Consider the following 55,702-nt stretch of genomic DNA (forward strand, 5'->3'; position numbering starts at 1 on the left):
GTCGGCGGCGCCGTTCTCGGAGAGCAGCCCGGTCTTGAAGACCATGGCGGCGAGCCCCAGGGAGGACTGGGCGGCGGTGGCGTTGAGGGTGGCGATGCCGACGAGGTCCCACAGCGCTTCGATGGTGCGCGGGGACTGGCCGTAACGGCCGAGCCAGGTGGCGAAGTCCACGCCGTCGAGCGCCGGGTCGGCCGGGTCGAGGCGGCGCAGCGCGAGGGCGGCGCGCCCGACGCTCGCGCGTTCGGCGAGGGAGAGGTGCGGGTAGCGCGCCAGCGAGCCGGCGAGGTGCAGGGGGACGGGCAGGGCGCTGCGGCGCAGTCGGCCGAGGCGGGGCCCGCCGGGGTGCGCGACGTCCAGGACGGGTACGTCGAGCCGGTCCTGGAGCGGGGCGAGGTCCGCGCCGTCGATGCGGTCCAGGAACCACCGGTAGGCGGTGCAGCAGCGCAGGTAGACGTGCTGGCCGTTGTCCACGTCGAGTTCGCCGCGCTTGAAGGAGAAGGCGAGCCCGCCGAGCCGGGGGCGGCCCTCCAGCAGGGTCACGCGCATCCCGGCGTCGGCGAGCTGCAGCGCGGTGCTCACCCCGGCGAGGCCGCCGCCGATCACCACGGCACGGTCCGCGTTCATCCGTCCTCCTCCGTCGTCCCGGCAGACGTCGGATCGCCGCCCGGGGTTGCCCGCCTTCCCCACCTTCCTCGTCCTCCCCAGCTGACGCGCGTTCCCATCAGGGCCGCCTCCGGGTGCTCTGGCGCGAGATGGTCCGGGCGTCGAGGCCGGAGAGGCCGCGCACGGCGACGTACGCCTTCTCGTGCGGCGGCAGCGAGACGCGGCCGCGCAGGACGGCTTCGGGCTCGCGCTCGATCCGGTCGAGGAGGCGGCGGTAGATGCCCGCCATGGCGGCGACGCAGGCGCCGCTGCGCCGGTCGAGCATGGGCAGCAGCCGGTAGCCCTCGACGAACAGGGCGCGGGCGCGCCGTACTTCGTGGTGGACCAGTCCGGGGAAGTCGGATCCGGCGGGGGCCCGGTCACTGCGGAAGCCGTCCGAGCAGCCGAACTTGGCGAGGTCCTCGGCGGGCAGGTAGGTGCGGCCGTTGTCGGCGTCCTCACGAACGTCCCTGAGGATGTTGGTGAGTTGGAGGGCGAGTCCGAGCGTGTCGGCGTACTCTCCGGCGCGGCCGGAGTCGGGCGCGCCAGGGGCGGTGCCGAACACGCCGAGCGAGAGCCGCCCGATGGCACCGGCGACGCACCGGCAGTAGGTCTTGAGGTCGTCCCAGGTCTCGTAGCTCTCGCCGCGGACGTCCATCAGGACGCCGTCGATGAGTTCGTCGAGTCCGCCGAGCGGGATGGGGAAGCGGCGCGCGGCGTGGGCGAGGGCGACGGCGACCGGGTCGGTGTCGTCCTCGTCGACGGCGCCTTCGATGACCCGGCCGAGCAGGGCGCGGGTCTCCTCCAGCCGGGCGAGCTTGGCCTCGGGCGGGAGCGTTCCGTCCCCGATGTCGTCGACCCGCCGGGAGAAGGCGTACAGGGCGGACATCGCGTGCCGCTTGTCGGTGGGCAGCAGCCGGATGCCGTAGGCGAAGTTGCGTGCCTGGCTGCCGGTGACGGCTTCGCAGTAGCTGTAGGCGGCGAGCACCGGTGCCGACGGGGCGGACGGTGCGGACGTGTGCGTGGGGCCCTCCACGTTCGGGCTCACCTCTTTCTCGGCGCTGTGCGCAGGACGGCGGCCACCTCGCGGAGCAGGCCGCTCTTGGTGGGCTTGGGCGGGCCGGGCGCCACGTCGAATCCGGCGGCGGCCACGGCGTTCAGGGCGGCGCGCCCGCCTCCCACGAACCCCGCGAGCAGCATCCGGAGTCTGCCGTGCACGCTACCCACCAGGGGGGTGCCTTCATTCAGGAGGTGGCGGGCCCGTTCGGATTCGTAGGCGACCAGGGAGCGTACGGACGCGCTCGCGACCGGCGCGCGCAGGGCGTCCTCGGTGACGTGGAAGCGGCGCATGTCCTGGGCCGGGAGGTAGATCCGGTCCCGGCCGAGGTCCTCGGTGACGTCCTGGAGGTGTTCGGCGATCTGCAGGGCGGTGCAGATCGCGTCGGAGTGGCGCACGCGTTCGGGTGTGCTGGTTCCGGTGAGGGAGAGGACGAGGCGGCCGACCGGGTTGGCGGAGAGCTCGCAGTAGGCCAGCAGGTCGCCGTACGTCTCGTAGCGGGACACCCGCTGGTCCTGCCGGTTGGCCTCGATGAGCCCCAGGAAGGGCTCGGGGGTGAGCGCGTGTTCGCGTACGACGGGCCGCAGGGCCCGGAGCAGCGGGTGGCGCGGCTCGCCCGCCGCGGAGCCGAACACGCGTCGCAGGTCGGCTTCGAGGGCGTCCAGCATGGCGGGCCGGTCCTCGGCCTGCCCGGGATCGAGGCCGAGGAGCGCGGCGTCGCGGCCGCCGGGGGCGAGGTCGCCGTCGCCGATGTCGTCCACCAGGCGGGCGAACCCGTAGACCGCCATCAGGCCGTCTCGCCAGGCGCGGGGCAGGAAGGCGGGGGCGACGGGGAAGTTCTCCGCGGCGGCCTTGCGGAGGGTGGCGCGCGCGGGGTCCGCGTCGGCCGGGTGACGGATGCCGCGCCCCGGGGTCACCGCCCGCCGCCCGGGGCGGGGACGGCGGAAACGCCTGGGGGCCGGAGAATTCCCGTAGCCATTGCCGTCACATCTCCCGTTCTACACTGCCGACCCAATACATCCTATTTCGGACACGCCGCCGGGTTTTACCCGGGGTGCTCGAATGCGTTCACCTGCGGGGAATCCAGCCCGCGCGCCACGATTCAGGACCGGTCCAGCTTACGTTGTACAACGGCGCCGGGGCCTATTGGGTATTCGCCCCATTACGAGATGTCACAACCGGGGAAATATCACCGTCCCGAGTGCCGTGCGCGGCGCCCGTGAAGAGGAGATCCCGAACGGGTCCCGAGGCCGGCCCGACACGCCGAAGGCCCCCGCCGCACGGGACGGCGGGGGCCTTCGGCGTGTCGCCGTGCGGACGGCACGACCCCGTGCCGCGTCAGGCAACGTTCGCCCCGTCGCTAGCGGCCGGTTTCCTTCTCGTAGGCGGACACGACCTCTTCGGTGGGTCCGTCCATGAGCAGCTCGCCGCGCTCCAGCCACAGGACGCGGTCGCAGGTGTCGCGGATCGACTTGTTGCTGTGGCTGACCAGGAAGACCGTACCGGCCTCCTTGCGCAGTTCGCGGATGCGCTCCTCGGAGCGGATCTGGAACTTCCGGTCACCGGTGGCGAGCGCCTCGTCGATCATCAGGACGTCGTGGTCCTTGGCCGCGGCGATGGAGAAACGCAGCCGGGCCGCCATACCGGAGGAGTACGTACGCATCGGGAGGGAGATGAAGTCGCCCTTTTCGTTGATGCCGGAGAAGTCGACGATCCCCGCGTAGCGCTCCTTGATCTCCTCGCGGGACATGCCCATCGCGAGGCCGCCGAGCATCACGTTGCGCTCGCCGGTCAGATCGTTCATCAGCGCCGCGTTCACGCCGAGCAGCGAGGGCTGCCCGTCGGTGTAGACCTTGCCGGACTCGCAGGGCAGCAGTCCCGCGATGGCCCGCAGCAGGGTGGACTTGCCGGAGCCGTTGGAGCCGATCAGGCCGATGGCCTCGCCGCGGTAGGCGGTGAAGGACACCCCGCGGACGGCGTGCACCTTGCGGACCCCGGACGAGGCGTCCTTGTTCTTGCCCCGGCGCAGTATTTTGCTGAGCGCGGCGGTCGCGCTGCCCTTGCCGCCGCCGGTGTTGACGCGGTAGACGATGTGGACCTCGTCCGCGATGACGGTGGGGACCTGCCCCATGGTGGTGTCAGCCACGGCCGTAACGCTCCTCGGACTTCCAGAAGTACACGAAGCCCACCAGGCCCACGACGACCGCCCAGCCGAGCGCGAAGCCCCACACGTGCGGCGGCAGCTTGGCGGCGCTGTAGTTGTCGATCAGGGCGTAGCGGATGAGGTCCATGTAGATGGCCGCCGGGTTCCACTGGAGCACGTCCGAGATCCAGTGGGGCTTGCTCTTGAGGAACGTCTCGATGGAGAACATCACGCCGGAGGTGTACATCCAGGTGCGCAGGATGAACGGCATGAGCTGCGCCAGGTCGGGGGTCTTGGAGCCCATCCGCGCGAAGATCAGCGCCAGTCCGGTGTTGAAGACGAACTGGAGCACCAGCGCCGGCACCACCAGCAGCCACGACAGCCGCGGGTAGTTCCCGAACCCGATGGTGATCACGACGACGACGATCATCGAGTACAGCAGCTGCTGGAGCTGCTGGAGCGAGAACGAGATCGGCAGCGAGGCCCGGGGGAAGTGCAGGGCCCGGACCAGGCCGAGGTTGCCGGAGATCGCCCGGACACCGGCCATCACCGAACTCTGGGTGAAGGTGAAGACGAAGATCCCGATGACCAGGAAGGGGATGTACTCCTTCAGGGTCATGCCCTTGGAGGCGCCGAGGATCACGCCGAAGATCAGCAGGTAGACGGCCGCGTTCAGCAGTGGGGTCGCCACCTGCCAGATCTGGCCGAGCTTCGCCTGGCTGTACTGGGCCATCAGCTTGGCCTGGGAGAAGGCCATGATGAAGTGGCGACGTCCCCAGAGCTGCCGGACGTACTCGCCGAGGCCGGGCCGGGCACCGCTCACGGACAGGCCGTACTTCTTGGCCAGTTCGGCGGCCGTCAGGCCTTCGTCGGCTGACGGCGGCCTGCTCGTGGCAAGGGCGCCGTCGTGGGTTGAGTCACTCACAAGTTGAAACTTTCGTCTTCAAGATGCGGCAGGGGGGCGGCGGGCCGGGGGGCACGAAACGCCAGAGATGGACCTTCATGCTCCCAGACCCGGGCTTGTCATCAGATGACGGGTGGTCGGCCGAGCCGGGTCAGGCGCCATACGGTCCGCCACCTCATGGGGTGGCGGGGACCGCACGGAGTGACCCAACCCTCCTTGAACCCGCCGAACCAGGCCTTCAGCGCGCTCGCCGAGGGGCGGCGCGCCAGGGTCAGCAGCAGCCAGACGCCGACGTAGACGGGAACGAGCGGGGCGGGCAGATTGCGCCGGGCCAGCCACACCCGGTTGCGGGCCACCATCCGGTGGTAGACCGCGTGCCGGGACGGGGCGGTCTTCGGGTGCAGCAGCACCATGTCGGCGCGGTAGTCGATCATCCAGCCCGCGTCGAGCGCGCGCCAGGCCAGGTCGGTCTCCTCGTGCGCGTAGAAGAACTCCCCGGGCAGCGGTCCGACCTGCTCGAACACCGTCGTCCGCACGGCGTTGGCGCCGCCCAGGAAGGTGGTCACGCGGGAGGAGCGCAGCGGGTCCGAGGCGCGCAGCCGGGGCACGTGCCTGCGCTGGGTCTCGCCGCTCTCCGGGTCGGTGATCCGGAAGCTGACGATCCCGAGCTGCGGGTCCTCGGCGAAGGCCTGGCGGCACAGCTGCGCGGTGTCGGTGCGCTCCAGCAGCCCGTCGTCGTCGAGGAAGAGCAGCGCGTCCACGTCGCTCCCGCCGGGGCCGAAGGCCTCGATGCCGACGTTGCGGCCGCCGGGGATGCCGAGGTTCTCGGGCAGGTCGACGGTGCGGACGCCCTCGGGCAGCCCGGTGACCTTCACGCCCTGGCCCACGACGACCACCTCTACGGGGTCGCCCTCCTGGCGGGCCACCGAGTCGATGAGCGCCTTCAGCTCGTCGGGCCGGTTGCCCATGGTGATGATCACGGCGCCGAGCCGCATCGACGCGGTCACTTGAGCCTGCTGGAGGCCAGGATCGACACCAGGTGCAGCACGGTCTGGAGGATCGCGACGCCCGCCAGTACGGCGACGCCGAGCCGGGAGAAGTACAGGTCGCCGCGGATCTGGTCCACGACGGCCAGCAGCAGGATGAGCAGCGAGGCCTCGATGCCGAGCACGAGGCGGTGGAACTTCAGCGCGGCGGCGGCCCGGCGGGCCAGGGCCATGCCGGACGAGCGCGGCTCGGCCGCGGCGTCCTTGACCACCGGCAGTCCGCCCTGGTGGCGGGCGACGCCGACCAGGTCGGTCTCGGCCTTGATCAGGATCGCGCCGAGCGCCGCGAGGGTGCCCAGGAAGGCCCACAGCCAGTCGATCCGGCCGCCGCCCCACAGGTCGGCGGCGCGCAGGCCGAAGCCGACGAGGACCGCCGCGTCGCACAGGTAGGCGCCGACGCGGTCCAGGTACACCCCGGAGAGCGAGAACTGCTTCTTCCAGCGGGCGACCTCCCCGTCGACGCAGTCCAGCAGGAGGTAGCCCTGGACCATGACCACGCCGAGGACGGCGCCCCAGACTCCCGGCACCAGCAGCGCGGGGAGGGCGAGGACACCGGCGAGGGTCATCACGTAGGTCAGCTGGTTCGGCGTGACCTTGGTGGTGACCAGGAGGCGGGTGATGCGCAGGGAGATCTCGCGCATGTAGAGGCGCCCGCCCCAGTGCTCGCCGCTGACCCGGTCCTTGACGCCCGCCGGGTGAACGACGGGCCGGAGTTCAGCTACGGATGGTCTCTGCATAGTCGGAGTAAGCGTCCCTGATCTCGGCGGCGGACAGGTTGAGGTGCTCCAGGATGGTGAAGCGTCCCGGGCGGGTCTGGGGTGCGTACTCGACGGCGGCGACGAACTCGTCCACGCTGAACCCGATCTCCTCGGGCAGCACGGGCAGGCCGTGGCGGCGCAGCACCTGGACGAAGAGCCCGGACTGCTCGGCCGCCCCGCGCAGGTGCATCGCGAAGGCCGCGCCGATGCCGACCTGCTCGCCGTGGAGCGCGGAGCGCCCCGGGTAGAGCAGGTCGAAGGCGTGGCTGATCTCGTGGCAGGCGCCGGAGGACGGGCGGGTGTCCCCGCTGATCGCCATGGCGATGCCGGACAGGACGAGGGACTCGGAGAAGACGGTGAGGAACTCGTCGTCGCCGCAGTCACCGGGGTGGCGCAGGACGGCCTCGCCGGCGGTGCGGGCCATCGCGGCGGCCAGACCGTCGACCGGCTCACCGTTGAGGCGGTGCGACAGTTCCCAGTCGGCGATCGCCGAGATGTTGGAGATCACGTCGCCGATGCCGGCGCGGACGAAACGCACCGGGGCTTCCTTGATCACGTCGAGGTCGATGACCATCGCGATCGGCATGGGGACGCCGTAGGAACCCCGGCCGTTGTCGTTGTCCAGGATGGACACCGGCGAGCAGATGCCGTCGTGCGAGAGGTTGGTGGCGACGGACACCATGGGCAGCCCGACCCGCGCCGCGGCGTACTTCGCCACGTCGATGATCTTGCCGCCGCCCAGGCCGACCACGGCGTCGTAACGACGGCCCTTTATGTCGTCGGCCAGCTTGACCGCGGAGTCGATGGTGCCGTCGACGACCGGGTACCAGTCGGCGTGCGGCAGTACGGGCTCCAGCTTGGCGCGCAGCACCTGGCCGGAGCCACCGCTGATCGCGATCGCGAGCTTGCCGGACGCGGAGACGCGCTGGTCGGCCAGGAGGCCGGCCAGGTCGTCCATCGCCCCGCAGCTGATGTCGACGACGACCGGCGAGGGGATGAGCCGTGTCAGTACAGGCATGCGATCGTCCGGCCCTTGGCGAGGTCGTCGTGGTTGTCGATCTCGACCCACTTGACGTCACCGATGGGGGCCACGTCGATCGTGAAACCGTCGTTGACGAGCTGCTGGTAGCCGTCCTCGTAGTAGAGGTCGGGGTCGCGCTCGAAGGTGGTCTTCAGGGCCTCGGCCAGCGCCTCGGCGGCCTCGGGCTCGATCAGGGTGACGCCGATGTACTCGCCGGTCGCGGTGGCCGGGTCCATCAGCTTGGTGATCCGCCGCACGCCTGCCCGGGAAGCACCGTCCTCGGCGGTGATGACCTTCATCTCCTCGTCGGCCAGGTGCTTGACCGTGTCGAGGGCGAGGATGATCTTCTGGCCCTGGCCGCGCGCGGCCAGCAGGGTCTTCTCGACGGAGACCGGGTGCACGGTGTCGCCGTTGGCGAGGATCACGCCCTGCTTGAGGACGTCGCGGGCGCACCACAGGGAGTAGGCGTTGTTCCACTCCTCGGCCTTGTCGTTGTCGATCAGCGTGATCTTGACGCCGTACTTGGCCTCCAGGGCCTCCCGACGCGCGTAGACGGCTTCCTTGCGGTAACCGACGACGATCGCGACCTCGGTGAGGCCGACCTCGGCGAAGTTGCCGAGGGTCAGGTCGAGGACGGTGATGCTCTCCTCGTCACCTTCGGGGCCGACGGGCACGAGGGCCTTGGGGAGGGTGTCGGTGTAGGGACGCAGGCGGCGTCCGGCACCGGCCGCGAGGACAAGGCCGATCATGCTGGTTCTCCTTCGTCATGTACGGCGGGTGCTCCCGAGGAGACCCAGAACCGGATGCTCTCCACGAGCACCACGAGTGCCACGAACACGGCCAGGGCCGTGAGCGCGACGGGGAAGTCCGTGGCGCGCTCCGCCAGGACGGCGGCCAGGACCGTGGTCAGCAGGACCCGGCCCTCGTGACCGCCCGTCGTCCGCACCAGCCAGTGCGGGGGCGCGCCGGTGCCGCCGCGGATGCGGTACACCGTGTCGTAGTGATGGTAGGCGACCGCCCCGACCAGTCCGAATGCCGCCGGGAGGGCCCCGGGGACGTCGGCCTTGGCCGCCAGGATCAGCACCGTGGTGTATTCGGCGGCCCGGAAGACGGGCGGGACGAGCCAGTCGAGGGCGCCCTTGAGGGGGCGGGCGACGGCCGCGCCGGCGAGGACGGCGTAGAAGACGGCCGCGACGACGGTCTGACGGGCGCCGAACCCGTACGCCCAGGCCGTCCACACCAGGGCGACCGAGCCGATCACGGCGGCGGCGATTCCGGCGCCGGGCGCCATCCGGCCCACGACCCGGCCCGCCAGCTCGGCGACCGGGCCCGAGTCGGCCAGGTCGGCGAGGGCCTGGGCGGCCCGGTCGGTCCGCTTCGCCCGGCGGGTCAGCGAGCGCAGGACCCGGCCCGCGGTGGTGTAGAGCGCGCCGAAGGCGCAGCCGATGAGCAGGGCGTAGAAGACGACGCGGGGGGTGGTGACGGCGGTCAGGACCGCGATCATGGCCCAGCGCTCGCCGATCGGCAGGATGATCATCCGGCGCACCCAGACCGTCCAGCCGACGCTGTCCAGCTTGTCCGACAGGGCGGCGGTGGGGCTCGTATTGGCGGTCGCGTCGTGGTTGGCCTCGTTGAAGGCGAAGTCCACGACGTGCCGGCAGGTCATCAGGATCATCGAGCCGAGGGCCAGGGCCCACACGTCGTCGCCGTCACGGGCCGCGCCGAGGGCGAGACCGGCGTAGAAGGAGTACTCCTTCGCCCGGTCGAAGGTGGCGTCGAGCCAGGCGCCGAGCGTCGAGTACTGGAGCGAGTAGCGGGCGAGCTGCCCGTCGGTGCAGTCCAGGACGAAGGAGACGAGGAGCAGCACGCCGGCGGCGACGTAGCCCCAGCGGTCCCCGGTCGCCGCGCAGCCCGCCGCGATCAGCGCGGTGACCAGCGAGGCGGTGGTGACCTGGTTCGGGGTCAGGCCGCGGCGGGCGCACCAGCGGGCGATGTAGCGCGAGTACGGGCTGATGAAGAAGGTGGTGAAGAAGCCGTCGCGGGACTTCACGGCGGTCCGCAGCCGTACGGCCTCGTCGTCCACGGCGGCCACGGCGGCGGCGGCCTCCTGACGCGCGCGGCCCTGGGCGGGCACGGCGGCGACGAGGGTGCCCAGCTCGGGGCGGTGCACCGGGGTGCCGTCGGTCTCGACGGCCGCGGCGAGCCGGTCGGCGTACGGAGCGGAGTCCGCTCCCGCGTCGGCGGCGACGGCCCGCGCGAGCGCGGAGCGGGCACCCGGCTGGACGGCGAGCGCCCCCGGGACCGCGCAGGCGTCGAAGCGCGGGTCGGTCAGGGCCAGGCGCAGGGCGTGCAGGTGACCGACGAATCCGCTGTCGACGATCGCGACCCGGCGGTCGGTGGGTACGGCGGCCAGCGCGGCGGCGGTGTGTGCCGGATCGGCCGCGGACCGCACGTCGAAGCCGAGCGACCGCAGCTCGTCCGCGAGCGCTGAGCCGGGGACCGGCTGGCCGGTGAGGATGGCGGTCGGCAGACGAACTCACTCCTTGCGACGTACACACGGGACGGCCGCCAGGTGGGGCGGCGGCACGTCGGCAGAGGCTATCGGATGAATGGAAGCGAGGATTCACCAGCCGTTGACGGCCCGACCATCCGATGGCCACCGGGCGCGCGGGCCCGTTCGGATCATCATTGACGATCGTGCCACGCACGCCAAACCGCTCCGGTGCCAGGGCCCGCGGGCGGGCTGGGGACGGGGCTGCGGACCGGGCTGGGGACCCGGCTGGGGACGGAACCGCGGACCGGGCCGCGGACCGCTGCCCGGCGCGCGTCAACACCGCGGGCACCGGGACCCCGCCTGTCGGGACGGCTCCCCCGGCCCCGGCGGCCTCCGGGGCGCCCGCGCCGCCGTGACGGCTCCAGTACCGGACGATCCGGCCCCTGTACCCATGGGGACCATCCGGTGCCCCGCTCGCCGCGGCGGCCGAACCGGGCCGGCCGGGCCGCCTCCCACCGCATACCACGCGACGGAGAGCGGCCCGGCGCAGATCACCGAAGTGGGGACAAGCCGCATTTGTGCGGCAGACTGAACGCCGAAGTCCGAAGCGAAGGATGGGTATGCCGACCACACCAGCCACCGCCGCGAACAGCGCGTCCACCGGCGCCGGCACTCAAGAACCGATCATGCTCGAACTGGTCGACGAGTCCGGTCATACCATCGGCACCGCCGAGAAGCTGGCCGCGCACCAGGCGCCCGGGCAGTTGCACCGCGCGTTTTCCGTGTTCCTCTTCGACGAGCAGGGTCGGCTGCTGCTCCAGCAGCGGGCACTGGGCAAGTACCACTCCCCCGGAGTCTGGTCGAACACCTGCTGCGGGCACCCCTACCCCGGGGAGTCCCCGTTCGCCGCTGCCGCCCGGCGCACTCACGAGGAGCTGGGCATCTCGCCCTCGCTGCTCGCGGAGGCCGGGACCGTGCGCTACAACCACCCGGACCCCGCGTCGGGGCTGGTCGAGCAGGAGTACAACCACCTGTTCGTGGGACTCGCTCAGGCCCGGCTGCGGCCGGACCCGGAGGAGGTCGGCGACACCGCCTTCGTCGCGGCGGACGAGCTGGTGAAGCGTCATGCCGAGGCGCCGTTCTCGGCGTGGTTCATGACCGTGCTGGACGCGGCGCGCCCGGCGATCCGCGAGCTGACCGGCGTGGCCGCGGGCTGGTAGCCGACCGGCGGGGCCGCGAGCGGGGGGCCGACCGGCGGGGTGTGGCCGGTGGCTCATGGCTCGTGGGCGGTGGGCCGCGGCTCCCCGCGCGGCACTCGTGCGCGTCGTTCACGACGCCCGTCCTCGTGCACGGCCGCCGCGAGCGGTCCGGCCGTACGCCGGTCAGCCCGTGGCGGCGGTGAGCGGCAGGGCGGCCCAGATGACCTTGCCGCCGGTCGAGGTGTGCTCGACGTCGCAGACCCCGCCCGCCTCGGCGGTGATCTCGCGGACCAGCAGCAGGCCGCGGCCGCCGGTCTGGCCGAAGTCGGCCTCCAGGGCCTTGGGCCGGTAGGGGTGGTTGTCCTCGACCGCCACCCGGACCCACTCGCGGCCGATCGCGACCTCCACCGCCACCTCCGGCGAGAGCAGGGCCGCGTGCCGTACCGAGTTGGTGACCAGCTCGGAGACGATCAGCAGCAGCGAGTAGACCAGGTCCTGATCGGCCGGTACGCCCTGGCGGCCGAGCAGGTCGCGGACCGCCCGGCGCGCCTGCGGAACGGATTCTTCTCTGGAGGGCGCGGTGAACCGCCACACCCCTTCGTATGCGAGGGGACCGGCCGGGTCGTCCGGCACGCTCCCCTCGGCTGGCGGGACACTCCCGCTGACGTCCATCTTCCGGCCCCCGTCTTCACGCTCGATCGTCTCCACGCGTCAAGAGTGGGGAGCGTGCTGGTCCGGACCGCGCCACTGACCAGAAGTCAGCGTCATTCAGACACTTTCTGACCGTTGGCTTATGACAGCGTCAGTTGTTCGACTGTTCCTGATCTTCCGTGGCGCGCTTCGCGGCCGTCTCCCCCGCACCGCCCGCCACGCCCGGCTCCGGCACCGGCCCCGTCCCGCCCGTGTCGTCCCTGACCAGCCCCAGGATCCGGCGCGCGCCCAGGCCCAGTGCCACCAGGCTCAGGCCGTCGAACAGCAGGGCGAGCGAGAAGAACGTTCCGATCACGTACTGACTGCTGCCCGGCCAGCGCCACAGCACCAGCACGCCCAGCAGCACCCCGAAGGCACCCTGGACCAGGGTCAGCAGGAAGTTCGCGCCCCGCACCACCAGTGCGCCCGCCAGCCGGAACACCCCACCGGTCAGGAAGAGCAGCGCGGCGAACATGGTGAGCGCCTCCGCGCTCGCCTCCGGGCGGCGCAGGATCACGAAACCGGCCGCGATGTTGATCGCCGCGACGATCACCGCGAGCCAGAAGTAGTTGCTCTTGCGGGACTGCACCGCCTGGAGCAGTCCGACGAGGCCGCCGACCAGCAGTAGCCAGCCGAAGAGGAACATCGAGGTCAGCGTCGCGAACCCGGTGTAGATCAGGCCGACCAGCCCGGCCAGGACGAGGATCACCCCGAAGAAGGCCAGCACTCCGAAACTGCGGGTGAGCTTCTCCTTGCCCTGCTGCTCCCGTCCGTGCTCGTCGATCCGGCTTGTTCGGTCTGCGGCCATGGATGCGCCTCCTCGTCGGCACCCCCCGGCTTCCCCCGGACTCCCTTGATCATAGGTTTGCCCAGCCGGGATAGCATCCGGCGCATGGACGCGCAGCTACTGCACACCGTCACGGACGGGGTCGCCACGGTCGTCATCTCGCACCCCGCCAAGCGCAACGCCATGACCGCCGCGATGTGGCGGGCGCTGCCCGGGCTGCTGGACGCTCTCGCGGCCGATCCGGGGGTGCGGACGCTGGTGCTGACCGGGGCCGGGGCGACCTTCTGCGCGGGCGCCGACATCTCCTCGCTCCGGGCGCCCATGGGCGGCGGCGCCGGTACGGACGCCACCGGAGACACCGGTACCGACGCGGGCGGGGACGCGGGCGGCGAGCGCCTCCTCGGCCCGGACGACCCGCAGAGCCTGGCCGTCCGGGCCGAGGAGGCGCTCGCCGCCTTCCCCAAGCCGACCCTGGCCGCGATCCGCGGGTTCTGCGTGGGCGGGGGCAGCCAGCTGGCCGCCGCCTGCGATCTGCGGTTCGCCGAGGAGGGGGCCTCCTTCGGGGTGACCCCGGCCAAGCTGGGCATCGTCTACCCGGCCTCCTCGACCCGGCGACTGACCGCCCTGGTCGGCCCGTCGGCCGCCAAGTACCTCTTGTTCTCCGGCGAGTTGATCGATGCCGAGCGGGCCCTGCGTACCGGCCTGCTGGACGAGCTGCTGCCCGCCGGCCAACTGGACAAGCGGGTGGCCGAGTTCACCAGGATCCTGGCCGCACGCTCGCAGCTCACGCAGGCCGCGGCGAAGGAATTCGCGGACGGGCGCACCGACCGCGACGCCCACTGGGCCGCGCAGGCGCGCGCCAGCGGCGACACCGCCGAGGGGGTCGCCGCCTTCCTGGAGCGCCGTACGCCGTCCTTCACCTGGACGGCGGGCGGGGCTACTTGAGGAAGAACCGGCTCTTCTCCCGCAACTCCCGCACGAGGTCGGCGGGCGCCTTCTCGGGAGAGCCCGCGTCGTAGGGCGGCTGGGGGTCGTACTCGGTCAGCAGCTGGACGGACTGGGCCAGCCGGTCGCCGCCGATCCGGCCCAGCAGGGTCAGGCCCATGTCGATGCCGGAGGACACCCCGGCGGCGGTCACGTACTTGCCGTCGGTGACGACCCGCTCGCCGGTGGGCTCCGCGCCGTAGGCCCGGAGCTGGTCGAGGGCCAGCCAGTGGCTGGTGGCCCGGCGGCCCCGGAGCAGTCCGGCGGCGGCCAGCAGCAGCGAGCCGGTGCACACGGAGGTGGTCCACTGCGTGGTGGCGTCGGCGGTGCGCAGCCATTCCAGCAGGACCTCGTTCTCCATCTGGGCGCTCTGCCCGGGACCGCCGGGCACCAGCAGGATGTCCGGGTGCGGCACATCGGCCGGCGAGCGGTCCGCCACGAGCGTGAGCTGCCCCGAGTCGTTGCGTACGGGCCCCGGGCGTTCGGCGACGAAGACGGTCTCGGCGCCGGGGAGACGGCCGAGGGTGTCGAAGGGGCCGACTGCGTCGAGGGCGGTGAAACGGTCGAAGAGCAGGATCGCGATCTGCACGGGGTTCCCTCCGGGAACGGGTGAGGAGCCGAACGGGTGGCGCGGGCTCCGGGGCGGGTCAGGAAGCGCCGAAGCGGCGCCGGTACTCGGCGGGCGGCTGGCCCAGGGTCTTGACGAAGGCGCGGCGCAGCGCCTCCGGGGTGCCGTAGCCGCAGGCCCGGGCGATCTGGGCGACGCCCTCGGAGGTGTCCTCCAGCAGCCGCCGGGCGTGCTCGACCCGCACCCGTTCGACGTACCGGCCGGGGGTCACCCCGGTCTCGGCCTGGAACGCGCGGGCGAAGTGCCGCGGGGAGAGCCGGGCGCGGGCGGCGAGCGCCTCGACGGTCAGTTCGGCGCCGGGGTGCTCGCTGATCCAGTGCTGTACCTCCCGCAGCGGTTCGCGCCGCGCCGTCTGGGCGGCGAGCTGGGCGCTGAACTGGGCCTGGTTGCCCGGTCGGCGCAGGTAGACCACCAGGTGGCGGGCGATGTCGAGGGCGAGGTCCCGACCGTGGTCCTCCTCCACCAGGGCGAGCGCGAGGTCGATCCCGGCGGTGACCCCGGCCGAGGTCGACACGTATCCGTCGCGGACGTAGATGGGGTCGGGTTCGACCCGCACCGCCGGGTAGTCCCGGGCCATGCCCGCGCAGGCGTACCAGTGGCTGGTGGCGCGGCGGCCGTCCAGCAGCCCCGCCTCGGCGAGCAGCAGCGCGCCCGTGCAGACGGCCACGAGCCGCCCGCAGGCCGGTCCGCGCTCGCGCAGCCAGTCGGTGAGCCGGGGCTCGAAGTCCCCACGGTATCGGCCTCCGGGTACGAGCACCGTGGTGCCCGGGCCGGGTACCGCGCCCTCCAGCGGGCCGTCCGGGACCAGGGTCAGCCCGCTGCTGGTGCGGACGGCCGCGCCCCCCGGGGAGACCGTGCGGATCCGGTAGCCGTCGCGGCCCGGGTAGCGGCCGACCCCGGCGAAGACCTCGACGGGCCCGGTGACGTCCAGGCTCTGGACTCCGTCGTAGAGCAGGACCAGCAGGTCACGCGGGGGCTCGGTCGGCATGGATCCATGGTGGTGGCCCCCGCGGGGTGTCCGCAATGCCGGGCCTCCCACCTTTCCTGCCACGAGCCGTTCGGGCGGGCCGGGAGCGGCCGATAGGATCGACGGATCATGACTGCAACCCTCGTCGCCAAGGAACTCGCCGCCGGGCACGGCGCGCGCTCGCTCTTCACCGGTCTCGACCTGGTCGTCGCCCCCGGTGACGTCATCGGCCTCGTCGGCGTCAACGGCGCGGGCAAGTCGACGCTGCTGCGCCTGCTCGCCGGGATCGACACGCCGGAGACCGGTGAGCTGCGGCTCTCCCCGCCCACCGCCAGCGTCGGCCACCTGCCGCAGGAGCCGGACCGCCGCCCCGGGGAGTCGGTCCGGGAGTTCCTTTCCCGCCGGACCGGGGTCTCCGCCGCGCAGACCGAGCTGGACGAGGCCACCCAGGGCCTGGTGGACGGGGTCGCGGGCGCGGACGACGCGTACGCGACGGCGCTGGACCGCTGGCTGGACCTGGGCGGGGCCGACCTGGACGAGCGGGCGCAGGAGATCGCGGACGACCTCGGGCTCGCCGTCGGCCTCGACCTGCCGATGACCGCGCTCTCGGGCGGCCAGGCCGCCCGCGCGGGCCTGGCCTCGCTGCTGCTGTCGCGCTACGACATCTTCCTGCTCGACGAGCCGACCAACGACCTCGACCTGGAGGGACTGGAGCGGCTGGAGGCCTTCGTGAAGGGGCTGCGCGCGGGCACGGTGGTGATCAGCCACGACCGCGAGTTCCTGGCCCGTACGGTCACCAAGGTTCTCGAACTCGACCTGGCCCAGCAGGAGATCAACCTCTACGGCGGCGGTTACGACGCCTATCTGGAGGAGCGCGAGCGAGCCCGTACGCACGCCCGCGAGGAGTTCGACGAGTACGCCGACAAGCGCTCGGCCCTGGAGGGGCGCGCGCAGATGCAGCGCGGCTGGATGGACAAGGGCGTCAAGAACGCCCGGCGCAAGGCGACCGACAACGACAAGATCGGCAAGAAGTTCCGCAGCGAGGCCAGCGAGAAGCAGGCCTCGAAGGCGCGCCAGACGCAGCGGGCCATCGAGCGCCTGGACGTGGTCGACGAACCGCGCAAGGAGTGGGAGCTCCGCATGGAGATCGCGGCGGCGCCGCGCTCCGGCTCGGTGGTCGCGACCCTGCGCGAAGCGACCGTGCGGCGCGGGGATTTCAGCTTCGGACCGGCCAGCCTCCAGCTGGACTGGGCGGACCGGGTGGCGATCACCGGGGCCAACGGCGCCGGGAAGTCCACCCTGTTGGCGGTGCTGCTCGGGCGGCTGGCCCCCGACTCCGGTGCGGCCACTCTGGGTTCGGGCGTGCTGGTGGGCGAGGTGGACCAGGCGCGCGGGCTGTTCCTCGGCGAGGAGCCGCTGCTGGAGGCCTTCTGCGCGGCGGTCCCCGACACCGAGCCCGCGGAAGTCCGTACCCTGCTCGCCAAGTTCGGCCTGAAGGCGGCGCACGTGCTGCGCCCCGCGGGCACCCTGTCCCCCGGCGAGCGGACCCGGGCGGCGCTGGCGCTGCTCCAGGGCCGCGGGGTGAACCTGCTGGTCCTGGACGAGCCGACGAACCACCTCGACCTGCCGGCGATCGAGCAGTTGGAGTCGGCGCTGGAGGCGTACGAGGGCACCCTGCTGCTGGTGACCCACGACCGGCGGATGCTGGACGCGGTCCAGGTCACCCGCCGCCTGCGGGTCGCCGACGGCAAGGTGACCGAGGAGTAGACCCGCCCGCCCCGGGCCAGCGCGCGTCCGCCAGCGCGCGTCCGCCAGCGCGCGTCCGCCAGCGCGCGTCCGCCAGCGCGCGTCCGCTAGCGCGCGTCCGCCGGGGGCATCCGCTTGCGGGCCATCTTCGCGGCCACCAGGGTGCGCGGGAGGTGGCGGACGGCCAGGGCGTAGGTCCGGTAGTGGCGGCCGGTGATGCTCAGCGGGCGGCGCCGGGCCAGGTCGCGCAGGGCCTGGGCCACCACCGCCTCCGGCTCCAGCCAGACCGCGTCGGACAGCGCGCTGACGTCCATGCCCGCGCGCTCCTGGAACTCGGTACGGGTGAAGCCCGGGACCACCGCCAGCACCCGGACCCCGTACGGGGCCAGGTCCACCCGCAGCGATTCGCTGAAGGCGGTGATCCAGGCCTTGGCCGCGCCGTAGGTGCCGGTGGGCAGCAGACCGGCGACGGAGGACACGTTCAGCACGGCCCCGCGGCGCCGTTCGCGCAGCCCCGGGACCACCGCGTGGGTCAGCCGCAGCGGCACCTTGACCAGTAGGTCGAGCATCCGCTCCTCGTCCTCGACCGGGCTGTAGGGGAAGGGGGCGGGCAGCCCGAAGCCCGCGTTGTTGACCAGCACGTCCACCGGCCGGGCCGGGTCGGCGAGCCGCTCCTCGACGGCCGCGCACCGCTCCGGGTCGAGCAGGTCGGCGGGCAGTACCTCGGCTGCGACGCCGAACTCGCGGGCGAGGTCCTCCGCGAGGACGCCGAGGCGGTCCTTGTCGCGGGCGACGAGGACAAGGTCGCAGCCCTTGGCGGCGAAGCCCCGGGCGAAGGCGGCGCCGAGCCCGGCGCTGGCTCCGGTGATCAGGACGGTGGTGCGGGTACGGCTGGTGCTCACGTGCGGGGTCACTTTCCGGCTGGTTCGGGGGTGAAGGTCCGGGTCGCGGCGGACCCGTAGGCCTGGGCGACCTCGACGAGGAAGGTCTTCTCGTCCTCCAGGTCGCAGCCCTCGACGGTGTCCGCCCGGCCGTGGACCGACGAGGGGACGTACAGGGGTTCGACCCCGTCCTGCGGACGCCCGGCCAGCCCGTCCAGCTTGGCCTGCCGGGCCTCCTTGAGTACGCACGCCAGCGCGGCCGCGCCGTGCCGGGGAGCCGGGACACCCGCGCCGCAGACGTGGCTGCGGGCCAGCTCCGGGACGCCCGGGGCGACGTACTCGTTCAGGACCAGGATCGCGTCCCGGGTCTCGATGACCTTGCGGTAGACCAGCAGGTCGCGCGGGACCGGCGGCCACAGCAGCTCCACCACCCGCCCGGCGCGCGGCTTCGTCAGCACCACGTGCGGCACCGCCTCCACCAGGTCGCGCCACAGCGGCCACAGCCGCCAGGCGGTGCCGATGTCCGAGGCGGTGCGGCGCAGTCCGAACACCACCGGTACCAGCAGGGCGACGGCGCGCAGCAGCCCGTGCAGGTTCATCAGCAGCGCCAGCCAGGGCATCGCGGCGGTGCTGCCGAACAGCAGCTTGAGGAGGTAGATGAACCAGAAGATCCCGGCGAGGGCGGTGCCGAGGCCGAACAGGCGCAGCCCGGCGGCCAGTCCGCGGCTGTCGGTGCGCAGGCTGTAGCGCCAGCAGACGTACACGCAGGCCGTGTTGGCCAGCAGGTGCGCCGAGATGAGCACGAGCCAGTAGCCGAGGGAGGGCACCGGGTCGCCGTGGGGCGGGATGGTGTGGGTGCCGTGGCCGGGGGCCGCGAGGTCGAGGAGGACCAGGGCGCTCAGCAGCCCCACGGTGGCGATGGAGGCGGTACGCCGCAGCCCGCGGCCGTGGGTGGTCGCGGCGGCCACGAAGTAGAGGACGGCGCCCGCGGAGAAGACCCCGATGAGGTTGCGCACCAGTCCGACGGTGTGGGAGTAGGCGGGGTCGCGCATGGCGTACGTGACCACGTCGGGCAGGTTAAGGGTCATCGCGGCGGCGGCGCTGGCCACGGCGAACAGCAGCCCGCGCTGCTGCGGTGAGCGGACGGCGGCCGGGGCGCGGAGCAGGACGGCGGCCCACAGGCAGACCACGCTCGGGACGGCCAGGGAGTTCCCGAAGGCGGCCACGTCAGCCGCCATGCTGCACCGGCCGGTACCCCATGGCGGACTCCAGGCGCGCCAGTGTCCCGGCGGCTTCCGCGACCGGGGGCAGGCCCGCGCTCGTCCGGATCAGGCTGGCCAGCATCTCGGCCTCCTGCTCCTGGCGGGTGGTGTAGTTGGTGCGCCCGAGGATGACGGGCACTCCGGCGGATCCCGAGGGTCCGGTTTCGGCACCTTCGAGGGAGTTGTGGCCGAAGAGGATGTGGCCGAGTTCGTGCAGGACGATGTGCTCGCGGTGCAGCGGGGAGGTCTGGGCCTCGTAGAAGACGTAATCCACGCTGACGGTGCCCACCCACAGTCCGCACACGCCGGATTCGGCGGCTTCCTTGGGCAGCGGGTGCAGCCGGATCGGGCGGCCGCGCTGGTCGGCGATCCGCCCGCAGAGGGCGTCGAGGGAAAACGGGTGCGGCAAGTCCAAGCGGCCGAGAATCGTCTCGCAGCGCTTGCGCAGGCTGAGTTGCCGGTATGGCATGTGCTCCCTCTTCGGACCCTTTCCCGGGCAGCGTCGATAGGCAGGGGCTGATATGGGCATGACGTCCTGAGGGGGGTCAGGGAAGCCCGTCCGCCGAGTGACGAACGGGCGTTCCCACATGCCTACAGATCGCGTGCCGTGGTTGGCAAGGTGTGCCCCCGGGCAAGGGGGTTATTCGGCCACTTCTTCCTGACCTGCCTCGGGGCGCGCTACCTGGCCTTTCCTCGCACGGAACGCCGTCCCGCGGATCGGCCCCGGCGCGGGCCGCGGCCGCCGCCGGGATCCGCCGGGATCCGCCGGGGACGCGCCGCGCGTCAGCGGCCCCGGCGTGCTCCGACCGCCGGGGATCCGCCGCGCGTCAGCGGCCCCGGCGCCCCTCGGGGGCGGTCAGGCCGGCGCGGCGCAGGGCGTCGGCCATGGCGCTGTTGGCGGGCGCCGGGGCGCCGCGGCCCGCGCTCTGGCCGCCGCCGGAGCCGCTGGGTCCGCCCGAGCCGCCCTTGGCGCCGGATCCGCCGCGGGCGCCGCGCGCTCCGCGGTCGCCGCCGTTGCCGCCGTTGCCGGTGCCGCCGCTGTTGCCACCGCCGCCACCGCCGCCGTTGCCGGCCGCCGCCTTGGCACCGCCCTGGCCGCCGCCGGGCGCGCCGGTGCCGGAGCCGGAGCCGCGCTGCTGCGGGGGCCGGCCGCCGGAGCGCCGTTCACCGCGCTCGGCCCGTTCGCCGCGGTCCTGGCGGGGCCGGGGGGCGCCCGCCGGACGGTCCGCGTCGGCCTCGTCGTCCAGCCGCAGGGTCAGCGAGATCCGCTTGCGCGGGATGTCCACGTCCATGACCTTGACCCGGACGATGTCCCCGGGCTTGACCACGTCACGCGGGTCCTTGACGTAGTTCTTCGACAGCGCGGAGACGTGCGCGAGCCCGTCCTGGTGGACGCCGATGTCGATGAACGCCCCGAACGCGGCCACGTTGGTGACCACGCCCTCCAGGATCATCCCGGGGGCCAGGTCGCCGATCTTCTCCACGCCCTCCTTGAAGGTGGCCGTCTTGAAGGCGGGGCGCGGGTCGCGGCCCGGCTTCTCCAACTCGCGCAGGATGTCCGAGACGGTCGGCAGGCCGAAGGCCTCGGTGACGAAGTTCTCGGGGCGCAGGGAGCGCAGTACGGTCGTGTTGCCGATCAGCGCGGCGACCTCACCGCCCGCCGTCTTGCCCATGGCCCGGACCACCGGGTAGGCCTCGGGGTGGACGCTGGAGGAGTCCAGCGGGTCCTCCCCGTCGCGGATCCGCAGGAAGCCCGCGCACTGCTCGTACGCCTTGGGGCCGAGCCTGGCCACGGCCTTGAGCGCCTTGCGGCTGCGGAAGGGGCCGTTGGCGTCGCGGTGGGCGACGATGTTCTCGGCGAGGCCGCCGCTGATGCCGGAGACCCGGGAGAGCAGCGGCGCGGAGGCGGTGTTGACGTCCACGCCGACGCCGTTCACGCAGTCCTCGACGACCGCGTCGAGGGAGCGCGAGAGCTTCACCTCGGACAGGTCGTGCTGGTACTGGCCGACGCCGATCGACTTGGGGTCGATCTTGACGAGTTCGGCGAGCGGGTCCTGGAGGCGGCGGGCGATGGAGACGGCGCCGCGCAACGTCACGTCCATGTCCGGGAGTTCCTGCGAGGCGAAGGCCGAGGCCGAGTACACGGAGGCGCCCGCCTCGGAGACCATCACCTTGGTGAGGTTCAGTTCGGGGTGGCGGGTGATGAGGTCGGCCGCCAGCTTGTCGGTCTCGCGCGAGGCGGTGCCGTTGCCGATGGCGATCAGGTCGACCGCGTGGTCCTTGGCGAGCCGGGCGAGCTTGGCGAGGGACTCGTCCCACTTGTTCGCGGGGACGTGCGGGTAGATCACCTCGGTCGCCACGACCTTGCCGGTGGCGTCCACGACGGCGACCTTCACGCCGGTGCGGAAGCCCGGGTCCAGGCCCAGCGTGGCGCGGGTCCCGGCGGGCGCGGCGAGCAGCAGGTCGCGCAGGTTCGAGGCGAAGACGCGGACCGCCTCGTCCTCGGCGGCCTGGCGCAGCCGGGTGCGCAGGTCGAGACCCAGGTGCACCTGGATCTTCGTGCGCCAGGCCCAGCGGACGGTGTCGGTGAGCCACTTGTCGCCGGGACGGCCGCGATCGCCCACTCCGAAACGGCGGGCGATCATGCCCTCGTACGTGGAGGGGCCGGGGGTCTCGCCCGCTTCCTCCGGCTCCAGGGTGAGGTCGAGGACGTCCTCCTTCTCGCCGCGCAGCATGGCCAGCACGCGGTGCGAGGGCAGTGCGGTGAGGGGCTCGGTGAAGTCGAAGTAGTCGGCGAACTTGGCGCCCTCCTCCTCCTTGCCGTCGCGGACCTTGGCGGCCATCCGGCCGCGGGTCCACACCCGCTCGCGCAGTTCGCCGATCAGGTCGGCGTCCTCGGCGAACCGCTCGGTGAGGATGGCGCGGGCGCCCTCCAGGGCGGCGGCCGGGTCGGCGACCCCCTTGTCCGGGTCGACGAACGCGGCGGCCGCGGCGGCCGGTTCCGCCGAGGGGTCGGTGAGCAGCCCCTCGGCGAGCGGCGCCAGACCGGCCTCGCGGGCGATCTGCGCCTTGGTGCGACGCTTGGGCTTGAAGGGCAGGTAGATGTCCTCCAGCCTGGCCTTGGTGTCGGCCGCGTTGATCATGGCCGTCAGCGCGTCGTCGAGCTTGCCCTGTTCGCGTACGGACTCCAGGATCGCGGCGCGGCGGTCCTCCAGTTCGCGCAAGTACCGCAGCCGCTCCTCCAGGGTGCGCAGCTGGGCGTCGTCGAGCAGCTCGGTCGCTTCCTTGCGGTAGCGCGCGATGAACGGCACGGTGGAGCCGCCGTCGAGCAGCTCGACGGCGGCCTTGACCTGCCGCTCCCGTACGCCGAGTTCCTCGGCGATCCTGCCTTCGATGGACATCGTCACGTTCCGGTCCCGCCTTCGTCTGCACTGCACTGGAAGCTGCCAAGTGTGTCAGGTGGCGGTATCGGAGGCCGGGAACCCTGCCGATCGGTCCCGCGGCCGTCCCGCTGCCGTCCGGCGGCGGTCCGGCGGGAGCGGGCGGCGGGAGCGGGCGGGCGGGCCGTGCCGGGAGGGGTCAGCCCTTGCCCGTGAGGTCGGCGGGGAAGGCCCCGGCGGCGATCACCCGGGCGACGAAGCCGCCGCCCAGTTCGTGCAGGCGGGCCAGCCCGGCGGCGCCGAGGTGCTCGTACGGGGCCGCGTCGAGCCGGTCGGTATCGGCCTCCAGCCGCGCGCGCAGGGCCGTCCCGGCCTCGGTCAGTTCGGCGCCGGCGTCCAGCAGGCCGCGCTCGCGCAGCCGGTCGGCGGCCGCCGTCAGGTCGTCCTGGCTCCAGCCGCGGGTGGCCAGGAGCCACTTCGAGGTCATGCCGCGACCGGTGGCGTTGTGGCTGACCAGGGCTTCGACCGGGTCGAGCCCGGCGATGAGCAGGGCGGTGAGGTGGCCGTCGCCGCGGTGTTCGCGCAGCAGGGTGGTGGCGTGCCACAGGCGCAGGTGGGGGGCTTCGGGCACGGGGAGGTCGGCGTGCGCGGAGTAGAGGGTCCGGCCGGGCCGGGCGCAGGCCTCGGTGGCGCGCATCGCGAGGTCCGCGGCCTCGGCCAGCTCCGGGGAGGCCAGCGCCTCGGCGCCCAGCAGCCGGGTGAGGGTGGCGTCGACGGCGCGCAGCCGGGCGTCGAGCACCTGCTCGGGGGCGGCCTTCTGCCAGACGGCGGGGAAGAACCGGGCGAGGTGCGCGTGGCTGTAGCTGTAGAAGGCGGCGACTACGGTGCCGGGGCCGACGGCTCCCATGGCGGCGCTGCGGCTGCTCAGGGCGGCGGCCGGGCCCTCGATGCCGAGGAGGCCCAGCTCGGTCCGCAGATCCGGCGAGAAGTAGATGGTGGAGTGCATCGGGTTGATCGCCGCGTGCCAACAGCGGCGGGCGGCGAGGGGAGGAAGGGTCGAGAACGTCATGCCCGGCACCCTACCGACCGATTGGTATGCACAACAGCCCCGCCCCGACCCTGCGGGATCCGGCCGTTCTTGCCCGGCCCATCGGCCCGGACAACGCTGGCCAGGGCCGGTCCGGCCGCGATGGTGTGACGTCCGAATGGCGATCGTGTGACAGCGGGGACCATGGACATGACGTGGGGCGCAGGGGTGAATACGGTCGTAAGACCAAGATCTGATCCGACGTGAACACGACTGCCTCCCCTATCCCTTGGAGTCCTCAGTGCACCGCAAAGTCATCGCCCCGAGCGTGCTCGCCGCCTCCCTGCTGCTGGTGATCCCGGCATCGGCCGCGAGTTCCGTTCCGGGTGCCCCGGGTATCGGCGATCCCTACTACCCGGCCAGCGGCAACGGCGGATACGACGTCTCGCACTACGACTTGAGGCTCCAGTACCAGCCGAAGACCGACCTCCTGGAAGGTACGGCCACCCTGCTGGCCACCGCCAAGCAGGACCTCTCCCGTTTCAACCTGGACTTCGGCCTCCAGGTGAGCGAGATCCGGGTCAACGGCGTCAAGGCGAAGTTCGCCACGTCCGGCACGCAGGAGCTGGAGGTGACCCCCGCCACCGCGCTCCAGAAGAACAAGCAGGCCACGGTGGTCGTCAAGTACGCGGGCAAGCCGTCGGAGTTCAAGGTCGACGGCTGGTCCGCCTGGCAGCGCACCCCCGACGGCGGGGTGGCGGCCCAGGAGCCCGACTCGGCCATCTGGTGGTTCCCCAGCAACGACCACCCGCTCGACAAGGCGACCTTCGACGTCTCCGTCAACGTCCCGGACGGCACCCAGGCCATCAGCAACGGCGTTCTCCAGTCGCAGAGTTCGAAGCTCGGCTGGACCCGCTACAACTGGCGCTCCAACAAGCCGCAGGCCACCTACCTGGCCACGCTCGCCATCGGCAAGTTCGACATCACCACCGACAAGACCGCGAGCGGCCTGCCGGTCCTCAACGCCTACAGCGCGGACCTCGGCGACAACGCGGGCGCCGCGCGCGCCAGCATCGAGCGGACCACCGAGGTCGCCGAGTGGCTGGAAGGGGTCTTCGGACCGTACCCGTTCAACGCGCTGGGCGGTTACGTACCCAACGTACCCAGCGGCTTCGCGCTGGAGACCCAGACCCGCCCGTTCTACAGCCCGCGCCAGTTCGCCTCCGGGGCCAACGTCTCGGTCGTCGTGCACGAGCTGGCCCACCAGTGGTACGGCGACAGCGTGTCCGTCGACGGCTGGAAGGACATCTGGATCAACGAGGGCTTCGCCCGCTACAGCCAGTGGCTGTGGTCGGAGAAGGAGGGCGAGGGCACCGCCCAGGAGCTGGCCGACTGGACCTACGCCACGCGTCCCGCCGAGGACCCGTTCTGGCAGGTCAAGCCCGGTGACCCGGGGGCGGACAAGCAGTTCGACGCCGCCGTCTACGACCGGGGCGCGATCGCCATCCAGGCGCTGCGCAACGAGGTCGGCGACGAGAAGTTCTTCAAGATCCTCAAGGGCTGGCCGACCGAGCACGCCTACGGCAACGCCAAGGTGAACGACTTCGTCCGCTACGCCGAGCGCGTGTCGGGCAAGCCGCTGGCCGATCTCTTCGAGACCTGGCTCTACACCCCGGGCAAGCCCGCCTTCAGCGCTCCGAAGGCCGGGGCGTCCGCCAAGGGCCGTTCAGTCGCCGCCGCTCCGGCCGCGCCGCTGACGGAGCCCAAGTCCTGGAAGAAGATCGCCGCGACGAACACGGTCCACGACCACGAGCACGGCCACTGACCCGGCACCTCTCGCGCGCCGTCGCCCCGAACGGGCAGCGGCGCGCCGCCGTGCCGGAGCGCCTCGCCGCCGGGCCCGTCGTGCGACCGGGCCCAGCGGCGCTCCGGCGGCGCGAGAAGTCCCCGCCCCCGTCGGAAAGTCTTGTCCTGGGTGTTACCCAGAGGTAACTGCAGATGATGTGATGGCGCAGCCGATCTTCCCCCGCAGGAATGATGGAGTCCTCATGCTGCTCAGCACGAACCGTCGCACCAAGGCCGCCGCCACGGCCGTCGGTGCGCTCGCGGCCGCCGCGCTCGCCGTCACGTCCGCCCCGGCCGCGTCGGCCACCGAGTCCGGCGCCGCCACCGCGCCCCGGCTCAACGTCCTGACGTACAACACGTTCATGATGAGCACCAGCCTGTACCCCAACTGGGGCCAGGACATCCGATCCCGCGAGATCCCGAAGGCCTCCTTCTTCCAGGGCCACGACGTGGTCGTGCTCCAGGAGGCCTTCGACAACAGCACCTCGGACGCGCTGAAGGCCAACGCGGCCGCGCAGTACCCGTACCAGACGCCGGTGGTGGGTCGCGGCAAGGACGGCTGGGACGCCACGGGCGGCGCCTACTCCTCCACCACCCCGGAGGACGGCGGGGTCATGATCCTCAGCAAGTGGCCGGTCGTGCGCAAGGAGCAGTACGTCTACAAGGACGCGTGCGGCTCCGACTGGTGGTCCAACAAGGGCTTCGCGTACGTGGTCCTGAACGTGAACGGCGCCAAGGTGCACGTGGTGGGCACGCACGCGCAGTCCACCGACTCGGGCTGCAAGGCGGGCGAGGCGGCCCAGATGCGCAGCCGCCAGTTCAAGAACATCGACGCCTTCCTGGACGCCAAGAACATCCCGGCGGGCGAACAGGTCATCGTGGCGGGCGACATGAACGTCGACTCCCGCAGTGCGGAGTACGCCTCCATGCTCGCGGACGCGGACCTCGCGGGCGCCGACGCGCGCACGGGGCACCCGTACTCCTTCGACACCGCCGCCAACTCGATAGCGAACTACCGCTATCCGACGGATCCGCGCGAGGACCTCGACTACGTCCTGTACCGCAAGGGCAACGCCCGACCGGCGAACTGGAACAACAACGTGGTCAAGGAGCAGGCGGCGCCTTGGACGGTCTCCAGCTGGGGCACCTCCTACACCTACACGAACCTCTCCGACCACTACCCCGTTGTGGGGTATGCAGCCCCGTAGCCGAGCGCGTTGACGGACTGGTGTGGGCCCTCGGCTCGGGCTCGGTACGACCTGCTGCTCAGGGGCTCACACCGGCACCACCCGCACTCGCTTCTGCGCGCGGATCCCGACCCGCCGGATCAGCGAGCAAGGCATCAGCCGCTTCGACTGCACGCTGATGAGCTCCCGCTCTCCCAGTAGGCCGCGGGCAGCAAAGCGCCCCCGTAGGCGAGAGGGGGGCGCTTCCGTGCGCTCTGGAATCAGTTCAACGGGATCGCCTGGTGCGCGGCCACGATGACGTCGATGCGGTGCGCAAGGTCGAAGTCGGCGCGGGTGAGGACGTGGCCGGCGTCGTGCGTGGTGATAGCGGCGCGCAAGGTGTCGATGCGGAGGTCGAGGTCGGCATGGTGCTGGATGCGCCGGGACCGGTCCGCGATCGTCACGATGGCGGCCACCGCCGCGTGATAACGGATGTCGTAGGTACGGATGATCTCGTCGCCGTCCCGGATCCAGCCCGGCAGCTCCGCCAAAGCGGCTGCGATCTCCTCATCGGTCAGTGGCTCTGGCACTCCCACGTCATACCCCCTCGGTGACGGGCGCCAGGATCTCGGCAAGATCCCGGCCTACCGGGGCATCCTGCCACGGCCTCATCGCCCGCTCCAGGGTCCCCAGTTCCCGAAGCATCCTGGCAGAACCGGTCTCCGCGGCGATTTCGGCCGCCACACGGGCGATCTCTACGGCCTGCTCCGGCTCGCGGGCCCCGGCCGCCGCCGTGGCGTGCCGCGCGAGGTACACACCGCGATCCCGACGGGCGGTCGCGGGCACCGCGTCGAGGACCTGCGACCACAATGACGCTGCCTCCCGGCCGAGCCCGAGACGGCCGTAGCAGGTGGCACGCTGCACCTCCAGGTAGCCGGGCGTACGCCGACAGGCGTTACCCCAGGGGAGGTCGTCGTCGACGCGGGTGATGAGCCCGCCCGCGGCGTCAATGAGCCGGTCAACGGCGGTTCGGTCGCCGGTCAGGCTGGCGCCGTGGGCCTGCTGTTGCATCGCCATGATCTGCACCTTGGGGAGGACTCGCTCGTCGTCGAGGGCTGCCTCGCACAGCTCGATGACGCCGTGCCCGTCGCCAAGGTCAGTGCGGACCTGCGCAAGGTTGACGAGGGAGTAGCCGACGAGGTGCGGGTCCCGGGAGCGGGACGCGATCTCCTGCGTTATGCCCCTCCAGAACGCGGCGGCGCCGAGGTCGCCGGCATCCTGGTAGAGCCAGCCGACGAGCGCGGCGTAGGCAGCGCCGACGCGGAGGAGCCCGCGCCGGGTCTCGCCCTTCGCGGAGCGGATGAGCTTGTCGATGAGCTGGTACTGGGCGGACACGGTTCCGATGAGGTCATGCGGACCGAGCATCATGTCCGCGCGGTAGTGGCCTTCGAGCTGCTGCTGGAAGTAGTCGATGAGCGCGGGGTCGACGTGCTGTTTGGCGACGGGGCCGGGCAGCAACGCGGCTGCGGTGACGTTGACGAAGGTGCGGCGCTTCATGTCGTCCTCTTGAGGGGCTTCGGGTCTCAGCCAGCCGGCGGGCGCCCGGAAGCCGAGGTCTTCGGGCCACCGGCCGAGTGCGTCGTGCAGCACGGTCGCAGTCTCTTCCGACGGCCAACCGGGGCTGGTGCCTTCCCAGCGACGCCAAGTACGCGCGGAGACCCCGTACGAACGGTCGTCAAGAAATCGTTGTCCGTGAGCGCTGAGTGTCGCTGCCGCGGCGTCCATGCTGCGCCAGCCCGCGCGGAGCCGTGCGGCTCGGAGCGCGTCATTGCGGGGGCTCATGAGCCCAGTCTGAGGTGTCATCGCCTGTTTCCCCGGCCATGGCCGCGACGTGGCCACGCATGGCCACGCGATGGCCTATCCGCCCATAAGCGTGCTCGCCCATCATCCATCTACGAGCAGCTCACTCGCTGCCAAACAAGGAGGGAGCACCGCCATGGAAGTTTGCGAGAGCGTGCCCGACGGTGGCTTCGGCCACGTCGACCACCCGCTCCTCCACCAGCGGGTCCGCGACCCGCACACGGAGGGCGAGGGAAAGCTGATGGCCGTGCTCCGAGAGGCCGTTGGCCTCGTACGGGACCGTCAGACGTACACCCGCACCGCATACATCCGGGGCGCCGACGGCCGCGAGTTCACCGCGGCCCCGGACACCCTGGAGCGGGCGTGAACCGCGAGGACCAGATCGCCCGCGCCGTGGCCTACGTCCTCGCGCACACCGAGCAGCCCCCCGAGGGCCCGGTCGCGGCCGACTGGGCGTCGTACCTCGCCGGAGCGGGCAGCCTGGTCGCGCACGGCGTACGGCTCTTCCACTCCCGGGCCGAGGGCCACCGCGCCCCGAGCACGGACCAGGCGCTCGCCGCCTGGGACGCCGCGGTCCGCCTCGGCCCGGCCACCGATCCGTGGACCAAGGCCGTCGCCCTCGCGTACGCGCTCCAAGACCTGCTCCGCGAAGAGGACGAACGCCACGCCCGGCGCCGCGCACGACAGGAGCAGCCCCGGTGAACGAGTGGCCGCGTCAACTCGCCTACGTCCTCATCGTGCTCGGCATCCTCGCCGCCATCGTCCTCGGCGCCCACTGACCCCCGCTCCGGCCGCCATCTTCCAGGACCACGGCCGGAGCGGGTTCCAGCACCTCCCGTCACAGAAGGAGGCACCACCGCATGACTACCACCATCGAGACCTCGACCACCAGGGACGCTCGGTCGCTCCTGACCACAGCCGAGTTCGAGGGGGTCGTGGCCACCGTCTCCAGCAACAACCCGGACCTCAGTTCCTCGGACGCCATCCGGGTCACGCTGGAGGCCCTCAAGTTCGTGGCCGCCGCCGCCGAGTTCCCCGGCGGCATGCGGCCCTCCCGGACCGTGGATGAGGGCTGGCACTGCCTCATCCTTCACACCCTCGTGTATGCACGCCTGTGCCAGCAGATCGGTCGCTTCGTGCACCACGTCCCGGAGCTGCCCGACCCGAACCGCTACGCCCCGGGCGCCCTGGACCACACCGTTGCCCAGATCCGGGCCGCCGGGTTCGAGCCGGACATGGCCCTGTGGACCAGCCCCCTGGAGGGTCTTCCGGTAGCTGCGGAGTGCCAGCACGACAACCAGTGCGCGGACAGCAACTGTGAGTCGAACTGCCGACCGGACCACCCCAACTAGGCGACGCCGCTAAGCTGACTCGCTGTGACTGATGCGTGGCAAAACCGCGACTACGGCGACCTGATCAACCACCTCACGGCACTCCGCAGACGCGGGCGCTTCGACCCGGACCGGGCGGGCTCCAGGGGATGCGCAGCGTGCCGGGGAGTCCGGCGCGTGGTCCTCGTCGACGGCCAGCGGTGCGTCGTCTACAGCGAACCCTGCCTCGCCTGCCGCGGCGACGGCACCACCGAGAAGGCCTCTACCCGGGCCTGATCTCAGCCCCGGCCGGTCTCCTTCCGGCCGGGGCTACTCCTGACCCGATCGGCGAGCGGTACGCCGATGGCGTCGGCGACGAGGAGCAGGAGCAGGAGCAGGCTGTCAAGCCGGGCCGCTGCGTGGCCGCCCTCGATGCGGTTCTCCGGCATCCCGCCCAGGTCGTCGGCCGTCCAGACCCGGGCCAGTCGGGCTACGGGGCCTCGCGCGGAGCCCCGTACGCCGCCTCGTACGGCTCGTCGTAGAGCCCGTCGATCAGCTCGGCGTACTTCTCGCGGACCACCCGGCGGCGCAGTTTCAGGGAGGGGGTCAGCTCGCCGGACTCGGGGCCCCACTCCTCGGTGAGCAGTCGGTACCGCTTGATCCGCTCCGTACGGTTGAGGCGGGCGTTGGCGGCCTCGACGGCGCGGGCGACCTCCGCCACGACGGCCGGGTGGGCGGCCAGTTCGGCCGGGGTGGCCGCCTCGATGCCGTGGGCGGCGGCCCAGGCGGGAGCGAGTTCCGGGTCCAGGACCAGCAGGGCGACCAGGTAGGAATGGCCGTCGCCGTGCACCAGGGCCTGGCCGATGAGCGGGTGTTCCTTGACGGTGTTCTCCACCAGTGCGGGCGAGACGTTCTTGCCGTTCGAGGTGATGATGAGTTCCTTCTTGCGGTCGGTCAGCCAGAGGTACCCGTCCTCGTCGAGCCGCCCGATGTCCCCGGTCGCGAACCAGCCCTCGGCGTCGCTCGCGCTCTCCACCGTCCCGTCGGGCCGCAGGTAGCCGTCGAAGACGGTCGCGCCCCGGGTGAGGATCTCCCCGTCCTCGGCGAGCTTCAGCTCCAGCCCCTCGATGGGGCGGCCGACCGAGCCGAGCCGGAAGCCGTCCGCGCTGTTGACGGTGCACACCCCGGAGGTCTCGGTGAGCCCCCAGGCGTCCATGACGGTGATGCCCCAGCCCGCCCAGAACCGGACCACGTCCAGCGGCATCGGCGCGGTGGCGCTGGCCGTCCAGAGGAGCCGGTCGAGCCCGGCCAGCACCAGCAGCGGATCCAGTACCCGCTCCTTGGCCAGGGCGTACGCCTCTTCGACGGCGGCCGGGACCTCCTCACCCCGCTCGCGGTGCCCGGCCCGGGCGCGCGCGGTGCCGTTGGCCGCCTCGATGGCGGCGCGCTGCTCCTGCGGCAGCCGGGCGAGTACGGCCCGTACGGAGGCGGCGAGCTTCTCCCAGACCCGGGGTACGCCGAAGAACTGCACGGGGTGCAGTTCACGGACCGCGCCCGCGACGGCGGTGGGGTCGGCGCACAGCCGGACGTGGGCGGCGCGCAGCAGCGGCAGGTAGATCCCGAGGACCCGCTCGGCGATGTGCGCGAAGGGCAGGTAGCAGATGTGCTCGGCGTGCTCGGGGAGGTCCACGTGCCGGTCGAGGCGGACCGTCTGGAGCATGAGGTTGCGGTGGCTGAGCCGGACGCCCTTGGGGTCGCCGGTGGTGCCCGAGGTGTAGACGACGGTCAGCGGATCCTCGGGGCGGGCCTCGCGCCAGGCCTTCTCGAAGGAGTCGGCGCTGAAGGTCCGGGCGCCGCCGGCGCGCAGGGAGCCGTACGTGCGGTGCGGGCCCGCGTCGGCGGCCTCGGCGACGACCAGGCGTTCCAGGGGCACGCCGTCGTCCGCGAGGAGCGGCTCCCAGCGGGCGAGTTCACGGGCCCCCTCGATGACGGCGAGGCGGGCCCGGCTGTGCCGGGCGATGTGCGCTATCTGCTCGGGCGCGGCGGTTCCGTAGACGGTGACGGGGACTGCGCCGAGGTGGACCAGTGCCAGATCACTGATCCAGTGCTCGGGCCGGTTGCCCATCATGATCAGGACGTGGTCGCCGCGCTCGACGCCGAGTGACGCGTACCCGGCGGCCAGGACGCCCACCGTCCGGCGGACCTCGGACCAGCTCAGGGTGGTCCAGCCGGGGCCCTCGCGCCAGGAGAGGGCGGGGAGGTCTCCGTGGTCGGCGGCGTTACGGGCGAGCAGGGCGGGCAGGGTGATCTCGTCGGGACGTCCGGGCAGTCGCAGGTTCGTGGTCATGGGCAGCTCCTGGCCGTTTCACATCGTTGGTGCGACAGCAATACTGTTGAACACGAACTGTGTCGACGAAAAGCGTGCTGATCAGAGAGCGAGGCGGGGACCATGACCACCCAGGCACCGGAGCCGCCGCTCACCGTCGACGAGCTGGCGTCCCGGGCGGGCGTGACCGTCCGCACCGTACGGTTCTACAGCACGCGCGGGCTTTTGCCCCCTCCCGTGATCGGACCCCGCAGGGTCGGCCATTACGGGCCGGAACACCTCTCCCGGCTGGCCCTGATCGAGGAGTTGCAGCACCAGGGGATGACCCTGTCGGCGATCGAGCGCTACCTCGACGCGCTGCCCGACGACCTGAGCGCGCACGATCTGGCGATCCACCGGGCGCTGGTGGCGACCTGGGCCCCGGACGCGGCGGCGCAGACCTCGCGGGCCGAGCTGGAGAAGCGCGCGGGGCGGTCCCTGTCGGACACCGATGTGCTGCGGCTGACCGCGATGAACGTGGTCGGCCCGCAGGAGGACGGGTTCCGGGTGGACCTGGGGCTGCTGCGGCTGGGGGTCGCGCTGCTCGACGTACCGATCGCGCACGAGACGATCCTGGCGGCGCGCACCGTACTGCTGGAACACGCGCGGACGGCGGCACACGAGCTGACCGCGCTGTTCCGGGACGAGGTGTGGGGGCCGTTCACGGAGGGTGAGAGCGATCCGGAGCGGGTGGAGGCGATGAAGTCGCTGTCCGCGCACATGCAACCGATGGTGGTGCAGGCGCTGGTGACGGCGTTTCAGCGGTCACTGAAGGAGGAACTGCGGGCCGCGTTCGTCGCGGAGGAACCGCGGGAATAGGGGGCGGCGCGGCTCTCGGGGCGCGGACGCGGGGAGCGGACCGGGCGCGGTGCGGGGTAGGTTCGCGGCCATGGCGATCATTTACGACACCACGATGAACCCCGGGAAGCTGGAGCTTCTCGCCGAATGGCTGCCGCGGCGGCCCTGGTACGTCGCGACGGGGCAGGCCCCCGCGCCGGTCAAGGCGGGCGGCTTCCGGCTCGACGATCCGGAGGGCGAGGTGGGCATCGAGTTCATGGTGGTCACCGACACCTCGGGCGAGCGGCCGGTGGCCTACCACGTACCGGTCACCTATCGCGGGGCGCCGCTCGAAGGGGCCGGGGCGGGGCTGATCGGCACCTCGGAGCACGGGGTCCTCGGGCGCCGCTGGGTCTACGACGCCGCGCACGACCCGGTCTTCGTCGACCAGCTGCTCGCGCTGTTCCAGGGCGACGCGAAGCCGCAGCACCAGAGCGTGAGCAACACCCCCGAGCCCACCGTAGCCGTGCGGTACGCGGGCCCGCAGATCGCGGGGGTCCCGCTGTCCGAGCGGGTGGAGGTCACCGAGGACGCGCGGGGCACGCGGATCCCGCTGCCGGGCGGGGCCCGGCTCGGACTGGCGCGCGCGCTGGCCGCGGCCCCCGACGCCCCGTCGGGGCTGCTCGCCCAGTGGACCACCCCGGACGGCGCCGCGCACCGGGGCGTCTTCGCGACGCTGGACGTCCTGGGCTGAGACCGCCCGGGACCGGCTCCGGCCCGTGGTGTTCCGGGGCCTCGGCCGACGGCGTCCCGGGCCCGCACGCTCGCGGCGTCGAGCCGCGGCGCGTGGACCGTGACGCACGCGGCGCGCGGGAAGGCCGCCACGAAGGTGTTCTCATCGCCCGGGCGGCCTCGGCGCACCTGGTTCCGCCGTGCGGGCCGGGCGCCCTGAGGGGCCGTAGTGGTCCATCAGGGCGCCCCGGCACCGGGGTTGGGGCCGGTCAGTCGGTGAAGGTCTCCCCGCGCCCGGCCTTCTCCACGAGGAGGGCGGGCGGGGTGAACCGCTCGCCGTACGTGTCGGCCAGCTCGCGCGCGCGGGCCACGAAGCCGGGCAGGGCGCCCTCGTAGCCGTTGATGTACTGGATCACGCCGCCGGTCCAGGCGGGGAAGCCGATTCCCATGATGGAGCCGATGTTGGCGTCGGCCACTGAGGTCAGCACGCCCTCCTCGAAGAGGCGGACGGTGTCGATCGCCTCGGAGAAGAGCATCCGCTCCTTCATGTCCTCGAAGGGGATCTCGGTACCGGGCTTGGTGAAGTGCTCGCGCAGGCCCGGCCAGATCGCGGCCCGCTTGCCCGCCTCGTCGTAGTCGTAGAAGCCCGCGCCCCCGCTGCGGCCGGGGCGGCCGAACTCGTCCACCATCCGGTCGATGACCGCGTCGGCGGGGTGCTCGGGCCAGGCCCGGCCCTCGGCCTCGAAGGCCTTGCGGGTCTCGTTGCGGATCTTGCGGGGCAGGGTCAGGGTCAGCTCGTCCATCAGGGAGAGCACCTTCGCCGGGTAACCGGCCTGGGCGGCCGCCTGTTCGACGGAGGCGGGCTCGATGCCCTCGCCGACCATCGCGACGCCCTCGTTGATGAACTGGCCGATGACCCGCGAGGTGAAGAAGCCGCGCGAGTCGTTAACCACGATCGGGGTCTTGTTGATCTGGCGGACCAGGTCGAAGGCGCGGGCCAGGGCCTCGTCCCCGGTGCGCTCGCCCTTGATGATCTCGACCAGCGGCATCTTGTCGACGGGCGAGAAGAAGTGCAGCCCGATGAAGTCGACGGGCCGCGAAACCCCCTCGGCCAGACCGGTGATGGGCAGCGTCGAGGTGTTGGAGCAGAGCAGCGCGTCGGGCTCGATGACGTCCTGGATCTCCTGGAACACCTTGTGCTTGAGGGCGGTGTCCTCGAAGACGGCCTCGATGACGGCGTCGCAGCCCGCGAGGTCGGCGGCCAGCGCGGTGGGGGTGATCCGGGCGAGCAGCCCGGCCCGCTTGGCCTCGGTCGTGCGGCCCCGGGAGAGCGCCTTGTCGAGCAGCTTCTCGGCGTACTCCTTGCCCTTCGCGGCGGCCTCGGGGGTGACGTCCTTGAGGATCACCTCGATGCCCGCGCGGGCGCAGGAGTAGGCGATGCCCGCGCCCATCATGCCCGCGCCGAGGACGGCGACCTTGCGGACCGGGCGGGGCGCGATACCGCGGGGGCGGCTGGCGCCGGAGTTGACGGCCTGGAGGTCGAAGAAGAACGCCTGGATCATGTTCTTGGCGGTCTGCCCGGTGACCAGCTCGGTGAAGTAGCGCGCCTCGATGGTCAGCGCGGTCTCGAAGTCCACCTGGGAGCCCTCGACGGCGCAGGCCAGGATGTTGCGCGGGGCCGGGTACGGGGCCCCGTTCAGCTGCTTCTTCAAGTTGGCCGGGAACGCCGGGAGGTTGGCGGCGAACCGGGGGCTGGCGGGCGTACCGCCGGGGATCCGGTAGCCGGGGACGTCCCAGGGCTGCTGCGAGGCGGGGTTCGCGTCGATGAAGGCGCGGGCCTTGGCGAGCATCTCCTCGCGGGTGGCGGCCAGTTCGTGGACCAGGCCGTTGTCCAGGGCGCGCTGCGGGCTGTACTGGGTGCCCTGGAGCAGCACCTTGAGGAGGGCGTCGGCGATGCCCATCAGGCGGACGGTGCGGGTGACGCCGCCGCCGGCCGGGAGCAGGCCGAGGGTGACCTCGGGCAGGCCGATCTTGGAGCCGGGGGCGTCGAGGGCGACGCGGTGGTGGCAGGCGAGGGCGATCTCGTAACCGCCGCCCAGCGCGGCCCCGTTGATGGCGGCGACGACCGGCTTTCCGAGGGTTTCGATCCGGCGCAGCGAGCTCTTGATCGCGGTGCCGGTCTCGAAGGCGAGGCGGGCGTCCTCGGGGCGGAGCCGGATCATTTCCTTGAGGTCGCCGCCCGCGAAGAAGGTCTTCTTGGCGGAGGTGAAGACGATGCCCCGGATGGAGTCCTTCTCGGTCTCGGCGCGGTCGGCGATGGCCGCGATGGAGTCCTTGAAGGCCTGGTTCATCGTGTTGGCGGACTGGTTGGGGTCGTCGAGGATCAGGGTGACGACGCCGGTCTCGTCCTGTTCCCAGCGGATCGTGGTGGACTCGCTCATTATCGCTACTTCCGTGTGAGAAAGGGTTTCCGGGGACAGGGACGGTCAGAGGCGCTCGACGATGGTGGCGACGCCCATGCCGCCGCCGACGCAGAGGGTGACGAGGCCGTAGCGCTTGTCCTGGCGCTCCAGTTCGTCGATGACGGTGCCGAGGATCATCGCGCCGGTGGCGCCGAGGGGGTGGCCGAGCGCGATCGCGCCGCCGTTGACGTTGACCTTGTCGAGGGAGACGCCCATGTCCTTGACGAAGCGCAGCACGACGCCCGCGAAGGCCTCGTTGATCTCGATGAGGTCGATGTCGTCGATGGTCAGCCCGGCCTTGGCGAGGGCCTTGCGGGTGGCCGGGGCGGGGCCGGTGAGCATGATGGTGGGCTCGGAGCCGGAGACGGCGGCCGAGACGATCCGGGCGCGGGGCGCCAGGCCGTTGCGCTCCCCCGCCTCACGGGAGCCGATCGCGACGAGCGAGGCGCCGTCGACGATGCCGGAGGAGTTGCCCGCGTGGTGGACGTGGTCGATCTTCTCGACCCAGTGGTACTTCTGGAGGGCGACCGCGTCGAAGCCGCCGAGGTCGCCGATGTCCGCGAAGGACGGCTTCAGCCGGGCCAGGGTGTCGGCGGTGGTCCCGGGGCGGACGAACTCGTCGTGGTCCAGGACGACCAGGCCGTTGCGGTCGGTGACGGGGACCACGGACGTGGCGAAGCGGCCGTCCTTGATGGCCGCGGCGGCGCGCTCCTGGGACAGGGCCGCGTACTCGTCCACGTCGCGCCGGGAGAATCCCTCGATGGTGGCGATCAGGTCGGCGCCGATGCCCTGCGGGACGAAGCCGGTGTCCCAGTTGGTCATCGGGTCGGCGAACCAGGCGCCGCCGTCGGAGGCCATCGGGACGCGGGACATGGACTCGACGCCGCCCGCGAGGACCAGGTCCTCCCAGCCGGAACGGACCTTGGCCGCCGCCATGTTGACGGCTTCCAGGCCGGAGGCACAGAAGCGGTTCTCCTGTACGCCCGCCACGGTGTCCGGCAGTCCGGCGGCGATCGCCGCGATCCGGGCGATGTCCGACCCCTGGTCGCCGACGGGGCCGACGACGCCGAGCACGATGTCGTCGATGGTCGCCGGGTCCAGGCCGGGGTTGCGCTCGCGCAGGGCGTGGATGAGGCCGACGACGAGGTCGATCGGCTTGGTGCCGTGCAGGGCTCCGTTGGCCTTGCCGCGGCCGCGCGGGGTGCGGATCGCGTCGTACACGTACGCTTCGGTGCTCACTGGTCAAGCCTTTCGAGGAGAATCCGAGGGGAAGGGCCGCAGGGGCGCGGGGGTGGCCGGGGGGCGGGGGGTGGCCGGGGGCTAGCCGAGCAGGGAACGGCCGATGATCTCCTTCATGATCTCGGTCGTACCGCCGTAGATGGTCTGGATACGGCCGTCGACGAACGCCCGCGCGACCCGGTATTCGCTCATGTAGCCGTATCCGCCGTGCAGTTGCAGGCAGCGGTCGGCGACCCGCTTCTGCAGTTCGGTCGCCCACCACTTGGCCATCGAGGCGTGGACGGCGTCCAGCTCCCCGTTCGCGTGGTCCACGATGCACCGGTCGAGGAAGGTACGGGTGACGGCGCACTCGGTGGCCATCTCCGCGATCTCGAAGCGGATGTGCTGGAGCTTGGCGAGCGGGCGCCCGAAGGCCTCGCGCTCCTTGACGTAGCCGGTGGTGATCTCCAGCAGGTGTTCGGCGGCGGCGATGCCCGCCATCGCGATGCCCATCCGCTCCTGGGCGAGGTTGGTCATCAAGTGGACGAAGGCGCCGTTCAGCTCGCCGAGCAGGTTCTCCTTGGGGACGCGTACGTCGTGGAAGAACAGCTCGGCGGTGTCCTGGGCCTTCTGCCCGATCTTGTCGAGGTTGCGGCCGCGCTCGAAGCCCTCCGCGCCGCGCTCCACCACGAACAGGGACAGGCCGTGCGCCCCGCCCTCGGGGGTGGTCTTGGCGACGACGACGACCAGGTCGGCCAGGATCCCGTTGGAGATGAAGGTCTTGGAGCCGTTCAGCAGCCAGTGGTCGCCGCGGTCCTCGGCGCTGGTCCGGATGCCCTGGAGGTCGGAGCCCGCGCCCGGTTCGGTCATCGCGATGGCCGTGATGGTCTCGCCCGAGCAGAACCCGGGCAGCCAGCGCCGCTTCTGCTCACCGGTGGCCAGCGAGGTCAGGTACGGCCCGATGATGTCGTTGTGCAGGCCGATGGCCAGCCCGGCGGCGCCCGCCCGGGTGAACTCCTCGGCGATGACCGCGGCGTAGCGGAAGTCGGGGTTACCGCCGCCGCCGTACTCCTCCGGTACGGCGAGGCCCAGCAGCCCCTGGCGCCCGGCGGCCCGCCACGCCTCGCGGCTGACGATGCCGTCCTTCTCCCACTGTTCGTAGTGCGGCAGCACTTCCTTGGCCAGGAAGGTGCGCACGCTCTCGCGGAAGGTGTCGTGCTCGGGTTCGAAGATCCGGCGCTTCACGGGGGGTCAGTCCTCCAGCTCGTACAGGGCCGGGACGTCCCAGTCGCGGGCCACGGATGCGGTGTGCGCGCCCGGCAGGGCGGGGCCGCCCGGCACGGCGGCCGGGGTGGCGGAGAACCGGGGCGCGGGGGCGGGCTGGACGATCCCGCCGATGTCGGTGAAGGTGCCGCGGGCGGCGAGGTGCGGGTGCGCCGGGGCTTCGCGCAGCGACAGCACGGGGGCCACGCAGGCGTCCGTACCCTCGAAGACCTCCGTCCACTGTGTGCGCGTACGGGTTCTGAAACGGGCGGCGACGGCCTCGCGCAGCTCGCCCCAGCGGGCCAGGTCCTTGCGGGCGGGGGCCTGGTCCTTGATGCCGAGCAGCTCGGTGAAGGTGTCGTAGAACTGCTGCTCCAGCGCGCCGACCACCATGTACCCGCCGTCGGAGGTCTCGTAGGTGCCGTAGAACGGGCAGCCGCCGTCGAGGAGGTTGGCCCCGCGCCGGTCCTGCCAGCCGCCGGCCGCCATCATCCCGTGGATCATCGAGGTGAGGTGCGCGGTCCCGTCGACGATCGCGGCGTCGACGACCTGGCCGACGCCGCTCGTGCGGGCGTGCTGGAGGGCGGCGAGGACTCCGATGACGAGGTACAGCGAGCCGCCCGCGTAGTCGCCGACGAGGTTGGCGGGGACGGCGGGCGGCTGGTCCGGGGCTCCGATCATGCCGAGGGCACCCGTCACCGCGATGTAGGCGATGTCGTGTCCGGCGCTGTGCGCCAGCGGGCCCTCCTGGCCCCAGCCGGTCATCCGGCCGTACACGAGCCGCGGGTTGCGGGCGTGGCACTCGGCGGGGCCGACCCCGAGCCGCTCGGCGACCCCGGGCCGGAAGCCCTCGACGAGCACGTCGGCCCGCTCGACCAGGTCCAGGACCCGGGCGGGCCCTTCGGCGGACTTGAGGTCCAGCAGGACGGAGCGCTTGCCGCGGTTGGTGATGTCGTAGGCGGGGTCGACGGCCAGGCCGCCCCCGCCGGGCCGGTCCACCCGTACGACGTCCGCGCCGAGGTCGGCGAGGAGCATGGCGGCGAACGGCCCCGGGCCGATGCCCGCCAGTTCGACGACGCGCACTCCGGCCAGCGGGCCGTTCCCTGTCACTGCCATCGAGCCCCCAGCATCCGTGGTACCCCTGTGTGACACAACTGATGTAACACCTGTGATGCTAGGAACGGGCACGGCTCAGCACAACCCCTTGGGGCGGTCGACCGAGCAAGCGCTTAGTGAGTTTCCGGACGTTTCCGTTCCTCCGCTTCCTACCCGTGCGCGCCGGAGCGTTCGTCGAGCGTCTTCACGTGCCGCCTGAGGGCCACCGTCCGGTAGCTCTCCTCCACCCATTCGCACACCACCTCGGCGCTCGGCGAGCCCTTCTCCCCCAGCGGTACGGTGACCCAGCCCGAGCGGCCCAGTCCGTATCCGGTGGGCGCCGCGCCCGGAGCGGTCATCGCGTGGCCGTGCAGGGCCTCGTCCTTGAGCTTGACCGAAAGGCCGGGCGGCTCGGGGCCGTCGGCATTGCCCAGGAACACGAAGATCTTCTTGTTGATCTTCACCACGGAGTCCGTCGGACCCCACGGTTGCTCCTCGACCGCCTCGGGCAGGCCGAGGGCGAACTCCCGCACCGCCTCCCACGTGCGCACCGCAGCCTTCATCGACGCCTCCACTTACCGCAGGTCACACCTGCTCGCACGGACAGTCGATCCTCACGCTAGCCTCAGCGACCGACAGCAGTCGGGAGGAGCACAGATGAACAGCCCGCACACCAGCCAGAACCTGCCAGAGCCCGGACCCGTGCCCGGCCCCGTGCCCGGACCGGCACCCGGGTCCGCACCCCGGTCCGCGCCGGAACGCGCCTACGACCTGGTGCTCTTCGGGGCGACCGGGTTCGTCGGCGCCCTCACCGCCGAGTACCTCGCCGCGCACGCGCCCGCCGGATGCCGGTGGGCCCTCGCGGGCCGCGACCGGGCCAAACTCGAACGTCTGCGGGAGCGCCTCGCCGCCATCGACCCCCGGTGCGCGGAACTGCCGCTGCTGCGCGCGGACGCCACCGATCCGCGCGAGGTGCGCGAACTGGCCGCCTCCACCCGCGTGCTGGCCACCACCGTGGGTCCGTACATCTGGTACGGCGCGCAGCTGGTCGCCGCCTGCGCCGAGAACGGCACCGACTACCTGGACCTCACCGGGGAACCGGAGTTCGTGGACCGGATGTACGTCGCCCACGACGCCCGGGCCCGGGAGAGCGGCGCGCGCATCGTGCACGCCTGCGGCTTCGACTCGATCCCGGCCGACCTCGGCGCGTACTTCACCGTCCGGCGGCTGCCCGAGGGGGTCCCACTGACCGTGGACGGGTTCCTGCGCACCAACGCCACCTTCTCGGGCGGCACCCTGGCCTCGGCGCTCGCCGCCGCCGGTCGCGGAGCGCAGACCCTGGCCGCCGCACGGGAGCGCCGGCTGCACGAGCCCCGGCTGCTGGGGCGCCGGGCCAGGGGACCCGCCGCCGCGCCCCGCTACAGCCGGGAGACCGGGAGCTGGGCGCTGCCGCTGCCCACGCTGGACCCCCGGGTGGTGGCCCGGTCGGCGGCCGCGCTGGAACGGTACGGTCCGGACTTCCGCTACCGGCACTACGCCTCCGTGCGCCGCCTGCCGGTCGCGGTGGGCGCGGCGGGAGCGGTCGGCGCGACGGTCGCCCTGGCCCAGATCCCGGCCGTGCGGAGCTGGCTCGGCAGCCGGTGGGAGCCGGGGCGGGGGCCGGACGCGCAGCGCAGGGCGCGCAGCTGGTTCACGGTCCGCTTCGTGGGCGAGGGCGGCGGCCGCCGGGTGCTGACGGAGGTCTCGGGCGGCGATCCCGGGTACGGCGAGACGGCGAAGATGCTGGCGGAGTCGGCGCTGTGCCTGGCGTACGACCGGCTCCCGGCGGCTTCGGGGCAGCTGACCACGGCCGTGGCGATGGGCGACGCGCTGCTGGAGCGGCTCCAGGGGGCGGGGATCCGCTTCCGGGTCGTGGACGAACGGGCGGTGTGAGGCGGGGGCGGCTCGGCGGGAGGTGAGCGCGGGGCCCGGGGGCCGGGGGGCCGGGGCCCGGGGGGCTCAGCCCGCCTCGCGCAGCGCCCGGCGGCAGAGGGAGTCCGCGTGCCGGGTGCTCTCGGGGATCCGGAAGCGCGGGCTCAGGGCCAGGGTGTGCGCGGTCGCGTTGTCCAGCGAGACGCGGTGCCCGACGGAGACGTACACCGGCTTGATCCCGTCCTGGGTGCGCAGCGCCCGGCCGACCTCGGCGCCGTCAGAGGCGAGGAGGGGGGAGGCGTCCCCGCGCCGCGCACCCGGTTCGGCGTACGTGAAGGTGAACGGGTTCTTCGCGACCCCGATGGTCGCCAGGCCGGTGACCACGCCGAGGTGGCAGGCGAGCCCGAAGCCGCGCGGGTGCGCGAGCCCGTACCCGTCGCAGACGACCAGCCCGGGGGCGCGGGTCAGCGCGTCCAGGGCGGCCAGCACGGTGGGCAGTTCGCGGAAGGCGAGCAGCCCCGGAACGTACGGGAAGCTGACGCGCCCCACCGCGGTCGCCTCCTCGACGACCTCCAGGGTGCCCGCGTCGAGCACCACGGCCGCGGCGGCGACGAGGTCGCGCTCGTCGTCGTACGCGACGTCCACTCCGGTCACCAGGCCCTGCCCGACCGGCGGGCCGGTCTCGGTGAGCACGACCTGGTGCCGCAGTTCGTCCTGTATCGCCCGGGCCTCGGCCTCATCGGCGGGGGTCTTCGCACTCGTCATGATGGTGCGAGAGTAGCCTGGAGATCATGTTCGTAATGGAGTTGACCTACACCGCGCCCCTCGAAGCCGTCGAGGAACAGATGGACGCCCACATCACCTGGCTGGACGGCTACTACGCCTCCGGCGTCTTCCTCGCCTCGGGCCGCAAGGTGCCGCGCGAGGGCGGCGTGATCCTCGCGGGCGGGGTCTCCCGCGCCGAGATCGAGAAGATCGCCGACGAGGACCCCTTCACGGTGGCGGGCGTCTGCGCCTACCGCATCACGGAGTTCATCGCGACGAAGACCTCGACGGACCTGGCCGCGGTCCGCGAGACCCCGCTCGTCTGAGCCTTCCCCGTACCGGCTCCCCCGGTGGCGGACCGCCACCGGGGAGGCGGGCCCGCGCTACTCTCCCCGGCCCGGCTCCAGCCGCGCCACCCGGCCCTTCTCGCCCGCCGCCCAGCAGGCCAGGTCGGCGGTGCAGGCGACGGTGTCGAAGGACCCCGTGGCCAGCGGCCGCCAGCTGCGGCCCGCGTCGAGCGTGAGGTCACTGCCGGTCGGGCCGACCGCGAGGGCCACCGTCGAGGTGTACGGAACCCAGGCGACCCCCGACCGGTAGGCGGGCGGCGGCGCGGTGGCCGCGCGCCAGCTGCGGCCCGCGTCGGCGGAGACCGCGCCCGCCTTCGGGGACGCCTCGCCGGTCCGGTAGTCGCCGCCCACCGCCAGGCCGTGGGCGCGGTCGCGGAAGGCGATCCCGAAGACCCCCTTCGCGGGATCGCCCGCGGGCAGGGTGGAATCGGCCGCGCTCCAGGTCAGACCCCGGTCCGCCGAGTGCAGCACGCGCCCGCTCGCGCCCCCGCCCGTGGCCAGCCAGACGTCCCGCGCCCCCGCGCTGACCAGGCACTGCCCGCTCGCGGCGAAGCCCGCCTCACCGGGCAGCGCGTCCGGCATCCCGGCGTTCGGCAGCACCCGCCAGCTGCGCCCGCCGTCCGCGGTGGACAGGATCCGGAACTTCCCGTCGACCGGGTCGCTCACGGCCAGCCCGTGCGCGGGGTCGGAGAAGGTCAGGCAGTCGTAGAAGGCCCGGGGATCGGGGTTGCGGAAGCTCTCGCTCCAGGTGGCCCCGCCGTCCTCGGTCCGCCAGATCCGGGAGTCCTCGCCCTCGCCGATGGACAGGGCCACCGCGCGCCGCACGTCGAAGGCCTCGATGTCGCGCAGCTCCAGTCCGGCGGCTCCGGGCGGGGACACGTCGCCCCAGCTCCGGCCGCCGTCCACGGTGCGCAGGACCGTCCCCTTCGAGCCGGACACCCAGGCGGTGGAGCGGCTCACGGCCGCCAGGCCCCGGAAGCGGGCGTCCGTACCGGTGCCCTTGAGGGCCCAGCCGAGGCCGGGGCTCCAGCCCGGCGCCGCGGCGGTGTCCGCCCCGGCGGAAGCGGCGGTGTCCGTCCCACCGGAAGCGGCCGTGTCCCGGGCGGGAGCGGCGGTGTCCGCCCGGGCGGGCGCGGCGGGAACCCCGGCCAGCACCCCCGTCAGAGCTGCCGCGCACATGCCAACTGCCAGAAGTCTCATGGCGCCGGAAGCTAACGCACCCTTGATCGGCCGTCCAGGGTGCCTCGCCGCGCCCGCCGGGGCGCGGACGGGCGGCCGGACGGGGCCCGAGTGATGCCTCACGCCCGTGGAGGGAGCGGAAACCAGCCTTACTGCGACCACTCCGGAGCCCCCGGCTCCGCACGAGACTCCTTGCGCCCCAACCGTCCCGGGCCGCCCTTGGGCGATCACACGGATCTGTTCCAGCCGTTCGGTGACACAGCTCACGCACTCTCCCCATGCACGGATTCGCGATTTCCCGCGTCTATCCGGTTGCCGGGCCCCAGCCACCGCCCGGCAACCGACCCGCCGCAAGGGAGCGAGCCTTGATCACCACCATCGAGCAGGCCGTACAGGCCCGTCTGGTCGCCTCGGCGCCCAAGGTCGAGACCGTCCCCGTCACCCTCCATTACGACCGCTCGGACCCCTTCGCCGTCCGCATGGCCTTCCCGGCCCCCGCGACGCTGGAGGGCGTGGAGGTGTCGTGGACCTTCGCGCGCGAGCTTCTGGCCGCGGGGCTGGACCGGCCCTGCGGCAGCGGCGACGTACGGGTGCGGCCGTACGGATCGGGCCGGACCGTCGTGGAGTTCCACGCTCCGGAGGGCGTGGCGATCGTCCTGATGGCCACACCGGAGCTGCGCGGGTTCCTGGAGCGGTCCGCCGCCGTGGCGCCGCCGGGGCTGGAGCACCTGTACCTGGACATGGACCACAGCCTGGCCGAGCTGATGCGCGACTCCTGTTGACCGACCGCCCGGATGGACGCCGTACTCACTGACGGACGGCCGCACTAAATCGTTTGCGGGCGGCCGGCCGCCGCCCGTAGCTTCGCAGACGCCCCATCGCCGTCGAAACGGAGCAGGACATTGCTCGTCTGAGGTCCGAGACACCGACCGCCCCAGCCCTTCGTCAGGAGCGCTCCCCGTCGGCTGTCTCCCCGCGTTGCATCGCACCACTCACGCAACCTGGAGGCCTCCATGAGCCATGCCCCTACGTACGTCACCTGCTCCACCCTGGTCTTCGACTGGCCCGACGGAACCCCCGTCTTCGACGGCCTCCAGCTCGCCGTCGGCCCCGGCCGCACCGGCCTGATCGGGCTCAACGGCTCGGGCAAGTCCACCCTGTTGAAACTCATCGCGGGTGAACTGGCCCCCACCGACGGCCGGATCTCCGTGGCCGGCACGGTCGGCCACCTCCCCCAGGGCATCACCCTCGACACCTCGCTCCGCGTGGACGAGGCCCTCGGGACCACCGCCACCCGCGCCGCCCTGCACGCCATCGAGGCGGGCGACGCGAGCGAGGCCAACTTCACGGCGGTCGGCGACGACTGGGACGTGGAGGAACGCTCCCTCGCCACCCTCGACCAGCTCGGGCTGGGCCGGATCGGCCTCGACCGCACGGTCGGTGAACTGTCCGGCGGGGAGAGCGTGTTGCTGCGCCTGGCCGCGCTGCTGATCGCCCGGCCCGACGTACTGCTCCTCGACGAGCCCACCAACAACCTCGACCTCCCGGCCCGGCAGCGGCTGTACGCCGCGGTCGAAGCCTGGACCGGGGTACTGGTCCTGGTCAGCCACGACCGGGACCTGCTGGACCGGGTGGACCAGATCGCCGAGCTGCGCGAGGGTGAAGTCCGCTGGTACGGCGGGAACTTCAGCGCGTACGAGGAGGTCCTGGCCGCCGAGCAGGAGACGGCCGAGCGGCTGGTCCGGGTCGCGGAGGCCGACGTACAGCGCCAGAAGCGTGAACTGTCCGACGCCCACGTCAAGTTGGCTCGCCGCAAGCGGTACGGACAGAAGATGAACGACACCAAGCGCGAGCCCAAGATCGTGATGGGTGAACGCAAACGGCAGGCCCAGGTCTCGGCGGGCAAGCACCGCATCATGCACACCGAGAAGCTGGCGCAGGCGCGGGAGCGGCTCGACCAGGCGGTGGACGCGGTGCGCGACGACGACGAGATCCGGATCGAGCTGCCCGCCACCCTGGTGCCGCCGGGGCGGCGGGTGCTGACCCTGAGCGGGCTGCGCCTCGCGCACGCGCGGACGGCGGTGGTGCGGGGCGAGTGGGAACTGCGCGGGCCGGAACGGATCGCCCTGGTCGGGCGCAACGGTTCGGGCAAGACCACCCTGCTGCGCACGGTGGCCGGGCTGCTGCCTCCGGTGTCCGGCGAGGCGGTGACGCACGTACCGGCGCGGTACCTGCCGCAGCGGCTCGACGTGCTCGACGACGGCCGTTCGGTGGTGGAGAACGTGGCGCGGTTCGCCCCTCGGGCCACGAACAACCGGATCCGGGCCCGCCTCGCGCACTTCCTCTTCCGGGGCGACCGGGCGGACCAGCCCGCGGGCACCCTGTCGGGCGGCGAGCGCTTCCGGGCGGCACTGGCGGCGCTGCTGCTGGCGGACCCGGCTCCGCAGCTGCTGATGCTGGACGAGCCGACGAACAACCTGGACCTGGCGAGCGTACGACAGCTGACGGACGCGCTGGACTCCTACGAGGGCGCCCTGATCGTGGCCGGGCACGACGTGCCGTTCCTGGAGTCGATCGGCATCACCCGCTGGCTGCTGATCCAGGACGGCGAGCTGCGGCCGACCACGGCGGAGGGGGTGCGGGCATCCATGTGGCAGGACTGACGGGGGCCGGCGAGGGCCCGGGGCGCTTCCGCTTCGGTCCGGACGCCGACATCGGGCCTCCCTCGGCGCGACAGGGTCCGTGGCGTACGTCACGGACCCGGCCGTAGCCCTCCACGCATGGGTTCAGACGGTCAATCCGGGTGCCGCGGGTCACCTTCTGGTGTGAGTTTGGACCTCCTGGCGCCTCTTTCAACTGCATACATAACGGGACGTAACCAGGCACCCCCAGGGGTGGGGCTTGGTTCCTCTTCACGCCGCGCTTAACCTACGGGTTCGTAGGCTACGGAACCGTAGGTATTCGCTTTGTCCCCAGGAGCACCCGTGACGATCACCTCTCCCCACCTCGGCAGCTCGGAGGCGTGGACCGACGCCAAGCTGCTGTTCGCGCTGGAAGAGGTGGTGGAAAAAGAACTCAACCGTCACCTCCAGGTGACGAAGGACTGGATGCCCCACGAGTACGTTCCGTGGAGCGACGCGCGCAACTTCCCCGGGTTCTTCGAGGACGGCGAGGCCTGGGAGGTCGGCCAGTCCAAGGTCACCGACATCGGCCGCATCGCCCTGGTGGTCAACCTCCTCACCGAGGACAACCTCCCCAGCTACCACCACGAGATCGCGTCCCTCTTCGGCCGCGAAGGCGCCTGGGGCACGTGGGTGCACCGCTGGACCGCGGAGGAGGGGCGCCACGGCATCGTGATGCGCGACTACCTCCTCGCGTCGCGCGCCGTGGACCCGGACCAGCTCGAGAAGTTCCGGATGATGCACATGGCGGAGGGCTTCGAGTCCGACAACCGGCACTCGATGCTGCACTCGGTGGCGTACGTCGCCTTCCAGGAGCTGGCCACCCGGATCTCGCACCGCAACACCGGCCACCAGTCCGGTGACCCGGTCTGCGACCGGATGCTGGCCCGTATCGCGGCCGACGAGAACTTGCACATGATCTTCTACCGCAACCTGCTCGGCTCCGCCTTCGAGCTGGCCCCGGACCTGACGATGCAGGCCGTGCGCGACGTCGTCGTCAACTTCCGGATGCCCGGTCACGGCATGCCCGGCTTCGAGCGGGCCGCCGCGCAGATGGCGATCGGCGGGATCTACAACATGCGGATCCACCACGACGACGTGCTGAGCCCGGTGCTCCGCTTCCTCAAGGTGATGGAGATCGACGGCCTCGGCCCCGAGGGCCAGCAGGCGCAGGACGAGCTCGGCATGTACATGGGCGGCCTGGACTCCGAGGCGCGCAAGTTCGACGAGCGCCTCGCCGCCCGCGCGGCCCGCATCGCGGCCCGCAAGGCCTGATCCTTCCTGGCCGGATATCCATCCCTCCCAGGGGTGACGACGATTGCCCTGGCGGAGCCCCGCTCTGCCAGGCTCTCGGCCCATGACCTCGCTTCGGGTGGACATCGACCAGCTGAGCCGCCTGGCCCAGTCATTGGACGCCTCCTTGGTCTCCCTCCGGGAGGCCCGGGAGGCGCTGGACCACGTACGGTCCGACCAACTGGGCACGACCGACCTCGACACCGCCTGCGACGACTTCCGGACGAGATGGGCCTACGGGGCCGCTGAACTGGCGAAGCAGGTCAAGACGGTCCACGAGGGGGTCGGCCGCGGCGCCGCCGACTACGCGGAGCTGGAAGCGGCCGTCCGAGACGCCTTCCGCGCGGCGGGCACCCGTGACTGACCCCGCGCCGACGCAGGCCCCGGGGGCGGGCCTCGGTTTCAACCCCGCCCCGGGTTCCCCCGCCGCCGTCCGCGCCCTGACGGCGAAGCTCCGCTCCTCGGCCGGCGCCCTGGGCGAGGCCTCCTCGGTGATCGACGCCCTCGTCTCGCGCAGCACCTCCTGGCACGGCGAGGCCGCCACCGCCTTCCGGGACTCGCTCTCGGACGACCTCCCCCGCTACCTCCGCTCGGCCCACACCTCCCTGGAGGAGGCCGCCCGGCGGCTGACGTCCTGGCACGACACCCTGGTCGCCCACCAGGCCCTGGCCGCCCGTTACGCGTCCCGGGCCGCCGCCGCGACCACCCCGGAAGCCCTGTCCGACGCCCGCCGCCTGGCCCACGAACTCGCCGCGGAACACACCGCCGCGGCCCGCCGCATCGCCCGCACCCTGGACGCGGCCTCGGACCGCCTGGCCCCGAAGGAACCGGGCTTCCTGGAGTCGGTCTGGCAGAAAATGACCGACGACCCGGCCGACGCGCTCTCGAACATGTCAGCAGTCCTCGGTCTGGCCAGTCTCTGCGTGGCCGCATTCTGCCCACCCGTCGGCGTCGCTCTCGCATTGGTGGCCGGTGGTCTGAGCCTCGCGGCACTTACCATGCATGCCTCGGATCCCAAGTTCCGGAAATCCCTTTCGGACGGTTTCACCAAGGGTGATCTGGACGCCGACTTCTGGAAGAGCGGCGTGACGCTACTTGGAGATGCCCTCGGGGCCGTTCCCGGAGTCGCGGCAGTCGCGTCCGGGGCGAAAGCAGGGGTCAGCGCGGCCCGGGTGGCAGCCGCCGTACCTGAAGCCACAGCACTGTCCGGTCTCAGCGCCGGGGCAAGCACGCTGTCACGCACCGCATGGCGAACGGCGGGCACACTGCAGGACATCGACAACCCGATCACCAGTTGGGCTTTGCGCTCGACCAGCCCTGCAGTCCAGAGATCGGTGAGCGCCGCCTTCCCCGTTACCGGGGCCGCGACGGCGGTATTGGACTATGTGCCCGGCACGTCGGACACGACACAACACACGGCAACGGCCGTCGATGGGGTACGTGGCGTGGTCGACGACGCCCCAAGCGCCGCAGCAAAGACGGCGCATGTCCTCTCGGCGGTGAATCCATGACGGGTACCGAACCACCACCCGTCTGGTTCCGCTTGCCGCCGGGATACCACGACTTTTCGTCGCAGAGCATTGAAGCGCTGCGAGAGGCGTTGCCGCTTTTCACGGACGACGCAACGAGTGAGCGGGCGGAGCGCCAGACGGGAGAATTCATCGATCACCTGGAACAACTCCCGGCACATCATGTACTTCACACCTCTCTGGGTTTGCACCCCGATGGAGAGGCCGGCTTCGTCACGTCTCTGTTCTCACTCAGCGTTCGCCCCTGCGGTCAGAACAATCCACGCTTGGCGGTGGCCCGCGCTTCCCTGGGAATCGCCCGAGCTCCGTCCTGGCTCACGGTTGACTGCCGGTTCCTTGAACTTCCGTCAGCACTGCCGTGCAGCCTGGTCACCGGTACCCAGTCGGTTCCTGGCAGGGACTCCCCGGTGTCGCAGGCACGGCTCGTCCTCGCCCACACCGCGGGATCGCACGTAGTCATCGCTGACTTGACCAGCGCGGCAACCCAGCACGCCGACGCTTACGCCGACATCCTTGAGGGCATCGCGCACACGATCGCGTTCACCGATCCCGCATCTGTCCCGCAGGCGAAGAACAGTTCGCCCACCTCACGCATCCTGGACGTGCTCTCGTGACACTCCCGCACACCAAAATGGCTTGGGATCACCCCCCGACCGAAGGCGGGTACGCAAGGCTGGTAGCACGACGCTCGACGACTTTAGTCGCCGTGCTCGTCATGACCGCCGCCTCCCCAGGGTTCTTCTATGCCAGTCCCCTCCCCGACGGAGCTTTCGGGTTCCTCCTCATCTGCATGGTGACCGTCCCCCTGCTCTCCATCGTTTTCCTTGCCTACCTGCGTCGCCTCAGGGTCGCGATCGTTCTGCGCTCCTATCCCTGGCAGGAGTACACCTGCTCTTACCCACCTCGACCTGCCACCAGCCCGACAATCGTGTCCATTCCCTTCTCCGCATCTTTCGAGCCCTCGTACCGCGTCACACCGTTCCCCGTCGACCTGGCCAGAAAGCAGAACGCCCACCCCGACCGGATCTGGTTCGCCGGGGATCCGCGGTTCGGGGGGGTCGTGTCGCCAGTGGGGGGGCACTATCCCGTGCGTGTCGTGCCCGCGCGGGTGCCGGCCGGGGGGTGGGGCGGTGGGGATGACGCGCTCGCCCGGCGGGTCGGGCTGATGCGGCGCGGCGGGAAGGGGACGCAGACCTGAGGCGGCGGGTTCAGCCGCGCGGGCGCAGCGCGTGGCGTTCGCCCTCGGACAGGCCGCCCCACACTCCGAAGCGCTCGTCATTGGCCAGGGCGTACTCCAGGCACGCGACCCGCCCCTCGCAGGCGCCGCACAGCCGCTTCGCGTCCCGCAGGGACGCCCCGGGCTCCGGGAAGAAGAAGCCGGGGCCCGTCTGCGCGCAGAGGGCGAGTTCGTACCAGGCGGGGGCCGCCGTCGTCGTCACCGTGCGCTCGCTCGTGTTCATCGACATGGGCAGATACTCACCGCGCCCGATGTACGTCCGATCAACGACCGATCAACAGCCTCCCGGCGCGGCCGACGCCGGGGCCGTCAGTCCTCGTGTTTCGCGCGGCTCGGCTGGACCCGCTTCGGCTCGCCCGGCATCTTCGGATAGTCCGGGGGGTACGGCATGTCGCTCATGCCGCGCTCGCGTTCGTCGCGCTCCGCCAGTTCCAGGACCGGCTCCAGGCTGAAGGCGTGCTCGTCCATGTCCGCGTGTACGTCGCCCAGTTCGGCGAAGCGCCCCGGCATCGTCACGATGTCGAAGTCCCGTGGCTCCGCCGCGTCCACCTCGTCCCAGTGGAGCGGCGCGGAGACCGGGGCGTGGGGGTGGGGGCGGACGGAGTAGGCCGAGGCGATCGTGCGGTCGCGCGCGGTCTGGTTGTAGTCGACGAAGATCCGCTCGCCCCGCTCCTCCTTCCACCAGGCCGTGGTGACCTTGCCCGGCATCCTGCGCTCCAGCTCCCGGCCCAGCGCGATCGCGCACCGCCGCACCTCGGTGAACGTCCAGCGCGGCTCGATCGGGACGAAGACGTGCAGGCCGCGGCCGCCCGAGGTCTTGGGCCAGCCGCGCAGCCCCAACTCATCCAGCAGCGCGCGCAGTTCCTGGGCCGCCGCCACCGCGTGGTGGTAGTCGGTCCCCGGCTGCGGGTCGAGGTCGATGCGCAGTTCGTCGGGCCGGTCGGTGTCCGTACGGCGCACCGGCCAGGGGTGGAAGGTCAGGCAGCCGAGGTTCGCGGCCCACAGCACGGCGGCGGGCTCGGTCGGGCAGATCTCGTCGGCGGTGCGCCCACTGGGGAAGGCGATGTGGGCCGTCGGGATCCAGTCGGGCAGGTTCTTGGGGGCGCGCTTCTGGAAGAAGGACTCGCCCTCCACCCCGTCCGGGAAACGCTCCAGGGTCGTCGGGCGGTCGCGCAGGGCGCGCGTGATTCCGTCCGCCACGGCCAGGTAGTACCGCGCCACGTCCAGCTTGGTCAGACCGCGCTCCGGAAAGTAGACCTTGTCCGGGCTCGACAGCCGTACCGTCCGTCCGCCCGCGTCCAGCTCGATCGCATTGCCCGCAGCACCCATGTGCGCCACGGTAGGCGGGCTCGGCCCACCTCGCATACCGGGCGAGTCCGGACGTACGACCGCAGAATCGGAGTCGTGGAGGGGACGAAGGACCCGGGGGCCCGGGGGACCTGGAGGAGACAGGAGTCGTGGAGGAGACATGGACCTGCCGGTGATGCCGCCCGTGAAGCCGATGCTCGCGAAATCCGTGGCCCGGATCCCGGCGGGCATGCAGTACGAGGCGAAGTGGGACGGCTTCCGGGCGATCGTCCACCGGGACGGGGACGAGATCGAGATCGGCAGCCGTACGGGCAAGTCCCTGGCCCGCTACTTCCCCGAGCTGGTGTCGGCGCTCAAGGAGAACCTCCCCCCGCGCTGCGTGGTGGACGGGGAGATCGTCATCGTTCAGGGCGGGCGGCTGGACTTCGACCGCCTGACCGAGCGGATCCACCCCGCGGAGTCCCGCGTCACCCTCCTGGCCGACCGGACCCCCGCCAGCTTCATCGCCTTCGATCTGCTCGCGCTCGGCGACGAGTCCCTCCTCGCCGCCCCGCTCGCCGACCGGCGTACCGCGCTCACCCGCGTCATGTCCACGGCCCGTCCCCCCGTCCATCTCGCGCCCGCGACCACCGACCCCGCACTGGCGCAGGAGTGGTTCGAGCGGTTCGAGGGCGCCGGACTCGACGGGGTGATCGCCAAACCGCTCGATCTGCCCTACCGGCCCGATGCCCGCCTCATGTTCAAGATCAAGCACGAGCGTACGGCCGACGTCGTCGTCGCGGGTTTCCGTTTCCACAAGAGCGGTCCGATTGTCGGATCGCTCCTCCTCGGGCTCCACGACGAGCACGGCACCCTCCAGCACGTGGGCGTGTGCGCGGCCTTCCCGATGAAGCGACGCGCCGAACTCGTCGACGAACTCGCGCCGCTGCGCATGCCGGACCCCCGGGGCCACCCCTGGGCCGCCTGGGCCGAGGAGTCCTCGCACGAGGGCGCCCGACTGCCCGGCGCGCAGAGCCGCTGGACCGGCAAGAAGGACCTGTCGTGGGTGCCCCTGCGCCCGGAGAGGGTGGTGGAAGTGGCCTACGACCACATGGAGGGCGACCGCTTCCGCCACACCGCCCAGTTCCGCCGCTGGCGTCCCGACCGGACGCCCGAGAGCTGTACGTACGCCCAGCTCGAGGAGGTCGTCGGCTTCGACCTCGCCGAAGTCCTCGGCCTCACCGGGGAGACGTGACCCGCGGACTCCGCTTCACCGGGGGCACGTGACGCGCGACTCGGCGTCATCAGGGCCACGTGACGCGCCGACTCGGCGTCACCGGGGGGACGTGACCCGCGGCGGGGTCGCGACGCGCCGGGACGTGAGCCGCTCCCACTCCTCGCGGTCCGGACCGGCCGCGCTCGGCGCGTAGTGCGGACGGTCCGCGAGCCACCGCGCGACCCGGGCCCGGACCGCCGGATCCGCGTAGGCCCGCTCCGGCGGGTCGGCCAGGTGCCGCACCCGCGCGCGGGCCCGCATCACCTCCGGATCCTCCAGGGCGCAGTCGAAGAGCGCGGCCACCTCGCGCGCCGACCCGGTCCGCCCGGCCCGGGTCGCGAACCGCTCCCCGATGGCCGTGTCCGCCACCACCTGGAAGTCGAACCACGGCTTGAGGGTGCGCACCGCCCACGCGTGGTGATCGGCGGCGAACCGCGCCGATCCCGGGTCCCGGTGCGCCGTACGGGCCACCCGCAGCGCGGCCCACAGCGCGAGCGAGGTGCCCTGCCCCAAGGTCGGATTGGTGTGGGTGATCGCGTCCCCGACCGGCACGAACCCGCTCACCACCGGCCCCCGCTCGTCGACCAGCGCGCTCCACCGGTTGTCCAGGCCCCCCGTGGCCATGATCTCGGACAGCGGCTCCGCGCCCAGTTCCAGCCAGGCCGCGCCGGGCGGGAAGGACCGGGCGGCCGCCTCGAAGACGGCCGGATCGCGCAGCGCGGAACGGGTCGCGTCCTGGGTGTGCACGAACAGGGTCACCGCGAACACCCCGTTGTCCGCCGGGAAGACGGCGCATCCGGCGAAGGTGCCGCCGGTCACGGTCCAGGGGCGGCGCGGTCCGTCCTCGCGCCCTTCGGGCAGCCGGTACCAGCGGCAGAAGTACGCCAGCCCGGTGCGGTGCCGCTCGACCGCGGCGGGGCGGCACCCGGCCGCCGCGAGCCAGCGTTCCGCACCGCCGCGCCTGCCGCCCGCGTCCACGACGAGGTCACCCTCGTACTCCCCCGCCCCGGTTTCCACACCCGTCACCCGTATCCCGGGGTCGGCCCCCGCACCGGCCGGGGTCCCGAACACCGCCGCCCGCTCGGTCAGCAGGCCGATCACCGGCTCGCCGTACCGCGAGACGACGCCGCTCTCGCCGCGCAGCGCCGTGGCCAGGGCGCTCTCCAGCACGATGCGCCGGGCCTGGAGCATGACGAGGTCCTCGTCGCCGGGCCGGGCGGGCGGGCGTTCGTCGAACCAGTCCAGCTCGTGCCGCTCCCGCGCGCCCAGCCGGAGCATCTCCCGGTGGACGTCGGGCAGTTCGTCGCGCAGCAGCACGCGCGCCGCGCCGAGCAGCGCGTGGGGCTGGGTCGCCTGCGGTACCGAGGGCCGCCGCCAGCCGAAGGAGTCCCGGTCCAGGGCGGTTCCCGGCGCCCGGGCGTCCCGCTCGAACAGCTCGGCCGTGTGCCCGTGCCGCGCCGCCAGCAGCGCGGTGGCCATCCCGCCGACGCCGCCCCCGATGACCAGCACGTGTGCCATATTGCGTCCCCCTGAGCCGATGAGCTGTACGACGATCAGATCGCCCAGAGCCTGCACGGGCGGAACCTGACCGAAACTCGCACAGGCGATCGACACCGGGCCCCGCGCCGCGCGCGGTCAGCCCGCCGCGGGCGGCACGGCCGGCGCCCGCGGCGCCCGGACCTCAGCCCACCGCCGCCCGCGCCGCCCGGACCTCAGCCCACCCCGGCCTCCGCCGCCCGGGCCTCCGCTTCGACCAGGTCCCCGTTGATCTCGATCGCCGCGCGGGCCCCCTGCGCGGCCGCCGCGACGACGTTGTCCATGGGCGAGGTGACGTTCCCGGCCACCCACACCCCCGGGAGGGCGGTGGCGCCGCCCGGCCCGGCCTCGACCCGGGTGCCGATGTCGTGCCCGTCGCGTTCCTCGCGTACCGCCCGCAGACCCAGCGCGCTCAGCACCCCCGAACGGGCCAGGAACCGCGGCGCCACGATCAGGGCACGGCACACCACGGAGCCGCCGCCCGCCAGGGCCACCCCCGCGAGCCGGTCGTCGTCCGTCCGCGTCAGCCCGGTCACCTCGCCCTCGGCCACCTCGATGCCCCGGGCGGCCAGCGTCGCGCGGTCCGCGTCCGGCACCCGCCAGGTGTGCGCGAGGAGGGTGACCCGCTCGCTCCACTGCCGCCACAGCAGCGCCTGGCGCACCGCCAGCGGCCCGGTGGCCAGCACCGCGAGGGGCAGGTCCCGCACCTCCCAGCCGTGGCAGTACGGGCAGTGCAGGACGTCGCGGCCCCAGCGGGCGGCCAGGCCCGGTACGCCGGGCAGCTCGTCCACCAGCCCGGTCGCCACCAGGAGCCGCTCGGCGCGGACGGTGGAACCGTCGTCGCGGTGCACGAGGAAGCCGCCGCCGGGCAGCGGGTCGGCCGCGACTGCGGTACCGGGAACGATCCGGGCTCCGTAACCGATCGCCTCCCGCCGCCCCCGGGCCAGCAGCT

Annotated in this window: 55 protein-coding genes (2 of these 55 running past the window's edge); 21 read left to right on the top strand and 34 right to left on the bottom strand. The window is 72.3% G+C overall.

Going from position 1 to position 55,702, the window contains the following annotated elements; all coding sequences use genetic code 11:
* From hpnE to QMF80_RS17705, 10 genes are all read right to left on the bottom strand, one after another.
* On the bottom strand, positions 1-624 hold the 5' end (the start) of the coding sequence (gene hpnE, locus QMF80_RS17660) for a hydroxysqualene dehydroxylase HpnE (RefSeq protein ID WP_283454328.1). The gene continues 750 nt to the left of window position 1, outside the view; 624 of the gene's 1,374 nt are visible here — the first part of the coding sequence; it begins with the start codon at positions 622-624; its stop codon lies beyond the left edge, outside the window.
* Positions 625-721: 97 nt separating this feature from the next.
* Complete coding sequence (hpnD, locus tag QMF80_RS17665) at positions 722-1,690, bottom strand: presqualene diphosphate synthase HpnD (RefSeq protein WP_502962872.1); 969 nt, start codon at positions 1,688-1,690, stop codon at positions 722-724.
* Positions 1,687-2,616, bottom strand: a complete 930-nt coding sequence (hpnC, locus tag QMF80_RS17670; RefSeq protein ID WP_283454332.1) for a squalene synthase HpnC — start codon at positions 2,614-2,616, stop codon at positions 1,687-1,689. The genes hpnD and hpnC overlap by 4 nt, the downstream gene beginning before the upstream one ends.
* Positions 2,617-3,059: 443 nt before the next feature.
* A complete protein-coding gene (locus QMF80_RS17675; protein WP_283454470.1) occupies positions 3,060-3,830 on the bottom strand; it encodes an ABC transporter ATP-binding protein in 771 nt (256 codons plus the stop codon).
* A 7-nt stretch (positions 3,831-3,837) separates the two neighbouring features.
* Positions 3,838-4,767, bottom strand: a complete 930-nt coding sequence (locus tag QMF80_RS17680) for an ABC transporter permease (protein WP_283454334.1) — start codon at positions 4,765-4,767, stop codon at positions 3,838-3,840.
* Positions 4,768-4,868: 101 nt separating this feature from the next.
* Positions 4,869-5,741, bottom strand: a complete 873-nt coding sequence (locus QMF80_RS17685) for a glycosyltransferase family 2 protein (protein WP_283454472.1) — start codon at positions 5,739-5,741, stop codon at positions 4,869-4,871.
* Between the two features lie 8 nt (positions 5,742-5,749).
* On the bottom strand, positions 5,750-6,529 hold the full coding sequence (locus QMF80_RS17690; RefSeq protein ID WP_283454336.1) for a CDP-alcohol phosphatidyltransferase family protein: 780 nt from the start codon (positions 6,527-6,529) through the stop codon (positions 5,750-5,752).
* Positions 6,507-7,568, bottom strand: a complete 1,062-nt coding sequence (locus QMF80_RS17695; RefSeq protein ID WP_283454338.1) for an iron-containing alcohol dehydrogenase family protein — start codon at positions 7,566-7,568, stop codon at positions 6,507-6,509. Before QMF80_RS17695 ends, QMF80_RS17690 begins: the two co-directional genes overlap by 23 nt.
* The gene (locus tag QMF80_RS17700; RefSeq protein WP_283454341.1) at positions 7,556-8,320 is read right to left on the bottom strand and encodes a phosphocholine cytidylyltransferase family protein; all 765 of its coding nucleotides are present in this window, start codon (positions 8,318-8,320) and stop codon (positions 7,556-7,558) included. The genes QMF80_RS17695 and QMF80_RS17700 overlap by 13 nt, the downstream gene beginning before the upstream one ends.
* A complete protein-coding gene (locus tag QMF80_RS17705; RefSeq protein ID WP_283454474.1) occupies positions 8,317-10,101 on the bottom strand; it encodes a DUF5941 domain-containing protein in 1,785 nt (594 codons plus the stop codon). Before QMF80_RS17705 ends, QMF80_RS17700 begins: the two co-directional genes overlap by 4 nt.
* Before the next feature lie 584 nt (positions 10,102-10,685).
* Between QMF80_RS17705 and idi the strand changes: the two genes are divergently transcribed.
* Positions 10,686-11,285, top strand: coding sequence for an isopentenyl-diphosphate Delta-isomerase (idi, locus tag QMF80_RS17710; protein WP_283454342.1), 600 nt, complete (start codon positions 10,686-10,688; stop codon positions 11,283-11,285).
* Positions 11,286-11,447: 162 nt separating this feature from the next.
* On the opposite strand, the gene QMF80_RS17715 is transcribed toward idi, so the two are convergent.
* The gene (locus QMF80_RS17715; RefSeq protein ID WP_283454344.1) at positions 11,448-11,972 is read right to left on the bottom strand and encodes an ATP-binding protein; all 525 of its coding nucleotides are present in this window, start codon (positions 11,970-11,972) and stop codon (positions 11,448-11,450) included.
* A gap of 94 nt (positions 11,973-12,066) precedes the next feature.
* A complete protein-coding gene (locus tag QMF80_RS17720) occupies positions 12,067-12,762 on the bottom strand; it encodes an HdeD family acid-resistance protein (protein WP_283454345.1) in 696 nt (231 codons plus the stop codon).
* 84 nt (positions 12,763-12,846) lie between these two features.
* Between QMF80_RS17720 and QMF80_RS17725 the strand changes: the two genes are divergently transcribed.
* Complete coding sequence (locus tag QMF80_RS17725; RefSeq protein ID WP_283454347.1) at positions 12,847-13,686, top strand: enoyl-CoA hydratase/isomerase family protein; 840 nt, start codon at positions 12,847-12,849, stop codon at positions 13,684-13,686.
* On the opposite strand, the gene QMF80_RS17730 is transcribed toward QMF80_RS17725, so the two are convergent.
* Together QMF80_RS17730 and QMF80_RS17735 are read right to left on the bottom strand one after the other, a co-directional pair.
* Positions 13,679-14,314, bottom strand: a complete 636-nt coding sequence (locus QMF80_RS17730; protein ID WP_283454348.1) for a DJ-1/PfpI family protein — start codon at positions 14,312-14,314, stop codon at positions 13,679-13,681. The two genes, QMF80_RS17725 and QMF80_RS17730, sit on opposite strands and share 8 nt — an antisense overlap.
* Before the next feature lie 58 nt (positions 14,315-14,372).
* Positions 14,373-15,341 carry a GlxA family transcriptional regulator gene (locus QMF80_RS17735; RefSeq protein WP_283454351.1) on the bottom strand — a complete coding sequence of 323 codons (969 nt, stop codon included), beginning with the start codon at positions 15,339-15,341 and terminating at the stop codon, positions 14,373-14,375.
* Positions 15,342-15,449: 108 nt separating this feature from the next.
* Between QMF80_RS17735 and QMF80_RS17740 the strand changes: the two genes are divergently transcribed.
* Positions 15,450-17,087 (top strand): ABC-F family ATP-binding cassette domain-containing protein, encoded by a 1,638-nt coding sequence (locus QMF80_RS17740; RefSeq protein ID WP_283454353.1) that lies wholly within the window; start codon positions 15,450-15,452, stop codon positions 17,085-17,087.
* 86 nt (positions 17,088-17,173) lie between these two features.
* On the opposite strand, the gene QMF80_RS17745 is transcribed toward QMF80_RS17740, so the two are convergent.
* The 5 genes from QMF80_RS17745 to QMF80_RS17765 form a co-directional block, all read right to left on the bottom strand.
* Complete coding sequence (locus tag QMF80_RS17745; protein WP_283454354.1) at positions 17,174-17,968, bottom strand: SDR family NAD(P)-dependent oxidoreductase; 795 nt, start codon at positions 17,966-17,968, stop codon at positions 17,174-17,176.
* Between the two features lie 8 nt (positions 17,969-17,976).
* The gene (locus QMF80_RS17750) at positions 17,977-19,185 is read right to left on the bottom strand and encodes an MAB_1171c family putative transporter (RefSeq protein ID WP_283454356.1); all 1,209 of its coding nucleotides are present in this window, start codon (positions 19,183-19,185) and stop codon (positions 17,977-17,979) included.
* Positions 19,175-19,678, bottom strand: coding sequence for a hypothetical protein (locus QMF80_RS17755; RefSeq protein ID WP_283454358.1), 504 nt, complete (start codon positions 19,676-19,678; stop codon positions 19,175-19,177). Before QMF80_RS17755 ends, QMF80_RS17750 begins: the two co-directional genes overlap by 11 nt.
* Before the next feature lie 358 nt (positions 19,679-20,036).
* On the bottom strand, positions 20,037-22,616 hold the full coding sequence (locus tag QMF80_RS17760; RefSeq protein WP_283454360.1) for a Tex family protein: 2,580 nt from the start codon (positions 22,614-22,616) through the stop codon (positions 20,037-20,039).
* A gap of 172 nt (positions 22,617-22,788) precedes the next feature.
* Positions 22,789-23,658 carry an SCO6745 family protein gene (locus tag QMF80_RS17765; RefSeq protein WP_283454362.1) on the bottom strand — a complete coding sequence of 290 codons (870 nt, stop codon included), beginning with the start codon at positions 23,656-23,658 and terminating at the stop codon, positions 22,789-22,791.
* Between the two features lie 259 nt (positions 23,659-23,917).
* Between QMF80_RS17765 and QMF80_RS17770 the strand changes: the two genes are divergently transcribed.
* Positions 23,918-25,441, top strand: a complete 1,524-nt coding sequence (locus tag QMF80_RS17770) for a M1 family metallopeptidase (RefSeq protein WP_283454364.1) — start codon at positions 23,918-23,920, stop codon at positions 25,439-25,441.
* A gap of 223 nt (positions 25,442-25,664) precedes the next feature.
* Entirely contained in the window at positions 25,665-26,669 is a 1,005-nt protein-coding gene (sph, locus tag QMF80_RS17775; protein ID WP_283454366.1) for a sphingomyelin phosphodiesterase, read from the top strand.
* Between the two features lie 239 nt (positions 26,670-26,908).
* Here the strand turns inward: sph and QMF80_RS17780 are convergent, their stop codons facing one another.
* Both QMF80_RS17780 and QMF80_RS17785 read right to left on the bottom strand, forming a co-directional pair.
* The gene (locus QMF80_RS17780) at positions 26,909-27,217 is read right to left on the bottom strand and encodes a 4a-hydroxytetrahydrobiopterin dehydratase (RefSeq protein WP_502962873.1); all 309 of its coding nucleotides are present in this window, start codon (positions 27,215-27,217) and stop codon (positions 26,909-26,911) included.
* A gap of 7 nt (positions 27,218-27,224) precedes the next feature.
* The gene (locus QMF80_RS17785) at positions 27,225-28,490 is read right to left on the bottom strand and encodes an NsdA family TPR-like regulatory protein (RefSeq protein WP_502962874.1); all 1,266 of its coding nucleotides are present in this window, start codon (positions 28,488-28,490) and stop codon (positions 27,225-27,227) included.
* A 133-nt stretch (positions 28,491-28,623) separates the two neighbouring features.
* Here QMF80_RS17785 and QMF80_RS17790 point away from each other — a divergent pair, with 133 nt between their 5' ends.
* From QMF80_RS17790 to QMF80_RS17805, 4 genes are all read left to right on the top strand, one after another.
* Positions 28,624-28,854 carry a hypothetical protein gene (locus QMF80_RS17790; RefSeq protein WP_283454371.1) on the top strand — a complete coding sequence of 77 codons (231 nt, stop codon included), beginning with the start codon at positions 28,624-28,626 and terminating at the stop codon, positions 28,852-28,854.
* A complete protein-coding gene (locus QMF80_RS17795; protein ID WP_283454373.1) occupies positions 28,851-29,189 on the top strand; it encodes a hypothetical protein in 339 nt (112 codons plus the stop codon). Before QMF80_RS17790 ends, QMF80_RS17795 begins: the two co-directional genes overlap by 4 nt.
* Before the next feature lie 158 nt (positions 29,190-29,347).
* Positions 29,348-29,839, top strand: coding sequence for a UCP032817 domain-containing protein (locus QMF80_RS17800; protein ID WP_283454375.1), 492 nt, complete (start codon positions 29,348-29,350; stop codon positions 29,837-29,839).
* Positions 29,840-29,863: 24 nt separating this feature from the next.
* Entirely contained in the window at positions 29,864-30,094 is a 231-nt protein-coding gene (locus QMF80_RS17805; protein WP_283454377.1) for a hypothetical protein, read from the top strand.
* Positions 30,095-30,096: 2 nt separating this feature from the next.
* Here the strand turns inward: QMF80_RS17805 and QMF80_RS17810 are convergent, their stop codons facing one another.
* Both QMF80_RS17810 and QMF80_RS17815 read right to left on the bottom strand, forming a co-directional pair.
* Positions 30,097-30,246: a hypothetical protein gene (locus QMF80_RS17810; protein ID WP_283454379.1), complete on the bottom strand. Its 150-nt coding sequence runs from the start codon at positions 30,244-30,246 to the stop codon at positions 30,097-30,099.
* 41 nt (positions 30,247-30,287) lie between these two features.
* Positions 30,288-32,144 carry an AMP-dependent synthetase/ligase gene (locus tag QMF80_RS17815; protein WP_283454381.1) on the bottom strand — a complete coding sequence of 619 codons (1,857 nt, stop codon included), beginning with the start codon at positions 32,142-32,144 and terminating at the stop codon, positions 30,288-30,290.
* A gap of 102 nt (positions 32,145-32,246) precedes the next feature.
* On the opposite strand from QMF80_RS17815, the gene QMF80_RS17820 reads away from it, so the two are divergent.
* Positions 32,247-32,981, top strand: coding sequence for a MerR family transcriptional regulator (locus tag QMF80_RS17820; RefSeq protein WP_283454383.1), 735 nt, complete (start codon positions 32,247-32,249; stop codon positions 32,979-32,981).
* Positions 32,982-33,051: 70 nt separating this feature from the next.
* The gene (locus tag QMF80_RS17825; RefSeq protein ID WP_283454385.1) at positions 33,052-33,693 is read left to right on the top strand and encodes a maltokinase N-terminal cap-like domain-containing protein; all 642 of its coding nucleotides are present in this window, start codon (positions 33,052-33,054) and stop codon (positions 33,691-33,693) included.
* A 247-nt stretch (positions 33,694-33,940) separates the two neighbouring features.
* Here QMF80_RS17825 and QMF80_RS17830 read toward each other — a convergent pair whose 3' ends face one another.
* From QMF80_RS17830 to QMF80_RS17850, 5 genes are all read right to left on the bottom strand, one after another.
* Entirely contained in the window at positions 33,941-36,112 is a 2,172-nt protein-coding gene (locus QMF80_RS17830) for a 3-hydroxyacyl-CoA dehydrogenase NAD-binding domain-containing protein (RefSeq protein ID WP_283454386.1), read from the bottom strand.
* 45 nt (positions 36,113-36,157) lie between these two features.
* A complete protein-coding gene (locus QMF80_RS17835; protein WP_283454388.1) occupies positions 36,158-37,372 on the bottom strand; it encodes an acetyl-CoA C-acetyltransferase in 1,215 nt (404 codons plus the stop codon).
* Positions 37,373-37,453: 81 nt separating this feature from the next.
* Positions 37,454-38,596 (bottom strand): acyl-CoA dehydrogenase family protein, encoded by a 1,143-nt coding sequence (locus QMF80_RS17840; RefSeq protein WP_283454391.1) that lies wholly within the window; start codon positions 38,594-38,596, stop codon positions 37,454-37,456.
* Positions 38,597-38,602: 6 nt separating this feature from the next.
* Positions 38,603-39,730 (bottom strand): CaiB/BaiF CoA transferase family protein, encoded by a 1,128-nt coding sequence (locus tag QMF80_RS17845; protein ID WP_283454393.1) that lies wholly within the window; start codon positions 39,728-39,730, stop codon positions 38,603-38,605.
* 149 nt (positions 39,731-39,879) lie between these two features.
* On the bottom strand, positions 39,880-40,272 hold the full coding sequence (locus QMF80_RS17850; RefSeq protein ID WP_283454395.1) for an MmcQ/YjbR family DNA-binding protein: 393 nt from the start codon (positions 40,270-40,272) through the stop codon (positions 39,880-39,882).
* 94 nt (positions 40,273-40,366) lie between these two features.
* Between QMF80_RS17850 and QMF80_RS17855 the strand changes: the two genes are divergently transcribed.
* Entirely contained in the window at positions 40,367-41,641 is a 1,275-nt protein-coding gene (locus QMF80_RS17855) for a saccharopine dehydrogenase family protein (protein WP_283454397.1), read from the top strand.
* A gap of 66 nt (positions 41,642-41,707) precedes the next feature.
* On the opposite strand, the gene QMF80_RS17860 is transcribed toward QMF80_RS17855, so the two are convergent.
* Positions 41,708-42,385, bottom strand: coding sequence for an endonuclease V (locus QMF80_RS17860; protein WP_283454400.1), 678 nt, complete (start codon positions 42,383-42,385; stop codon positions 41,708-41,710).
* A gap of 26 nt (positions 42,386-42,411) precedes the next feature.
* On the opposite strand from QMF80_RS17860, the gene QMF80_RS17865 reads away from it, so the two are divergent.
* Positions 42,412-42,711, top strand: coding sequence for a YciI family protein (locus QMF80_RS17865; RefSeq protein ID WP_283454402.1), 300 nt, complete (start codon positions 42,412-42,414; stop codon positions 42,709-42,711).
* 57 nt (positions 42,712-42,768) lie between these two features.
* Here QMF80_RS17865 and QMF80_RS17870 read toward each other — a convergent pair whose 3' ends face one another.
* Positions 42,769-43,932: a WD40/YVTN/BNR-like repeat-containing protein gene (locus tag QMF80_RS17870; RefSeq protein ID WP_283454404.1), complete on the bottom strand. Its 1,164-nt coding sequence runs from the start codon at positions 43,930-43,932 to the stop codon at positions 42,769-42,771.
* 344 nt (positions 43,933-44,276) lie between these two features.
* Here QMF80_RS17870 and ssgD point away from each other — a divergent pair, with 344 nt between their 5' ends.
* The 7 genes from ssgD (at position 44,277) to QMF80_RS17905 (ending at position 50,612) form a co-directional block, all read left to right on the top strand.
* Positions 44,277-44,693 (top strand): spore wall synthesis regulator SsgD, encoded by a 417-nt coding sequence (gene ssgD / locus QMF80_RS17875; RefSeq protein ID WP_283454406.1) that lies wholly within the window; start codon positions 44,277-44,279, stop codon positions 44,691-44,693.
* 231 nt (positions 44,694-44,924) lie between these two features.
* On the top strand, positions 44,925-46,574 hold the full coding sequence (locus QMF80_RS17880; protein ID WP_283454408.1) for an ABC-F family ATP-binding cassette domain-containing protein: 1,650 nt from the start codon (positions 44,925-44,927) through the stop codon (positions 46,572-46,574).
* Between the two features lie 321 nt (positions 46,575-46,895).
* Complete coding sequence (locus tag QMF80_RS17885; RefSeq protein WP_283454410.1) at positions 46,896-47,867, top strand: acyl-ACP desaturase; 972 nt, start codon at positions 46,896-46,898, stop codon at positions 47,865-47,867.
* An 82-nt stretch (positions 47,868-47,949) separates the two neighbouring features.
* Positions 47,950-48,249, top strand: a complete 300-nt coding sequence (locus QMF80_RS17890; protein ID WP_283454412.1) for a DUF6317 family protein — start codon at positions 47,950-47,952, stop codon at positions 48,247-48,249.
* The gene (locus tag QMF80_RS17895; protein WP_283454415.1) at positions 48,242-49,396 is read left to right on the top strand and encodes a hypothetical protein; all 1,155 of its coding nucleotides are present in this window, start codon (positions 48,242-48,244) and stop codon (positions 49,394-49,396) included. Before QMF80_RS17890 ends, QMF80_RS17895 begins: the two co-directional genes overlap by 8 nt.
* The gene (locus QMF80_RS17900; RefSeq protein WP_283454417.1) at positions 49,393-50,028 is read left to right on the top strand and encodes a hypothetical protein; all 636 of its coding nucleotides are present in this window, start codon (positions 49,393-49,395) and stop codon (positions 50,026-50,028) included. The genes QMF80_RS17895 and QMF80_RS17900 overlap by 4 nt, the downstream gene beginning before the upstream one ends.
* 92 nt (positions 50,029-50,120) lie before the next feature.
* Positions 50,121-50,612 (top strand): hypothetical protein, encoded by a 492-nt coding sequence (locus tag QMF80_RS17905; protein ID WP_283454419.1) that lies wholly within the window; start codon positions 50,121-50,123, stop codon positions 50,610-50,612.
* Positions 50,613-50,622: 10 nt separating this feature from the next.
* On the opposite strand, the gene QMF80_RS17910 is transcribed toward QMF80_RS17905, so the two are convergent.
* Both QMF80_RS17910 and ligD read right to left on the bottom strand, forming a co-directional pair.
* Positions 50,623-50,874, bottom strand: a complete 252-nt coding sequence (locus tag QMF80_RS17910; protein ID WP_283454476.1) for a WhiB family transcriptional regulator — start codon at positions 50,872-50,874, stop codon at positions 50,623-50,625.
* A gap of 86 nt (positions 50,875-50,960) precedes the next feature.
* Positions 50,961-51,980 carry a non-homologous end-joining DNA ligase gene (gene ligD, locus QMF80_RS17915; RefSeq protein WP_283454421.1) on the bottom strand — a complete coding sequence of 340 codons (1,020 nt, stop codon included), beginning with the start codon at positions 51,978-51,980 and terminating at the stop codon, positions 50,961-50,963.
* A gap of 139 nt (positions 51,981-52,119) precedes the next feature.
* Here ligD and QMF80_RS17920 point away from each other — a divergent pair, with 139 nt between their 5' ends.
* Positions 52,120-53,193 (top strand): ATP-dependent DNA ligase, encoded by a 1,074-nt coding sequence (locus QMF80_RS17920; RefSeq protein ID WP_283454423.1) that lies wholly within the window; start codon positions 52,120-52,122, stop codon positions 53,191-53,193.
* Positions 53,194-53,271: 78 nt separating this feature from the next.
* On the opposite strand, the gene QMF80_RS17925 is transcribed toward QMF80_RS17920, so the two are convergent.
* The gene (locus QMF80_RS17925; RefSeq protein ID WP_283454425.1) at positions 53,272-54,789 is read right to left on the bottom strand and encodes an NAD(P)/FAD-dependent oxidoreductase; all 1,518 of its coding nucleotides are present in this window, start codon (positions 54,787-54,789) and stop codon (positions 53,272-53,274) included.
* A 137-nt stretch (positions 54,790-54,926) separates the two neighbouring features.
* Positions 54,927-55,702, bottom strand: the 3' portion of a protein-coding gene (locus tag QMF80_RS17930; protein WP_283454427.1) for an NAD(P)/FAD-dependent oxidoreductase. It continues 184 nt past the right edge of the window; 776 of the gene's 960 nt are visible here — the last part of the coding sequence; the start codon falls outside the window, past its right edge; its stop codon occupies positions 54,927-54,929.

Origin of the sequence: Streptomyces sp. G-G2 (assembly GCF_030063135.1) — a bacterium.
Classification (GTDB): Bacteria; Actinomycetota; Actinomycetes; order Streptomycetales; family Streptomycetaceae; genus Streptomyces.

Bases quoted from the DNA above. Each gene is read 5' to 3' on its own strand.
- QMF80_RS17675 (WP_283454470.1), bottom strand. From the start codon at position 3,830: ATGGGGCAGGTCCCCACCGTCATCGCGGACGAGGTCCACATCGTCTAC.
- QMF80_RS17685 (WP_283454472.1), bottom strand. From the start codon at position 5,741: ATGCGGCTCGGCGCCGTGATCATCACCATGGGCAACCGGCCCGACGAG.
- QMF80_RS17690 (WP_283454336.1), bottom strand. From the start codon at position 6,529: ATGCAGAGACCATCCGTAGCTGAACTCCGGCCCGTCGTTCACCCGGCG.
- QMF80_RS17695 (WP_283454338.1), bottom strand. From the start codon at position 7,568: ATGCCTGTACTGACACGGCTCATCCCCTCGCCGGTCGTCGTCGACATC.
- QMF80_RS17700 (WP_283454341.1), bottom strand. From the start codon at position 8,320: ATGATCGGCCTTGTCCTCGCGGCCGGTGCCGGACGCCGCCTGCGTCCC.
- idi (WP_283454342.1), top strand. From the start codon at position 10,686: ATGCCGACCACACCAGCCACCGCCGCGAACAGCGCGTCCACCGGCGCC.
- QMF80_RS17720 (WP_283454345.1), bottom strand. From the start codon at position 12,762: ATGGCCGCAGACCGAACAAGCCGGATCGACGAGCACGGACGGGAGCAG.
- QMF80_RS17725 (WP_283454347.1), top strand. From the start codon at position 12,847: ATGGACGCGCAGCTACTGCACACCGTCACGGACGGGGTCGCCACGGTC.
- QMF80_RS17735 (WP_283454351.1), bottom strand. From the start codon at position 15,341: ATGCCGACCGAGCCCCCGCGTGACCTGCTGGTCCTGCTCTACGACGGA.
- QMF80_RS17740 (WP_283454353.1), top strand. From the start codon at position 15,450: ATGACTGCAACCCTCGTCGCCAAGGAACTCGCCGCCGGGCACGGCGCG.
- QMF80_RS17750 (WP_283454356.1), bottom strand. From the start codon at position 19,185: ATGGCGGCTGACGTGGCCGCCTTCGGGAACTCCCTGGCCGTCCCGAGC.
- QMF80_RS17755 (WP_283454358.1), bottom strand. From the start codon at position 19,678: ATGCCATACCGGCAACTCAGCCTGCGCAAGCGCTGCGAGACGATTCTC.
- QMF80_RS17765 (WP_283454362.1), bottom strand. From the start codon at position 23,658: ATGACGTTCTCGACCCTTCCTCCCCTCGCCGCCCGCCGCTGTTGGCAC.
- sph (WP_283454366.1), top strand. From the start codon at position 25,665: ATGCTGCTCAGCACGAACCGTCGCACCAAGGCCGCCGCCACGGCCGTC.
- QMF80_RS17785 (WP_502962874.1), bottom strand. From the start codon at position 28,490: ATGACACCTCAGACTGGGCTCATGAGCCCCCGCAATGACGCGCTCCGA.
- QMF80_RS17790 (WP_283454371.1), top strand. From the start codon at position 28,624: ATGGAAGTTTGCGAGAGCGTGCCCGACGGTGGCTTCGGCCACGTCGAC.
- QMF80_RS17800 (WP_283454375.1), top strand. From the start codon at position 29,348: ATGACTACCACCATCGAGACCTCGACCACCAGGGACGCTCGGTCGCTC.
- QMF80_RS17810 (WP_283454379.1), bottom strand. From the start codon at position 30,246: ATGCCGGAGAACCGCATCGAGGGCGGCCACGCAGCGGCCCGGCTTGAC.
- QMF80_RS17815 (WP_283454381.1), bottom strand. From the start codon at position 32,144: ATGACCACGAACCTGCGACTGCCCGGACGTCCCGACGAGATCACCCTG.
- QMF80_RS17820 (WP_283454383.1), top strand. From the start codon at position 32,247: ATGACCACCCAGGCACCGGAGCCGCCGCTCACCGTCGACGAGCTGGCG.
- QMF80_RS17825 (WP_283454385.1), top strand. From the start codon at position 33,052: ATGGCGATCATTTACGACACCACGATGAACCCCGGGAAGCTGGAGCTT.
- QMF80_RS17830 (WP_283454386.1), bottom strand. From the start codon at position 36,112: ATGAGCGAGTCCACCACGATCCGCTGGGAACAGGACGAGACCGGCGTC.
- QMF80_RS17845 (WP_283454393.1), bottom strand. From the start codon at position 39,730: ATGGCAGTGACAGGGAACGGCCCGCTGGCCGGAGTGCGCGTCGTCGAA.
- QMF80_RS17850 (WP_283454395.1), bottom strand. From the start codon at position 40,272: ATGAAGGCTGCGGTGCGCACGTGGGAGGCGGTGCGGGAGTTCGCCCTC.
- QMF80_RS17855 (WP_283454397.1), top strand. From the start codon at position 40,367: ATGAACAGCCCGCACACCAGCCAGAACCTGCCAGAGCCCGGACCCGTG.
- QMF80_RS17860 (WP_283454400.1), bottom strand. From the start codon at position 42,385: ATGACGAGTGCGAAGACCCCCGCCGATGAGGCCGAGGCCCGGGCGATA.
- QMF80_RS17865 (WP_283454402.1), top strand. From the start codon at position 42,412: ATGTTCGTAATGGAGTTGACCTACACCGCGCCCCTCGAAGCCGTCGAG.
- QMF80_RS17870 (WP_283454404.1), bottom strand. From the start codon at position 43,932: ATGAGACTTCTGGCAGTTGGCATGTGCGCGGCAGCTCTGACGGGGGTG.
- QMF80_RS17880 (WP_283454408.1), top strand. From the start codon at position 44,925: ATGAGCCATGCCCCTACGTACGTCACCTGCTCCACCCTGGTCTTCGAC.
- QMF80_RS17890 (WP_283454412.1), top strand. From the start codon at position 47,950: ATGACCTCGCTTCGGGTGGACATCGACCAGCTGAGCCGCCTGGCCCAG.
- QMF80_RS17900 (WP_283454417.1), top strand. From the start codon at position 49,393: ATGACGGGTACCGAACCACCACCCGTCTGGTTCCGCTTGCCGCCGGGA.
- QMF80_RS17910 (WP_283454476.1), bottom strand. From the start codon at position 50,874: ATGAACACGAGCGAGCGCACGGTGACGACGACGGCGGCCCCCGCCTGG.
- ligD (WP_283454421.1), bottom strand. From the start codon at position 51,980: ATGGGTGCTGCGGGCAATGCGATCGAGCTGGACGCGGGCGGACGGACG.
- QMF80_RS17920 (WP_283454423.1), top strand. From the start codon at position 52,120: ATGGACCTGCCGGTGATGCCGCCCGTGAAGCCGATGCTCGCGAAATCC.